The organism is Agrobacterium sp. LR_9, from assembly GCF_041954855.1.
Lineage (GTDB): Bacteria > Pseudomonadota > Alphaproteobacteria > Rhizobiales > Rhizobiaceae > Agrobacterium > Agrobacterium leguminum.
Map to the genome: position 1 here is coordinate 115,344 of NZ_JAVAYA010000003.1, position 55,611 is coordinate 170,954.

58 protein-coding genes (2 of these 58 running past the window's edge) are annotated in these 55,611 nt (G+C 59.9%); 30 read left to right on the forward strand and 28 right to left on the reverse strand.

From position 1 onward, the window contains the following. Both RAC79_RS05130 and tsaD read right to left on the reverse strand, forming a co-directional pair. Positions 1 to 478: the 5' portion of an NAD(P)H-dependent glycerol-3-phosphate dehydrogenase gene (locus tag RAC79_RS05130; protein ID WP_078052371.1), read on the reverse strand. It extends 506 nt beyond the left edge of the window; the window shows 478 of its 984 coding nt (coding positions 1–478); its start codon is at positions 476 to 478; its stop codon lies beyond the left edge, outside the window. Next, positions 478 to 1,575, reverse strand: coding sequence for a tRNA (adenosine(37)-N6)-threonylcarbamoyltransferase complex transferase subunit TsaD (gene tsaD / locus RAC79_RS05135; protein WP_174039713.1), 1,098 nt, complete (start codon positions 1,573 to 1,575; stop codon positions 478 to 480). The genes RAC79_RS05130 and tsaD overlap by 1 nt, the downstream gene beginning before the upstream one ends. Positions 1,576 to 1,648: 73 nt before the next feature. On the opposite strand from tsaD, the gene hemC reads away from it, so the two are divergent. The 6 genes from hemC to RAC79_RS05165 all read left to right on the forward strand — a co-directional run bounded on the left by hemC (position 1,649) and on the right by RAC79_RS05165 (position 7,693). Continuing rightward, positions 1,649 to 2,578: a hydroxymethylbilane synthase gene (gene hemC, locus RAC79_RS05140; RefSeq protein WP_174039714.1), complete on the forward strand. Its 930-nt coding sequence runs from the start codon at positions 1,649 to 1,651 to the stop codon at positions 2,576 to 2,578. Between the two features lie 4 nt (positions 2,579 to 2,582). Beyond that, a complete protein-coding gene (locus RAC79_RS05145) occupies positions 2,583 to 3,323 on the forward strand; it encodes a uroporphyrinogen-III synthase (protein WP_174039715.1) in 741 nt (246 codons plus the stop codon). A 73-nt stretch (positions 3,324 to 3,396) separates the two neighbouring features. Next, positions 3,397 to 4,848 (forward strand): COG4223 family protein, encoded by a 1,452-nt coding sequence (locus tag RAC79_RS05150; protein ID WP_174039716.1) that lies wholly within the window; start codon positions 3,397 to 3,399, stop codon positions 4,846 to 4,848. 4 nt (positions 4,849 to 4,852) lie between these two features. Then, positions 4,853 to 6,469, forward strand: a complete 1,617-nt coding sequence (locus RAC79_RS05155) for a heme biosynthesis protein HemY (RefSeq protein WP_174039717.1) — start codon at positions 4,853 to 4,855, stop codon at positions 6,467 to 6,469. Positions 6,470 to 6,483: 14 nt separating this feature from the next. Next, positions 6,484 to 6,972 (forward strand): TerB family tellurite resistance protein, encoded by a 489-nt coding sequence (locus RAC79_RS05160; RefSeq protein ID WP_080856837.1) that lies wholly within the window; start codon positions 6,484 to 6,486, stop codon positions 6,970 to 6,972. Beyond that, positions 6,962 to 7,693, forward strand: a complete 732-nt coding sequence (locus tag RAC79_RS05165; protein WP_080856838.1) for a glutamine amidotransferase — start codon at positions 6,962 to 6,964, stop codon at positions 7,691 to 7,693. The genes RAC79_RS05160 and RAC79_RS05165 overlap by 11 nt, the downstream gene beginning before the upstream one ends. Positions 7,694 to 7,705: 12 nt before the next feature. Here RAC79_RS05165 and RAC79_RS05170 read toward each other — a convergent pair whose 3' ends face one another. Further along, the gene (locus RAC79_RS05170) at positions 7,706 to 8,938 is read right to left on the reverse strand and encodes an MFS transporter (protein WP_080856839.1); all 1,233 of its coding nucleotides are present in this window, start codon (positions 8,936 to 8,938) and stop codon (positions 7,706 to 7,708) included. Between the two features lie 246 nt (positions 8,939 to 9,184). Between RAC79_RS05170 and RAC79_RS05175 the strand changes: the two genes are divergently transcribed. Next, complete coding sequence (locus tag RAC79_RS05175; RefSeq protein ID WP_003523487.1) at positions 9,185 to 9,475, forward strand: YggT family protein; 291 nt, start codon at positions 9,185 to 9,187, stop codon at positions 9,473 to 9,475. Further along, complete coding sequence (locus RAC79_RS05180; protein ID WP_174039718.1) at positions 9,472 to 9,783, forward strand: DUF167 domain-containing protein; 312 nt, start codon at positions 9,472 to 9,474, stop codon at positions 9,781 to 9,783. Before RAC79_RS05175 ends, RAC79_RS05180 begins: the two co-directional genes overlap by 4 nt. Before the next feature lie 105 nt (positions 9,784 to 9,888). Here RAC79_RS05180 and ppa read toward each other — a convergent pair whose 3' ends face one another. The 4 genes from ppa to RAC79_RS05200 all read right to left on the reverse strand — a co-directional run bounded on the left by ppa (position 9,889) and on the right by RAC79_RS05200 (position 15,359). Next, positions 9,889 to 10,422 (reverse strand): inorganic diphosphatase, encoded by a 534-nt coding sequence (gene ppa, locus RAC79_RS05185; protein ID WP_374996941.1) that lies wholly within the window; start codon positions 10,420 to 10,422, stop codon positions 9,889 to 9,891. A gap of 169 nt (positions 10,423 to 10,591) precedes the next feature. Then, on the reverse strand, positions 10,592 to 11,098 hold the full coding sequence (locus tag RAC79_RS05190; RefSeq protein ID WP_003523484.1) for a GNAT family N-acetyltransferase: 507 nt from the start codon (positions 11,096 to 11,098) through the stop codon (positions 10,592 to 10,594). Between the two features lie 216 nt (positions 11,099 to 11,314). After that, positions 11,315 to 13,135 carry a translational GTPase TypA gene (gene typA / locus RAC79_RS05195; RefSeq protein ID WP_065656937.1) on the reverse strand — a complete coding sequence of 607 codons (1,821 nt, stop codon included), beginning with the start codon at positions 13,133 to 13,135 and terminating at the stop codon, positions 11,315 to 11,317. A 163-nt stretch (positions 13,136 to 13,298) separates the two neighbouring features. Beyond that, positions 13,299 to 15,359 carry a M3 family metallopeptidase gene (locus RAC79_RS05200; RefSeq protein WP_142844377.1) on the reverse strand — a complete coding sequence of 687 codons (2,061 nt, stop codon included), beginning with the start codon at positions 15,357 to 15,359 and terminating at the stop codon, positions 13,299 to 13,301. A 191-nt stretch (positions 15,360 to 15,550) separates the two neighbouring features. On the opposite strand from RAC79_RS05200, the gene RAC79_RS05205 reads away from it, so the two are divergent. The 3 genes from RAC79_RS05205 to RAC79_RS05215 are packed head-to-tail and all read left to right on the forward strand — an operon-like array spanning position 15,551 to position 17,372. Beyond that, on the forward strand, positions 15,551 to 15,754 hold the full coding sequence (locus tag RAC79_RS05205) for a hypothetical protein (protein ID WP_142844378.1): 204 nt from the start codon (positions 15,551 to 15,553) through the stop codon (positions 15,752 to 15,754). Then, on the forward strand, positions 15,712 to 16,170 hold the full coding sequence (locus tag RAC79_RS05210; RefSeq protein WP_020813564.1) for a MarR family winged helix-turn-helix transcriptional regulator: 459 nt from the start codon (positions 15,712 to 15,714) through the stop codon (positions 16,168 to 16,170). Before RAC79_RS05205 ends, RAC79_RS05210 begins: the two co-directional genes overlap by 43 nt. 5 nt (positions 16,171 to 16,175) lie before the next feature. Beyond that, a complete protein-coding gene (locus RAC79_RS05215; protein WP_185740759.1) occupies positions 16,176 to 17,372 on the forward strand; it encodes a multidrug effflux MFS transporter in 1,197 nt (398 codons plus the stop codon). Positions 17,373 to 17,427: 55 nt separating this feature from the next. On the opposite strand, the gene RAC79_RS05220 is transcribed toward RAC79_RS05215, so the two are convergent. Beyond that, positions 17,428 to 18,651: an argininosuccinate synthase gene (locus RAC79_RS05220; RefSeq protein WP_125145327.1), complete on the reverse strand. Its 1,224-nt coding sequence runs from the start codon at positions 18,649 to 18,651 to the stop codon at positions 17,428 to 17,430. A gap of 314 nt (positions 18,652 to 18,965) precedes the next feature. On the opposite strand from RAC79_RS05220, the gene RAC79_RS05225 reads away from it, so the two are divergent. Both RAC79_RS05225 and RAC79_RS05230 read left to right on the forward strand, forming a co-directional pair. Further along, a complete protein-coding gene (locus RAC79_RS05225) occupies positions 18,966 to 19,820 on the forward strand; it encodes an SDR family NAD(P)-dependent oxidoreductase (protein ID WP_078052459.1) in 855 nt (284 codons plus the stop codon). Positions 19,821 to 19,947: 127 nt separating this feature from the next. Then, entirely contained in the window at positions 19,948 to 20,595 is a 648-nt protein-coding gene (locus RAC79_RS05230) for a LysE family translocator (protein WP_374996942.1), read from the forward strand. A gap of 39 nt (positions 20,596 to 20,634) precedes the next feature. On the opposite strand, the gene RAC79_RS05235 is transcribed toward RAC79_RS05230, so the two are convergent. The 7 genes from RAC79_RS05235 to RAC79_RS05265 form a co-directional block, all read right to left on the reverse strand. Next, positions 20,635 to 21,429 (reverse strand): ABC transporter ATP-binding protein, encoded by a 795-nt coding sequence (locus tag RAC79_RS05235; protein ID WP_065656934.1) that lies wholly within the window; start codon positions 21,427 to 21,429, stop codon positions 20,635 to 20,637. Beyond that, a complete protein-coding gene (locus RAC79_RS05240; protein WP_003505036.1) occupies positions 21,426 to 22,307 on the reverse strand; it encodes an ABC transporter permease in 882 nt (293 codons plus the stop codon). Before RAC79_RS05240 ends, RAC79_RS05235 begins: the two co-directional genes overlap by 4 nt. A gap of 107 nt (positions 22,308 to 22,414) precedes the next feature. After that, positions 22,415 to 23,368, reverse strand: coding sequence for an ABC transporter substrate-binding protein (locus RAC79_RS05245; protein ID WP_003523186.1), 954 nt, complete (start codon positions 23,366 to 23,368; stop codon positions 22,415 to 22,417). Between the two features lie 109 nt (positions 23,369 to 23,477). Then, positions 23,478 to 24,650 carry a 23S rRNA (adenine(2503)-C(2))-methyltransferase RlmN gene (gene rlmN, locus RAC79_RS05250; RefSeq protein ID WP_078052458.1) on the reverse strand — a complete coding sequence of 391 codons (1,173 nt, stop codon included), beginning with the start codon at positions 24,648 to 24,650 and terminating at the stop codon, positions 23,478 to 23,480. Between the two features lie 266 nt (positions 24,651 to 24,916). After that, positions 24,917 to 25,420 carry an invasion associated locus B family protein gene (locus RAC79_RS05255; protein ID WP_003523183.1) on the reverse strand — a complete coding sequence of 168 codons (504 nt, stop codon included), beginning with the start codon at positions 25,418 to 25,420 and terminating at the stop codon, positions 24,917 to 24,919. Between the two features lie 296 nt (positions 25,421 to 25,716). Further along, positions 25,717 to 26,097, reverse strand: a complete 381-nt coding sequence (locus tag RAC79_RS05260) for a YkvA family protein (RefSeq protein WP_003523181.1) — start codon at positions 26,095 to 26,097, stop codon at positions 25,717 to 25,719. Positions 26,098 to 26,148: 51 nt separating this feature from the next. Continuing rightward, positions 26,149 to 26,454: a 4a-hydroxytetrahydrobiopterin dehydratase gene (locus tag RAC79_RS05265; RefSeq protein WP_111834650.1), complete on the reverse strand. Its 306-nt coding sequence runs from the start codon at positions 26,452 to 26,454 to the stop codon at positions 26,149 to 26,151. A gap of 58 nt (positions 26,455 to 26,512) precedes the next feature. Between RAC79_RS05265 and RAC79_RS05270 the strand changes: the two genes are divergently transcribed. Then, positions 26,513 to 26,992, forward strand: a complete 480-nt coding sequence (locus tag RAC79_RS05270; RefSeq protein WP_174039720.1) for a low molecular weight protein-tyrosine-phosphatase — start codon at positions 26,513 to 26,515, stop codon at positions 26,990 to 26,992. Here the strand turns inward: RAC79_RS05270 and thpR are convergent. Both thpR and RAC79_RS05280 read right to left on the reverse strand, forming a co-directional pair. Then, positions 26,926 to 27,519, reverse strand: coding sequence for an RNA 2',3'-cyclic phosphodiesterase (gene thpR / locus RAC79_RS05275; protein WP_003523177.1), 594 nt, complete (start codon positions 27,517 to 27,519; stop codon positions 26,926 to 26,928). The two genes, RAC79_RS05270 and thpR, sit on opposite strands and share 67 nt — an antisense overlap. 68 nt (positions 27,520 to 27,587) lie before the next feature. Beyond that, positions 27,588 to 28,238 (reverse strand): arylesterase, encoded by a 651-nt coding sequence (locus RAC79_RS05280; RefSeq protein ID WP_059759878.1) that lies wholly within the window; start codon positions 28,236 to 28,238, stop codon positions 27,588 to 27,590. A 91-nt stretch (positions 28,239 to 28,329) separates the two neighbouring features. Between RAC79_RS05280 and RAC79_RS05285 the strand changes: the two genes are divergently transcribed. From RAC79_RS05285 to RAC79_RS05295, 3 genes are all read left to right on the forward strand, one after another. Next, a complete protein-coding gene (locus RAC79_RS05285; RefSeq protein ID WP_035263238.1) occupies positions 28,330 to 29,040 on the forward strand; it encodes an ABC transporter ATP-binding protein in 711 nt (236 codons plus the stop codon). Next, positions 29,037 to 31,598: an ABC transporter permease gene (locus RAC79_RS05290; RefSeq protein ID WP_174039721.1), complete on the forward strand. Its 2,562-nt coding sequence runs from the start codon at positions 29,037 to 29,039 to the stop codon at positions 31,596 to 31,598. The genes RAC79_RS05285 and RAC79_RS05290 overlap by 4 nt, the downstream gene beginning before the upstream one ends. 218 nt (positions 31,599 to 31,816) lie before the next feature. Next, positions 31,817 to 32,554: a Bax inhibitor-1/YccA family protein gene (locus RAC79_RS05295; RefSeq protein WP_125145330.1), complete on the forward strand. Its 738-nt coding sequence runs from the start codon at positions 31,817 to 31,819 to the stop codon at positions 32,552 to 32,554. Between the two features lie 113 nt (positions 32,555 to 32,667). On the opposite strand, the gene RAC79_RS05300 is transcribed toward RAC79_RS05295, so the two are convergent. From RAC79_RS05300 to acnA, 3 genes are all read right to left on the reverse strand, one after another. Next, positions 32,668 to 33,060, reverse strand: a complete 393-nt coding sequence (locus tag RAC79_RS05300) for a DUF2794 domain-containing protein (RefSeq protein ID WP_003523170.1) — start codon at positions 33,058 to 33,060, stop codon at positions 32,668 to 32,670. A 400-nt stretch (positions 33,061 to 33,460) separates the two neighbouring features. Next, a complete protein-coding gene (locus RAC79_RS05305) occupies positions 33,461 to 34,201 on the reverse strand; it encodes a thioredoxin family protein (RefSeq protein ID WP_003523168.1) in 741 nt (246 codons plus the stop codon). A gap of 190 nt (positions 34,202 to 34,391) precedes the next feature. Next, entirely contained in the window at positions 34,392 to 37,085 is a 2,694-nt protein-coding gene (gene acnA / locus RAC79_RS05310) for an aconitate hydratase AcnA (protein WP_174039722.1), read from the reverse strand. 271 nt (positions 37,086 to 37,356) lie between these two features. Between acnA and ccmA the strand changes: the two genes are divergently transcribed. The 5 genes from ccmA (at position 37,357) to RAC79_RS05335 (ending at position 40,470) form a co-directional block, all read left to right on the forward strand. Next, positions 37,357 to 37,998 carry a heme ABC exporter ATP-binding protein CcmA gene (gene ccmA / locus RAC79_RS05315; protein ID WP_174039723.1) on the forward strand — a complete coding sequence of 214 codons (642 nt, stop codon included), beginning with the start codon at positions 37,357 to 37,359 and terminating at the stop codon, positions 37,996 to 37,998. A 202-nt stretch (positions 37,999 to 38,200) separates the two neighbouring features. Beyond that, a complete protein-coding gene (gene ccmB / locus RAC79_RS05320) occupies positions 38,201 to 38,860 on the forward strand; it encodes a heme exporter protein CcmB (protein ID WP_059759870.1) in 660 nt (219 codons plus the stop codon). Positions 38,861 to 38,934: 74 nt separating this feature from the next. Beyond that, positions 38,935 to 39,696, forward strand: coding sequence for a heme ABC transporter permease (locus RAC79_RS05325; protein WP_174039724.1), 762 nt, complete (start codon positions 38,935 to 38,937; stop codon positions 39,694 to 39,696). A gap of 4 nt (positions 39,697 to 39,700) precedes the next feature. Continuing rightward, a complete protein-coding gene (gene ccmD / locus RAC79_RS05330) occupies positions 39,701 to 39,874 on the forward strand; it encodes a heme exporter protein CcmD (RefSeq protein ID WP_060725377.1) in 174 nt (57 codons plus the stop codon). Then, a complete protein-coding gene (locus RAC79_RS05335) occupies positions 39,871 to 40,470 on the forward strand; it encodes a DsbE family thiol:disulfide interchange protein (RefSeq protein WP_065656925.1) in 600 nt (199 codons plus the stop codon). The genes ccmD and RAC79_RS05335 overlap by 4 nt, the downstream gene beginning before the upstream one ends. Positions 40,471 to 40,486: 16 nt before the next feature. Here the strand turns inward: RAC79_RS05335 and RAC79_RS05340 are convergent, their stop codons facing one another. From RAC79_RS05340 to RAC79_RS05370, 7 genes are all read right to left on the reverse strand, one after another. Continuing rightward, positions 40,487 to 41,668 carry a GGDEF domain-containing protein gene (locus RAC79_RS05340; RefSeq protein ID WP_161987768.1) on the reverse strand — a complete coding sequence of 394 codons (1,182 nt, stop codon included), beginning with the start codon at positions 41,666 to 41,668 and terminating at the stop codon, positions 40,487 to 40,489. Positions 41,669 to 41,786: 118 nt separating this feature from the next. After that, positions 41,787 to 42,383 carry a DUF2585 domain-containing protein gene (locus RAC79_RS05345; RefSeq protein ID WP_142844391.1) on the reverse strand — a complete coding sequence of 199 codons (597 nt, stop codon included), beginning with the start codon at positions 42,381 to 42,383 and terminating at the stop codon, positions 41,787 to 41,789. Continuing rightward, positions 42,380 to 43,030: a septation protein A gene (locus tag RAC79_RS05350; protein WP_065656922.1), complete on the reverse strand. Its 651-nt coding sequence runs from the start codon at positions 43,028 to 43,030 to the stop codon at positions 42,380 to 42,382. Before RAC79_RS05350 ends, RAC79_RS05345 begins: the two co-directional genes overlap by 4 nt. Positions 43,031 to 43,032: 2 nt before the next feature. Next, entirely contained in the window at positions 43,033 to 44,469 is a 1,437-nt protein-coding gene (gene ftsY / locus RAC79_RS05355) for a signal recognition particle-docking protein FtsY (protein WP_174039725.1), read from the reverse strand. Between the two features lie 32 nt (positions 44,470 to 44,501). Continuing rightward, positions 44,502 to 45,776 (reverse strand): tRNA (N(6)-L-threonylcarbamoyladenosine(37)-C(2))-methylthiotransferase MtaB, encoded by a 1,275-nt coding sequence (mtaB, locus tag RAC79_RS05360; RefSeq protein WP_142844394.1) that lies wholly within the window; start codon positions 45,774 to 45,776, stop codon positions 44,502 to 44,504. Beyond that, a complete protein-coding gene (dapF, locus tag RAC79_RS05365; protein ID WP_174039775.1) occupies positions 45,773 to 46,672 on the reverse strand; it encodes a diaminopimelate epimerase in 900 nt (299 codons plus the stop codon). Before dapF ends, mtaB begins: the two co-directional genes overlap by 4 nt. 121 nt (positions 46,673 to 46,793) lie before the next feature. After that, entirely contained in the window at positions 46,794 to 47,864 is a 1,071-nt protein-coding gene (locus RAC79_RS05370) for an MBL fold metallo-hydrolase (protein ID WP_174039726.1), read from the reverse strand. A 326-nt stretch (positions 47,865 to 48,190) separates the two neighbouring features. Here RAC79_RS05370 and ffh point away from each other — a divergent pair, with 326 nt between their 5' ends. From ffh to trmD, 5 genes are all read left to right on the forward strand, one after another. Continuing rightward, entirely contained in the window at positions 48,191 to 49,759 is a 1,569-nt protein-coding gene (gene ffh, locus RAC79_RS05375; protein WP_174039727.1) for a signal recognition particle protein, read from the forward strand. Between the two features lie 11 nt (positions 49,760 to 49,770). Next, positions 49,771 to 50,088 carry a chorismate mutase gene (locus tag RAC79_RS05380; protein ID WP_174039728.1) on the forward strand — a complete coding sequence of 106 codons (318 nt, stop codon included), beginning with the start codon at positions 49,771 to 49,773 and terminating at the stop codon, positions 50,086 to 50,088. A 33-nt stretch (positions 50,089 to 50,121) separates the two neighbouring features. Next, entirely contained in the window at positions 50,122 to 50,499 is a 378-nt protein-coding gene (gene rpsP / locus RAC79_RS05385; RefSeq protein WP_035221728.1) for a 30S ribosomal protein S16, read from the forward strand. A gap of 120 nt (positions 50,500 to 50,619) precedes the next feature. Then, positions 50,620 to 51,186: a ribosome maturation factor RimM gene (gene rimM / locus RAC79_RS05390; RefSeq protein WP_065656916.1), complete on the forward strand. Its 567-nt coding sequence runs from the start codon at positions 50,620 to 50,622 to the stop codon at positions 51,184 to 51,186. A 4-nt stretch (positions 51,187 to 51,190) separates the two neighbouring features. Next, the gene (trmD, locus tag RAC79_RS05395; RefSeq protein ID WP_125145336.1) at positions 51,191 to 51,889 is read left to right on the forward strand and encodes a tRNA (guanosine(37)-N1)-methyltransferase TrmD; all 699 of its coding nucleotides are present in this window, start codon (positions 51,191 to 51,193) and stop codon (positions 51,887 to 51,889) included. On the opposite strand, the gene RAC79_RS05400 is transcribed toward trmD, so the two are convergent. Beyond that, entirely contained in the window at positions 51,871 to 52,617 is a 747-nt protein-coding gene (locus RAC79_RS05400) for a sulfite exporter TauE/SafE family protein (RefSeq protein ID WP_078052347.1), read from the reverse strand. The genes trmD and RAC79_RS05400 overlap by 19 nt on opposite strands. A gap of 265 nt (positions 52,618 to 52,882) precedes the next feature. On the opposite strand from RAC79_RS05400, the gene rplS reads away from it, so the two are divergent. The 3 genes from rplS to RAC79_RS05415 all read left to right on the forward strand — a co-directional run. After that, a complete protein-coding gene (rplS, locus tag RAC79_RS05405) occupies positions 52,883 to 53,422 on the forward strand; it encodes a 50S ribosomal protein L19 (RefSeq protein WP_059759847.1) in 540 nt (179 codons plus the stop codon). Positions 53,423 to 53,712: 290 nt separating this feature from the next. After that, complete coding sequence (locus tag RAC79_RS05410; RefSeq protein WP_174039729.1) at positions 53,713 to 55,446, forward strand: type I secretion system permease/ATPase; 1,734 nt, start codon at positions 53,713 to 53,715, stop codon at positions 55,444 to 55,446. Next, positions 55,439 to 55,611: the 5' portion of an HlyD family type I secretion periplasmic adaptor subunit gene (locus RAC79_RS05415; protein ID WP_142844400.1), read on the forward strand. Its footprint extends 1,141 nt past the window's final position; the window shows 173 of its 1,314 coding nt (coding positions 1–173); it begins with the start codon at positions 55,439 to 55,441; the stop codon falls past the right edge of the window. Before RAC79_RS05410 ends, RAC79_RS05415 begins: the two co-directional genes overlap by 8 nt.

Consider the following 55,611-nt stretch of genomic DNA (forward strand, 5'->3'; position numbering starts at 1 on the left):
TCACCGCATCTTCCGCCGCAATCGCCATGGCCGTTGGCAGGCCCCGTGCTATGTCGGCCGCAAAGCCCGGACCGGACAGAACCGCAATCGGATGATGCGGCAGTTCCGCTTCCAGAAGTTCCGTCAGCAGCCGGCCGGAGCTGCGGTCGATACCCTTGGCGCAGGTAACAATGATTGAGTCATTAGCCAGATAAGGACCGTACTGACGGGCCGCATCGGCATGAGCCTGCGAGGGCATGGCGAAGAGGACGATGCCGGCGCCCGCCAGCACATCTGGCTCGGCGGAAAATTCAAGCGCATCTGGCAGATCGACGCCCGGCAGGGCCGCCTCGTGCACGCGGTCGCTCCTGAGGTCGGCCATCAGCGATGGGTCGCGGCCGAGCAGGGTCACGTCATGCCGGTTTTCCAGCGCGATGACCACAGCAAGCGCTGTTCCGAAGGCGCCGGCGCCGATGACGACGATTTTCTCCCGCTGCATCAGGCCTTGGCTCCCCTTTTACCGAAACCTATCAATGTCTCCGCGCTGCCATCCAGCGGCCAGCGCGAGCGCGGCGGGATTTCGAGCGGATCGGGGTCCCGGCCGTCCGCCATGCGCTCCAGCCCCGCCCAGGCGATCATCGCGGCATTATCGGTGCAGAGCCGGTGCGGCGGCGCGACGAAGCGGAAGCCATGGGTATCGCAAAGCGATTGCAGCGTCTGGCGGATTTCCTGATTGGCGGCAACGCCGCCGGCGACGACCAGAGCAGGCTGGTTTTCTGTATGCGGAAATTCCTGGCTGAAACGGGCAAGGCCGCGGCCGATCCGATCCTTGAGCGTGCGCGACACCGCTTTCTGGAACGAGGCGCAGATATCGGCAATATCCTGCTCGGAAAGCGGCGCGATGGCGGTCGCCGCCTGCCGCACCGCCGTCTTCAGGCCGGAAAAGGAAAAATCGAGCCGTGCTTCGCCGACCATGGGACGCGGAAGCGGAAAGCGGTTCGGATCACCCTTCGCCGCCGCCTTCTCGACCGCAGGCCCGCCCGGATAGGGCAGGCCCAGAAGTTTCGCGGTCTTGTCGAAGGCCTCCCCCAGCGCGTCATCGATGGTGGTGCCCCAACGCTCATAATCGCCCACGCCGCGCACCAGCACCAGCTGGGTATGGCCGCCGGAGACGAGCAACATCAGATAAGGAAAAGACAGACCGTTGGTGAGGCGCGCCGTCAGCGCGTGGCCTTCCAGATGGTTGATGGCGTAAAGCGGCTTGCCGGCCGCCTTGGCGATGGCCTTGCCCGTCATCAAGCCCACCAGCAGGCCGCCGATGAGGCCGGGGCCGGAGGTGGCGGCGATGGCGTCGACATCGGCAAGGGTCACGCCCGCCTGCTCCAGCGCTTCTTCCACCAGCGTATCCAGCGCCTCGACATGGGCGCGCGCGGCAATTTCCGGCACCACGCCGCCATAGGCGCTGTGTTCCTCAAGCTGCGACAAAACGACGTCGGAGACGATCTCGCCATGGCCGTCCGCATGCCGAACCACAATGGATGCAGCGGTTTCGTCACAGCTTGTCTCTATGCCGAGGATACGAAGAAAGGGGGTCATCAAATCTGTTCGTTCATTGCGATCATGCGCTGAGTTGGTCTAAGACAACTCCGGTAACAATGGATAGACGCGGATGCAAACAAAACCTTTCCGAATCGGCACGCGCGGCAGCCCGCTGGCGCTCGCGCAGGCTTACGAGACGCGCAACCGGCTGATGGCGGCGCATGGCCTGCCGGAAGAAATGTTCGAAATCGTCGTGCTGTCCACCAAGGGCGACCGGATAACCGACCGTGCTTTGTCGGAGATCGGCGGCAAGGGCCTGTTTACCGAGGAGCTGGAAAGCCAGCTTCTATCCGGCGAACTCGATATGGCCGTGCATTCCTCCAAGGACATGCCGACCCTTCTGCCCGAAGGGCTCTATCTGTCCGCTTTCCTGCCGCGCGAAGACATACGCGACGCCTTCATCGGCCGCACCGCACCGAAGCTGCTGGAGCTGCCGCAGGGCGCCGTGGTCGGCTCCGCATCCTTGCGCCGCCAAGCGCTGATCCGCCGCCTGCGGCCGGATCTGAACGTTATCATCTTCCGCGGTCAGGTCGATACCCGCCTGCGCAAGCTGGAGGAAGGCCAGGCGGATGCGACGCTTCTCGCCTTTGCTGGCCTGAAGAGACTTGGTAAGGACAATGTGCCGACGGAAATTCTCGACCCGAAGGAATTCCCTCCTGCTCCGGCCCAAGGCGCAATCGGCGTGGAAAGCCGCATCGGCGATACGCGCATGGACGAACTGCTCGCACCCATAAACGACAGGCCCACTCATGATGCCGTCACATGCGAGCGCGCCTTTCTGGCAGCCCTCGATGGTTCCTGTCGCACGCCGATTGCCGGCTACGCCACCTGCCATAGTGAGGAACTACATTTTTCCGGCCTGATCCTCACTCCCGATGGCCAGACGAGCCACGGCATCGAAATCTCCGGCAACCGCCGCGATGCGGCAAAGCTCGGCCGGCAGGCCGGCGAAGACGTGCGCGCCAAGGCGGGCAGCAATTTCTTCGAAGGCTGGAGCTGAGCCGATGCGGATCGTCGTCACCCGGCCGCAGCGTTCGGGCGAAAGGACAGCCGCAAAGCTTGAAGCGCTTGGCCATGCGCCGGTGCTTCTTCCGCTGTTTTATCCCGCCCATCATGGCGAACGCGCCGTCTCGGCGCTATCCGCCCCGCTGGCGGCCATCGCGGTGACCAGTGCCGAGGCGCTGCGGGCGCTGGAAACATCACGGGACGGGCTGGCTCCCTATCTGTCAAAACCGCTTTTCGCCGTCGGCGGAGCAACGGCGGAAGCGGCGGGAAAAACAGGCTTCGAACGGATTTTCACCGCCTCCGGCGACGCCGTGAGTCTGACCGCGCTGGTGACTGAGCACCGGACTCTATTTTCCGAAGAAGAGCCCCTGCTTTATCTCGCCGGCAGGCCCCGTGGCGCCGTCTTCGAGGAAGGCCTTACCGCCGCCGGCATTCCGATCAGAACGGTCGATTGTTACGAGATGCTGCCCTCCGACATTTCGGAGACGATGCTAGAGACGGCGCTTGTCGAAAGCGCTGCCGATGTGGTCCTGCTCTATTCATCGGAAGCGGCGCGGGCGTTTTTTCATCATGTATCGACGGAAAAATACGTGGCGGCGCTGGCAACGACACAATTCATCTGCATCAGCCGCAACGTGTTTTCTCTCGTTCCGGAAATCTTCCGCGCAAACGCCAAGGCCGCCGAAGAACCGAGCGAGGCCGCGATGTTCGAACTTCTACGCCACAACTCTGGAACCTAATTCGAGCTCGCCTCTTTCCTTTGCCGCCGTCACTGACTAGGTTTAGATTACTGCAGGCAGAAATGAGGTTGTCATGGTATCGGGAAAGCCGCCACGCCACTCCAAGTCCAAAGCCGAACCGGTCACCATCGACCTGGACGCCAAAGACGTGAAAGCAATTTCCGCTGACGTGGACGCTGCCAAGACGGACGAAAAGCCCGGTGACAAAACACCTGAGGCCACCGCAGAGCCGGGTGTTTCGGAGACAAAGCCCGAAGCAGCCGCAACGGGAAACCCCGCCCCCATCTGGGACCAGCCCAAGAAAACCCCTATCGAGCCCGAACCCAATGTCGGCAAACCGGAATCCGTAGCCACGGCACCGAAGGCTGAGAGCGCCGCAGACAAGCAGCCCGCAGACAGGCAGAAAGACCCCGTCTCGCCGGCCCCCGTTTCGCCTAAAGCCGATACAAAACCGTCGACGGGCACGACTGACAAGAGCACGGCTGCAGCAGCTGCTGCGAAGCCGGCCTTCGGCTCCACAGCGTCCAGCAGCGCCACCGCTGCAAAACCAACGACGGCGACCTCCTCCTCCTCGGGGCCGGCAAAGCCCTCCACACCGCAGCAGGAGGAGCGCAAACAGGCCGCGACCTCCGGCCTGATCGCGGCAGGTATCGTCGGCGGCCTTGTCGCGCTCGCCGCCGCCGGCAGCATGCAATATGCCGGCATCCTGCCCTCCTTCAATGCAGGCAGGGCGGGAAGCGAAGAAATCGCCGCACTGAAAACCGATCTCGGCAGCTTGCGGCAGCAGCTTGCCAATGCGCCGGTCGGCGACACCTCCGCGCTGGAACAGCGCATCGCAACCCTCGAAGGCGCAAAGGGCGAGGCACCGCAGGTGGATGGGCTGTCGGAAAAAATCGCCGCGCTGGAATCCACCCTCCAGTCGGAGCGATCCGCGCAGGCATCGGCGACGGCGGAACTGACACGCCGCCTTGCGGATGCGGAAGCCAAGATCAACGAGCCGCGCGACGATATCGAAGTCGCCCGCGCCATCGCTTCCGCGGCGCTGAAGGCCGCGATCGATCGCGGTGGGCCGTTCCTGACGGAACTCGACACACTGTCCAAGGTAACGCCCGACGATCCGGCCATCGCATCGCTGCAATCCTTCGCCGCAACCGGTGTGCCGTCACGCTCAGAGCTGATGCAGAAATTCCCTGACGTCGCCAATGCGATGCTTTCCGCGATCAACCAGCCTGACCCCAATCAGGGCATCATGGAACGCCTGACCGAAAGCGCTTTTTCGCTGGTAAAGGTGCGTCCGGTCGGAAATATCGAGGGCGAAACCTCTGAGGCCAAGATCGCGCGCATGGAAAACAAGCTGCGCAACGGCGATCTGCAGGGCGCAGCACTTGAATGGAACGGGCTTCCCGATGCCGCCAAGACGGCATCCACCGATTACAAGAAATCGCTGGATGCGCGCATCGAGGTCGAGAATCTGGTCGGCGGCACGTTGAACCGCGCCATCACCAGCACCGGCAGGCAGGGGTAAGGGCATGACCAGAATTCTGACTTTCGCCGTTATCGTTCTGGCTCTCGGCTTCGGTTTCTCCTGGCTGGCCGACAGGCCTGGCGTCCTTTCCATCGTCTGGCAGGGCCAGCTGATCGAAATGAGCCTGATGGTCGCCGCCTCCATCATCGCGGCGCTGGTCGCCGCCGTCATGCTGGTCTGGTGGATCGTCAATGCGATCTGGACCTCGCCCAATGCCGCCCGTCGTTATTTCCGCGCCCGCAAGCGCGACCGGGGTTATCAGGCGCTCTCCACCGGGCTCATAGCCGCCGGGGCCGGCAATGCCATCCTCGCCCGCAAGATGACGGCCCGTACTCAAGGGTTGCTCAGCGCCGATCAGGAGCCGCTGATCCATCTGCTCGATGCACAGGCTGACCTGATTGAAGGCAAATATGACGAGGCGCGGCGCAAATTCGAAGCCATGGCCCGCGATCCCGAGACTCGCGAACTTGGCCTTCGCGGCCTTTATATCGAGGCCCGCCGTCAGGGCGCCTATGAAGCCGCCCAGCAATATGCCGAGGATGCAGCGGAAAAGGCCCCCTATCTGCCCTGGGCCGCGCAGGCGACGCTGGAAAACCGCTGCCGCAACGGACAGTGGGACGATGCCATCCGCCTGCTCGACCAGCAGAAGGCGGCCGGCGTTATCGAACGCGGTGAGGCGGAACGTCTGAAAGCCGTGCTTCTTACTGCCAAGGCCGGCGAAAAGCTGGAACGCGATCCCGTTGGCGCGCGCGAGGATGCCAAGCACGCTCTCAAGCTTGCCAGGAGCCTGGTTCCGGCAGCGCTGATCGCGGCGAAATCCTATCTCCGGGAAGACAATCTGCGCAAGGCAGCCACGGTTCTGGAGCCCGTCTGGAAGAACGATCCGCACCCGCAGATCGCCGAACTTTATGTCCGCGCACGCAGCGGCGATACCGCCATCGACCGGTTGAAACGGGCTGAGCGGCTTGAGGGCCTGAAGCCCAACAACATCGAATCTCTGTTCGCCGTGGCGCAGGCAGCGCTCGACGCCAAGGAATTCGCCAAGGCGCGAGCCAAGGCCGAGGCCGCCGCCCGGATCGAACCGCGCGAGAGCATCTTCTTGCTGATGGCCGATATCGAGGAGGCCGAAACCGGCGATCAGGGCCGTGTACGCTACTGGATGGCGCAGGCGCTGCGCGCGCCGCGCGACCCCGCCTGGGTGGCCGACGGCATCGTTTCGGAAAAATGGCTGCCGGTCTCGCCGGTCACCGGACGTCTCGATGCTTTCGAATGGAAAGCGCCTTTCGGCCAGCTCGAAGCGCCCGTTGAAGACCTGACAATCGAAAACGCGATTGCCGCAGCGCCTGCACGGGCCGAACCGGCCGCGAAGACGATTATTGTCGAAGCCGCGCCGGAGACGCCCGCCGAACCGAAACCGGCCCCGGCCGCACCGATCGAGGTCAAGCCGGCCGTATCGGTCCCGCAGGAGAAAAAGCCGGTCACAATCGAAGCGCCAGTGGAAACCGATGTCACGGATGAAAAGGCGGAAGCCGTGCCGTTTTTCGGCGGCGCGCCGGATGATCCGGGCGTCAAGAAACCCGGTGCGGAAGCCGAACCCAAGACCCGGCTCAAACTCTTCTGACGAACAGGATATCGATGTTCCAGCAAATACAGTCGTTTATTCAGAACCTCGTCGGCCCGCATGGGGATGATTTCAGCCCGGACGATCTGAGGGTGGCGGTGGCCGCCCTCTGTTTCCAGGTCATGGAAGCGGATGGCACCGTCTCGAAAAGCGAGCGCGACCGCCTGCGCGAAATCCTGCAGGATTATTACCATCTCGATGCCGGCAAGTTGGACGCGCTTCTCGCCGCGGGCCAGGAGGCCGGCAAGGAAGCCGTCGATTATTACCGCTTCACCACCGATATACGCCGCCATCTCGATGAAGAGCAGCGTGTGGAGCTTATTGGCATATTATGGGATATTGTTTACGCTGACGGCGAACGAAGCGAAATGGAAGACCATGTGATCTGGCGAGTCGCCGACCTGCTTGGTGTATCCGTGCGCGACAGGGTTCTGCAACGTCAGCAGGCCGCCACGAGGTCCGGGCCCGCTGAAGAAAGCGAAAACGACGACGATGCTGTTTGACCCTTCCAGGCAACAGAGAAAACAACCATCGCTGCTCATCGTCCTGCATCAGGAACGTTCCACGCCCGGCCGCGTCGGCCAAATGCTTGTGGAAAAAGGCTATCGTCTGGATATAAGACGCCCTGCACTCGGCGATGACCTGCCGCAGACACTGGAGAAACACGCGGGCGCCATCATCTTCGGCGGCCCGATGAGCGCTAACGATTCTCATGACTACGTCAAAGCCGAAATCGACTGGCTGAAGGTGCCGCTGAAGGAAAACAAGCCCTTTCTCGGGATCTGTCTCGGCGCGCAGATGTTGTCCAAACATCTCGGCGGCAAGGTGGAGCCCGACAGGGAGGGCAAGGTGGAGATCGGCTGGTATCCGCTTCATGCCACCGAACATGGGCGGCTTCTGATGCCGCATTGGCCGAAGATGGTCTATCATTTCCACAAGGAAGGGTTCGAGCTGCCGCGCGGAGCCGAACTTCTGGCCTCCGGCGAGACCTATCCCAATCAGGCCTACCGCTATGGAAAAAATGCCTGGGGCCTGCAGTTTCACGCCGAGCTGACCCGCGCCATGATGCATAGCTGGGTGGTGCGCGGCGCGCAGCGCTTCGGCATGCCCAATGCGCAGGTGGGCAGCCAGCATCTGGAAGGCCGCATGCTGTTCGACACGCCGCTCAGGGCCTGGCTGGGCAATTTCCTCGATCTCGTTTTTGAGGGGAAGGCGCAGCGCTGAGGCCCGTGGCCGTCAGTGCGGCGCATCCAGATTGTCGATCTTGCGCAGCCTGGAGAAACCGAGCGCCCAGATAACCGCCACAGCAAGCGTGCCCGCCCCGCCGATGACAACGGCCGGTACGGCCCCGACGACATGCGCCATGGTGCCGGCGCGGAATTCGCCCAGCTCGTTCGATGCGCCGACGAACACCATGTTCACGGCATTCACACGCCCGCGCACCTCATCCGGCGTCCACAGCGCGATCAGGGTCTCGCGAACATAAACCGATACCATGTCGGATGCGCCCATGACCACCAGCGCGGCGATGGACAGCCACGCGGTTTGCGAAAGCCCGAAGACCACGGTGGAGATGCCGAAGAGGCCGACGCCGGTAAACATCAGCAGACCGGCGTGGTGACGAATGGGCTTGAAGGCCAGAATGACCGCAACGGTGATGGCCCCGATGCCGGGTGCTGCCCGCAGAAGCCCGAGGCCCCATGGCCCGAGCGTCAGCACTTCCTTGGCAAAAATCGGCATCAGCGCCACCGCGCCGCCCAGCAGCACCGCGAAAAGATCGAGCGAGATCGCACCGAGAACGATTTTTTCCTGCGCGATGAATTTGAACCCGGCGAGCATGGTTTCGAGACTGATGGCTTTTGCCGGGCCGCGTTGTTCCGGCTTGCGGATCGTCACCGCAAGCGCCGCCGATACGATGAAGAGCACGAATGCCACACTATAGGCGACGGAAGCACCGAGGCCATAAAGCAGGCCGCCGGCGACGGGACCGAGAATGGACGCCATCTGCCACGAAGAGGAATTCCAGGCGATGGCGTTCGGCAAATCCTCTACCGGCACGAGATTGGGCGCCAGCGACTGAACCGCCGGCCCCATGAAGGCGCGCTCTATGCCGAAGACGACAAGAATGGCGAAGACCGGCCAGGGGGAAAAGCTGTGCGTCAGCGTAAGACCCAGAAGAGCGGCAGCGCACAGCGCCGCAATCAGCAGGCATATGGACATGATGCGCCGACGATTGTGCCGGTCGGCGACCGTTCCGGTGACGAGGATCAGAAGCAGCGACGGCAGAAACTGGAAAAGACCGATCAGGCCGAGATAAAAGGCGTTGCCGGTCACCTCATACATCTGCCAGCCGACCGAGACGCTGACGATCTGGATGGCGAAGGCCGAAAAAAACCGGGCGCTGAAAAAGCGGCGATAGGAACTGTGCCGGAATGCACCGAAACGGTTTTCGGCGGAAGGGAGGGACATCGGCTGGGTGCTCGCGAGACAATATGAGAGCTTTGCAATAGAGCGATATCACAGGAATCACCAGCCCTCACTGACGGGATGACGAAAAGTGTGAGCGGTTTTCGTCTGAAATCCCGCTGCAAAGCCACGAGCCAGATTGTGATGATCGCCGGTCGATCAGATCAAAGATCACTACGATCTGGCGCAACACTTGCCGGTTCACGGTTCAATGTCTAAATGTCTTGCAACCAAGATACGGAGATATTGATGCTTGCCCTGTTTCAGACCATCGATCTGGCCTTGAACCTCTATACGTGGGTGCTGATCGCCAGCGCTATTTTTTCCTGGCTTTACGCCTTCAACGTCATCAATTCCCGCAACCAGTTCGTGAACGCCATCGGCAGCTTTCTGTTCAATGTCACGGAACCGGTTCTGCGCCCCATCCGCCGCATTCTGCCCAATCTCGGCGGCATAGACATTTCGCCGATCATCGTGCTCCTGATCATCTTCTTCATCCGCTCCTTCATGTGGAACACGCTTTACCCGATGGTCGCTTGAGCGCCTGCTGGCAGAAGCATAGCGACCATGTCCGCCTGACCGTCCGCCTCACACCGAATGGCGGGCGGGACGCCATCGAGGGCGTGGAAAAGGATGCGGAGGGAAACGCGCATCTGAAGGCCCGCGTCAGCGCCGTGCCGGAAGGCGGCAAGGCCAACAGAGCCCTGATTGTTTTGCTGGCGAAAAAACTCGGCCGGCCGAAATCCTCCATCAGCTTTGTTTCAGGCGAAACGGCGCGTAAAAAAATCCTCCGGATCGACACCGACCCGGAGGATTTCGAAGAGCTATTCAAAAAGCTCGAAAACTAAAGCGCATCGCGTTTAATCTGATTCATGCGACGCGCTTTAAATCTTTGTTTTCAAGCATGTCTAGGTCCCAAAACCGCTGCACACTTTTGGGAGACATGCTTTAGATCAGCCCTGCGCCTTGTAGCGCTCGATGGCTTCGACGATCAGCTTCTTGGCGACGTCGACATCCTGCCAGCCGCCCATCTTCACCCACTTGCCGGGCTCCAGATCCTTGTAGTGCTCGAAGAAGTGCTCGATCTGCTTCAGCGTGATTTCCGGCAGGTCGGTGTAGTTGTGGACCTTGTCGTAACGGCGCGTCAGCTTCGGAACCGGCACGGCGAGAATCTTCTCGTCCTTGCCGCCGTCATCTTCCATGATCATCACGCCGATGGGACGGACATTGATGACGCAGCCCGGAACCAGCGGACGGGTGTTGCAGATGAGAACGTCGATCGGGTCGCCATCGTCAGACAGGGTGTGCGGCACGAAACCATAGTTACCCGGATAGGTCATAGGCGTGTAGAGGAAGCGATCGACGATCAGCGCACCGGCATCCTTGTCCATCTCGTACTTGATCGGGTGTCCACCGACCGGCACTTCAACGATGACATTCACGTCATCCGGCGGATTCTTGCCTATGGAAATTGCATCGATACGCATTCGCTTCCCTCATTCGACGGGTTGGATTTGGTTTTTCGATACTGGGAAAGTCGCCGCATTGCAACATGGCTTTGAGCGGATAAGGCAGAATGCGGGATTTGAGGCTATCGCAATTGCGCATGGCCGGCCGCGAGAATGAACCCGAGGCCAAATCACCCGGCATTGTTTGTCAGTTCCAGACGAAACCGACCTTGCGAAGCGACTTGCCGTCGAAATCTTCCATGCCTTCGGCGATATCGCGGCCACCGTGAGAGCGGAAAAAGCGGTTGGCCACATCGCTGTCTTCAAGGCACCAGACAACGATGCCGTTGCAGCCAAGCGAGGTCAGCAGTCTGCGCGCTTCCGTAAACAGCAGCGAGCCAAGCCCGATGCCCTGATATTCCGGCCGGAGATAAAGTTCGTATATCTCGCCGTCCTGCGGCAGCCCGCGTGCCCGGCTGAGGCCCAGTGTCGCATATCCGGCGACCACACCGGCCACCTCTACCACCAGCATGGTTGCGGAGCCTTTGGTTGCCTTTTTCCACCAAACTTCTCCACGACGCTCGAGCATCTGCGTCAACGGCCGATGCGGGATAAGGCCGGCATAGGCCTGTTGCCACGACAGACGGTGCGCCTCGGAAATGGCGCGCGCATCATGCGGTTCAGCACGGCGAACATCGATGGATAACGTTTTCATAACGCGATTCTGGCCCCGGCCACGGAAACTTACCAGTCATAAAGGTTAACGCCGGCAAGCTTACCCACAGCCTATTCATGTGGACGACCGATAAAAATTAACGCATCCTTAACCTTTGGCACAAGCACCTTTCGACTCATGCACACATAAAAACGAACGCATAAAAAAACCCGGCTCAAGGCCGGGTTCTTTCAAATTCATAACGACAAGCCGCAATCAGACAGCGAGCTTGGCCTTTTCAAAACGCTTGCGATCGTTGGCGTCCAGGAACATCTTGCGCAAACGGATGGACTTCGGCGTCACTTCCATCAGCTCATCGTCCTGAATCCAGGAAAGCGCGCGATCGAGCGTCATGCGGATCGGCGGCGTCAGCTTCACGGCTTCATCCTTGCCGGCAGCGCGGATGTTGGTCAGCTGCTTGCCCTTCAGCACGTTCACTTCGAGATCGTTATCGCGAGAGTGAATACCGATAATCATACCGGCATAGACCTTCTCACCCGGCTCGATGATCATCGGGCCACGATCTTCCAGGTTGAACATGGCGTAAGCAACAGCTTCACCCGAACCGTTCGACAAGAGAACGCCGTTCACGCGACCGGCAATCTGGCCCTTGAAGGGCTGATAGTCGTGGAACAGACGGTTCATGATCGCCGTACCGCGCGTGTCGGTCAAAAGCTCCGACTGGTAGCCGATCAGGCCACGGGTCGGCGCATAGAACTTCAGACGAACGCGATTGCCGCCGGAAGGACGAAGCTCGGCCATTTCAGCCTTGCGCTCGGACATCTTCTGGACGACGACGCCGGAATGTTCTTCATCAACGTCGATCACGACTTCTTCGATCGGCTCCAAGAGGGTGCCGTTCTCATCCTTGTGCATCACGACGCGCGGACGCGAAACGGCAAGCTCGAAGCCTTCGCGACGCATGGTTTCGATCAGAACCGCCAGCTGCAATTCGCCACGACCGGAAACGAAGAACGAATCCTTGCCTTCGGCTTCTTCGATCTTCAGCGCAACGTTACCTTCTGCTTCCTTGAACAGGCGGTCACGGATAACGCGGCTCGTAACCTTGTCGCCTTCGGTGCCAGCCAGCGGGCTGTCGTTGACGATGAACGACATGGTGACGGTCGGCGGGTCAATCGGCTGTGCCTGCATCGCCTCGGTAACCGACGGATCACAGAAGGTGTCGGCGACGGTGCCTTTGGAAAGACCGGCGATGGCGACGATGTCACCCGCATGGGCCTCCTCAATTGCCGTGCGCTCGATACCGCGGAAGGCGAGGATCTTGGAAATGCGGCCTGTTTCAATTGTCTTGCCGTCCTGGCCAAGCACCTTCACAGCCTGGTTCGGCTTGATCGAACCGGACGCGATGCGGCCGGTGATGATGCGGCCGAGGAAGTTGTTGGCTTCAAGGATCGTGCCGATCATGCGGAACGGGCCCTCTTCTACCTTGGGCTCCGGAACGTGCTCAAGAACCAGATCGAGCAGCGGCGCAAGACCCTGATCCTTCGGACCTTCCGGGTTGACGTTCATCCAGCCGTCACGGCCGGAACCGTAGAGGATCGGGAAGTCGAGCTGCTCGTCGGTGGCGTCGAGGTTGGCAAAGAGGTCGAAGACTTCGTTGATGACTTCTTCATGACGCCCATCTGGACGGTCAATCTTGTTGATCGCGACGATCGGGCGAAGACCAACCTTCAGCGCCTTGCTGACCACGAACTTGGTCTGCGGCATCGGGCCTTCCGAGCTATCGACCAGAACGATCGCACCGTCCACCATCGACAGGATACGCTCGACTTCACCGCCGAAGTCGGCGTGGCCGGGGGTGTCGACGATGTTGATGCGGACACCCTTCCACTCCACCGAGGTCGCCTTGGCGAGAATGGTGATGCCACGTTCCTTTTCGAGATCGTTGCTATCCATCACGCGCTCGGCGACACGCTGGTTGTCGCGGAACGAGCCGGACTGCTTCAGGAGCTCGTCCACGAGCGTCGTTTTTCCATGGTCAACGTGCGCGATGATCGCGATGTTGCGAAGTGCCATTGTTCAAAATCTCTGAGGTTGGGCGCTATATTAATGAGAAACGCCAATTTAGTTTGGCGCGCTCATAACCTTTTTTTTGCAAATGCGAAAGGGGGGGCCTTGTCATAAGCCCCCTGCACTCAGGTTCTAGCTCAGAAATATGACAGTCTTTTATACCGGACCCTTATGCCAGACCACGCTTCAAAAGCATGGCGTCCGGGCTTGGCATCTTGCCGCGAAAAGCAAGATAGGCCTCTTCCGGATCGATGGAACCGCCGACGGAATAGATATTGTCTTTCAACTTGCGCGCCATCTCGCCATCGAAGGGATTGCCGGTTTCCTCGAAGGCCGAAAAGGCATCGGCATCCAGAACTTCCGACCACATGTAGGAATAATAGCCTGCCGAATATCCATCGCCGGAGAAAACGTGCTGGAAATGCGGGGTCGCATGCCGCATGACGATAGACTTCGGCATGTTCAGGGTGGAGAGCACCTCACCCTGCACAACCATCGGATCGCTCACGTTTTCCCGCGTGTGGAACGCCATGTCGACAATCGCCGACGAGGTGAATTCCACCGTGCTGAAACCGGCATTGAAGGTCTGCGCGGCCAGAACCTTGTCCAGCAGCGCCTTCGGCATCGGCGCGCCCGTGTCATAATGCAGGGCGTATTTTTCCAGAATTTCCGGCACCGTCAGCCAATGTTCGTAAAGCTGCGACGGCAATTCGACGAAATCGCGCGAGACGCCCGTTCCGGAAACGGAGGGGTAAGTGACATTTGACAACATGCCATGCAGCGCGTGGCCGAATTCGTGAAAAAGCGTGCGGGCATCGTCGAGCGAAAGCAGCGCCGGTTTGCCTTCGGCTGGTTTGGCGAAATTGCAGACATTGTAGATGATCGGAATTTCTCCGACCGTGCCGTTCTTCAAGGGCAGCTTGTGCTGCGACTGGAAGGAGCTCATCCACGCGCCGGAGCGCTTGGAGGGGCGGGCGAAATAATCGCCGAGGAACATGGCCTTCAGACCGCCCTTTTCGTCGCGGATTTCGAAAACCCGCACATCCGGGTGATAGGCGGCGACGCCTTTGACTTCGACCGCCCGAATCCCGAACAGCCGCCCGGCCACATCGAAGCAGGCCTCGATGATCTTTTCGAGCTGGAGATAAGGCTTCAACTCCGCCTCGGAGAAGCTGAATTTCCGTGCCCGCAACTTTTCGGCATAATGCCGCCAGTCCCAGGGCAGCACTTCGTGATTCCTGCCCTCCTCGGCGATGATTGCGGCCAGTTCGGCCTCTTCCTCGCCCGCACGGCGCACGGCCTTTTCCCAGACCTGCCCTAAAAGGCCGTTCACGGCATCCGGCGTCTTCGCCATCGTGTCATCAAGCTTGTAGGCGGCGAAATTCGCGTAACCGAGAAGCTTTGACTTTTCCTCGCGCAGTTCGAGCGTGCGGTGGACGATATCGCGATTGTCGGTCTCGCCGCCATTCTCGCCGCGCGCCACCCAGGCCCTGAAGGCCTGCTCGCGCAGATCGCGGCGTTCGGAAAAGGTCAGGAAAGGCTCGATGATGGAACGGGAAAGGGTGACGGCAAATTTGCCGTCCGCGCCATGCTCACGGGCCGCACCCGCCATCGCGTCGCGCAGGAAACCGGGAATACCGGCAAGTTCCTCTTCCGTGGAAAGCAGAAGCTTCCAGTTCTTTTCATCCGCCAGCACATTCTGCCCGAATTTCGCACCGAGACCCGCAAGCTCCTCATTGATCGCCGCCAAGCGTTCCTGCCGGTCCTTCGGCAGCTTGGCGCCGGAGCGCACGAAACCCTTCCAGTGCCGCTCAAGGACGCGGCTTTCCTCACCCGTCAGCCCAAGCGTTCCGCGCTTTTCCCACAATGTATCGATGCGCTTGAACAACGCTTCGTTCATGCCGATCTTCGAATAGTGCCGCGACAGTTTCGGTGCGATCTCGCGCTCCAGCGCCTGGATCACACCATTGGTATTGGCGCCTGCCCTGTTCCAGAACAGCGCCGAAATGCGCGAAAGATCGTCTCCGGCGATTTCGAGCGCGGTCACGGTGTTTTCGAAGCTCGGGGCCTCAGCATTGCCGGCAATAGCATCGATTTCCTGTTCGTGGGACAGAAGGGCGGCATCGAAGGCCGGAGCGAAATCCTCATCCCTGACCGCATCGAATTTCGGCAGACCATTGTGGCCGTTCCAGTCAACGAGTGCGGGATAAAGCGCGGTCTTGGATGGCATTTCATCTTCCTTGAACGATTCCGGTTTAAGCCCATATGGGCACGCCTCCACCGGCAATTCAATGCCGGACTTTGGTGTAAGGAAGATTGGCTGCGACCTGATTTTTGCTTTTGCCCCAACTGCCGGCACAGACGCCGGATACCGATGGCAGGTGACCTGTGTAAGGGACTTGACCGACGATATGGACCGGGATGTCCGATCTTCTTTGCTTTGGCGTAACAATCGTCGTTTATGTTGCCGACCGTAACGCAATCGAACTGACACATACTTTACTCGATTTTCAACAATATGATTTATGCGCCATTGATTATCGCCGGGATTTTAGTAAGGCTGACTTACGAAAAGGCGAAGCATGGGCACTAAACGCGAAAAAGACTCATTGGCATTTTTACTGAACAGCGGCGCACGCCTGCTGAACAGTGCGTTTGAGCGCCGAATTTCTGAAGCCGGACTGGGCCTGACGCCCGGCGAAGCGCGCGCATTGCTGACGGTTGCCGTCGTTGATGGCAGCAAACAGTCGGATATCGCCGCCCGGCTCGGCATCGAGCCGATGACGATCTGCGCCTATCTCGACAAGCTGCAATCTCTCGATCTCATCGAACGCCAGCAGGACCCGCAGGACAGGCGCTCCAAGCGCATCGTGCTGACAAAAAACTCCACCGACATGCTGGAAGCCGTGCGCCAGGAAATCGATGAACTCGTCCGTCACGCCACGCAGGGCCTGAACGAAGAAGAAGTCGCGCTTTTCCGCAGCTTCCTGCAGACCCTTCGCAACAATCTCCAGCCGGAACAGCCGGGCCAGAGCTGCTGATCGCAATGTCGCCAGAAACGATCATGTCCAGAAAGCGCACGGCCATACTCGGTGCGTTGCTGACGGCGCTGGCGCCGATTTCCATGGCGATCTACACACCGGCCATGCCGGAACTGACGCGGGTTTTCTCCACCACGGAATCCGCCGTCAAACTCAGCCTCTCGCTTTACTTCGCCGGTTTCGCCATCGCCCAGCTGCTCGCCGGCCCGGCATCCGATGCCTTCGGTCGGCGAAAGGCGAGCCTCGTTTTCCTCTCCATCTTTCTGGGCGGCGGACTGCTGGCGATCTTCGCGCCAACAATTGAAGTGCTGCTCTTCGCCCGGCTTGTTCAGGGCATTGGCGCCTCCGTCGGCATGACGGTGGCGCGCGCCATCGTGCGCGATCAATTCACGGGCGCCGAAGCCTCCAGCATCATGAACCTCATTGGTATCATGCTGGCCGTTGGCCCCGCCATGGGCCCTACCATCGGCGGGCTTTCGCTTACGGCTTTCGGGTGGCAATCGGTATTTTTCCTCATGGCCGGCCTCGGGGCCATCGCCATCTTCTCCGTCGTGGTCTTCCTGCGCGAGACGACGAGCCCGGACAAGAACCTGATCCGCCCGCACCGCCTCCTGTCGGCCTATGGGACATTGCTCACCGAGCCGCGTTTTCTTCTGGCCGCACTGGTGCTCGGCGGTTCCATCGGCGCGCTTTATGCGCAGGCGACGATGCTGACCTTCATCCTCATCAACAAGGTCGGCATGACACCCACCGCCTTCGGCATCGGCATGCTGATGCAGACCGGCGCTTATTTCTTCGGCTCCATCGCCCTGCGTTATATCGCACCGCGGCTGGGCGACCGCCGTTCGGTCGTCCTCGGCCTCTGTTTTTCGGGAACAGGCGGTCTCCTTATCCTGCTGTCGGTGTTCCTGATACCGCCATCCTTTCTTTCGATCATGGGACCCGTGGCGGTGGCGACGGTCGGCATCGCCTTATTGACGCCATCCATGGTGACGGCGGCCCTCGCCCCATTCCCACATATTGCCGGCTCGGCATCGGCGATGATGGGGTTCATTCAGATGGGGTCGGGGTTTGCGGGCGGTGCCGCAGCCTCGCTTATCGGTTCGCCGTTGACCGGCTTCGGCATCATCATCCCCGTGATGGAATTCACCGCAATCGCCAGCTATATCGGCTTCCGCATCGTCTCCAGACGAGAGACATGAAAAAACCCGCCGGCGTCGCCGCCAGCGGGGTCTCATTATGTCCATTCCAGCAGAATTACTTGCTGATATTGCGCTTTGCGAGCGTACGAAGACGCAGCGCGTTGAGCTTGATGAAGCCTGCCGCATCCTTCTGGTCATAAGCGCCGTGGTCGTCCTCGAAGGTCACCAGAGCGTCGGAATAGAGCGACTTGGCGCTCTCGCGGCCGGTTACCATGACATTGCCCTTGTAGAGCTTCAGGGTCACTTCGCCTTCCACATGTTCCTGGCTCTTGTCGATCAGCGCCTGCAGCATTTCGCGCTCTGGCGAGAACCAGAAGCCGTAATAGATGAGCTCGGCGTAACGCGGCATCAGCTCGTCCTTGAGGTGGGCTGCACCCCGGTCAAGCGTGATGGATTCGATGGCGCGATGCGCGGCAAGCAGGATGGTGCCGCCGGGCGTCTCGTAAACGCCGCGCGACTTCATGCCGACGAAGCGGTTCTCGACCAGATCGAGGCGACCGATGCCGTTTTCGCGGCCATAGTTGTTCAGCGTCGCAAGAAGCGTCGCCGGCGACATTTCGACGCCGTTGATAGAGCAGGCATCGCCCTTGCGGAAACCGATCTTGATGACGGTTGCCTTGTCGGGCGCGGCTTCCGGGGAAATGGTGCGCATATGCACATATTCCGGTGCTTCCTGCGCCGGATCTTCCAGAACCTTGCCCTCGGAAGAGGAGTGCAGCAGGTTGGCGTCGACCGAGAAAGGCGCCTCGCCCTTCTTGTCCTTGGCAACCGGAATCTGGTGCTGTTCGGCGAAGTTCAAGAGGTCGGTACGGCTCTTGAACGTCCAGTCGCGCCAGGGAGCGATAATCTTGATATCCGGGTTCAGCGCATAGGCCGAAAGCTCGAAACGGACCTGGTCGTTGCCCTTGCCGGTGGCGCCATGGGCGATGGCGTCGGCGCCGGTCTTCTTGGCGATTTCGATCAGGTGCTTGGAAATCAGCGGACGGGCAATGGAGGTGCCGAGCAGATAGACGCCTTCATAAACGGCGTTGGCGCGGAACATCGGGAACACGAAATCACGCACGAACTCTTCGCGGACGTCCTCGATGAAGATTTCCTTGATGCCCAGCATCTCGGCCTTCTTGCGCGCGGGCTCAAGTTCTTCGCCCTGGCCGAGATCGGCGGTGAAGGTCACGACCTCCGCGCCGAGTTCCGTCTGAAGCCATTTCAGGATGATCGAGGTGTCGAGACCGCCGGAATAGGCGAGAACGACTTTCTTAACGTCTTTCGGAAGTGCCATAGTGATGTCCATCTGCATGATGACGGCATTGGGACACCGCCATTTCCTTGGGATTTCGGCACTTTTACAGTGCAACCCGAAATGTGTGAAGCGCTTTTCCGTGAGATAAGCGACAAAACAATTGATGGGCGGGTACGACAGCGGTCGATGACCGGGCGCATCGATGGGAACGAAGCAATTGTCACATGCATTATGAAAATTCGCGCTTTATCATAAGCGGCGCGATCGACTTGAAGACCGTGAATGAAGCCACTCAGGTTCAGGCAACGTTGCAAACCGCTGGAAACAGCCGAAACGACGCGAAGGAGAAACCTATGACGACCATCCACCCCGCATTCAAGGAAGATAATGTCGCTGTCATCACCGGTGCGGCATCCGGCATCGGACTTGCCGCCGCCCGCAAATTCGCCGGTTTCGGCATGAGTGTCGTGCTCGTCGATCTCGACGGCGACAGGCTTGCCGCAGCCCATGCGGATATCCTGGCCGTCGCAAAGGACGGCGAAGCGCAGATCGTCGCCATCCCGACCGACGTCTCGAAACTCGATGAGCTTGAGGCGCTGGAACGCGCCGTCATCCAGCGTTTCGGCCGCGTGCACGTCCTCATGAACAATGCCGGCATCCAGCCCGGCAGCGCCATCTTCGGGCCGCAGGCCAATTGGGAAAAAATCATCAACGTCAATCTGATGGGCGTCGTGAACGGCAGCCGCGTTTTCGGCCAGGGCATGATCGCCCATGGCGAGCCGGCACTCATCATCAATACCGGCTCGAAACAGGGCATCACCACACCTCCCGGCGATCCCGCCTACAACGTCTCGAAATCCGGCGTCAAAACCTTCACGGAAGCGCTTCAGCACGAATTGCGCAATATTCCGAACGGCTCGGTTTCCGCCCATCTGCTGATCCCCGGTTACGTTTTCACCGGCCTCACCGCCCATGGCAGAACGGAAAAGCCGGAGGGCGCATGGACCGGCGAACAGACCGTCGACTTCATGGTCGAAAGCATCGGCCGCGGTGATTTCTACATTCTCTGCCCGGATGGCGAGGTGGACCGCCCGACGGATGAAAAACGCATTCTCTGGGCGGCCTATGACATCGTCCAGAACCGCCCGCCGCTGTCGCGCTGGCACACGGAATATTCCGCCGCCTTCACCAGCTTCCTGAAAAACTGAATGTTCCGGGCCGCCGCGATGTGACCGTTGCGGCGGCCTCTCGCGCCGATGCACTGGCGCTCAAAAACATTGGCAGAAACGCGAAATCGCGTTAAGCACGGCAACCTCCAGATTTACGGGTGCCGCGATGGATTTCGTTCCAGGCCTGCCAACATTGATCGCCTTCACCATCGCCATTCTGCTTCTGGCGGTGACGCCGGGGCCTGACATGACGCTGTGGATCAGCCGCTCGCTGCGCGAGGGCCGGACGGCGGGTTTCATGACGCTTCTGGGAACCAATATCGGCATTACCGTGCACACGATGCTCGTCGCCTTCGGCGTCGCCGCCCTCATCGTCGCTTCGCCGACGGCTTTCATGATCCTGAAGACCGGCGGGGCCGCCTATCTGGTCTGGCTCGCCATTCAGGCGATCCGCAAGGGCTCGGATTTCGTGATGGTGAAAAGCACCGGCGAAAAAGCGCAGTCCTCGCTGAAATCAGCGCTGTTGAACGGCATCTGGGTGAACCTGCTGAACCCGAAGATCATCATCTTTTTCATGACCTTTCTGCCGCAATTCGTCAGCGCATCCGACCCGCATGTAAGCGGCAAGCTGATCTTCCTCGGCATCTGGTCGATCATCGTCGCGCTGCCGATCGGCATCGGCATCGTGATCGCCGCAGATGTTCTTTCAGCCTGGCTGCAACGCAACCGGAAAATTCTGCGCGGACTGGATTATACGATCGCCGGCGTCTTTTCGCTTTTTGCCGTCAAGATTTTCTTCACGCAGGCGCGCTGACGGCAAACAAAAAAGGCGCCTTACGGCGCCTTTTTACAATCAACCGATCAGCAACTCATCATCGTCGAGCTTCTGGCCGCGTATCTTGCGGAACATGTCAATCAGGTCCTCGACCTCGAGATCCTTGCGGCTGTCACCGGAGACGTCGAGCACGATCTCACCGGCATGCAGCATGATCGTGCGAGTGCCATAATCCAGCGCCTGACGCATGGAATGGGTAACCATCAGCGTCGTCAGCTTGCGCTCCGACACGACCTTACGGGTCAGCTCCATCACGAATTCGGCCATGCCGGGATCGAGAGCAGCCGTATGTTCATCGAGCAGCAGCACATCCGAGCCGGACAGTGTCGCCATGACGAGCGAGACCGCCTGCCTCTGGCCACCGGACAGAAGGTCCATACGGTCCTTCAGACGATTTTCCAGCCCGAGATTGAGCGAGGCAATGCGTTCCTTGAAGAAATCCCGACGGCCGCGCCCAAGCGCCGGCAGAAGGCCGCGACGCTCGCCGCGCGAAGCTGCCAGCGCCAGATTTTCCTCAATGGTGAGCGCGCCGCAGCTGCCCGCCAGCGGGTCCTGAAACACCCGCGCCACCCGCCCAGCCCGGCTGGCGGTCGGTTTGCGGGTAACATCGGCGCCACCGATCATCACCTTGCCCGCCGTCGGCAAGACATCGCCCGCCAGAACGCCGAGCAGCGTCGATTTGCCGGCGCCATTGGAACCGATGACGGTGACGAAGGAGCCATCGTCGATGGTGAGGTCGATTTTGGAGAGCGCCTGCTTCTGCAGCGGCGTGCCGCGACCGAAGACAACCTGGATATCGGAAAGGGAAATCACGATGTTGCTCCCCCGCGGCGCAGTCGGGGCAGGATCAATGCGATTGCCACCAATACCGCCGTTACGAAATTGAGATCGGACGCCTTGAGGCCCAGCACATCGCTCGACAGGGCAAGCTGAATGGCGAGACGATAGGCGATGGAGCCGAAAACGCAGCCGATCAGCGCGATCAGAATGCCACGCGCGCCGAACAGCGTTTCGCCGATGATGACGGCGGCAAGGCCGACGACAATGGTGCCGACACCGGAGGTCACATCCGCAAAGCCGTTGGTCTGCGCAAACAGCGCGCCGCCGAGAGCGACCAGCGCATTCGAAAGCGCCATGCCGAGGTAAATCTGGTTGCCGGTCTTCACGCCCTGCGCCCGCGCCATCCGGGCATTGGCACCCGTCGCGCGCATGGCAAGGCCCGCATCGCTTTCAAGAAAACGCCAGACCAGAATGACCGCGATCAGCACCAGCGCGCCGACGAACAGCGGCCGCACCAGATATTCCGACAGGCCGAGGCCGTAAAACGGCGAGATCATCGTATCCTGATTGAGCAGCGCGACATTCGGCTTTCCCATCACGCGCAGATTGACGGAAAACAGCGCGATCATCGTCAGGATCGAGGCAAGCAGGTTGAGGATCTTGAAACGAACGTTGAGCGTCGCGGTCACGATGCCGGCGGCGGCACCGGCCACCATCGCAATCGCCGTCGCAACCCAGGCATTTAGACCGGCGATGATCAGCACGGCAGCCACGGCGGCGCCGAGCGGAAACGAACCGTCCACGGTCAGGTCAGGAAAATCAAGCACCCGGAAAGCGAGATAAACGCCGATCGCCACGAAAGCGAAGACCAGTCCCAGCTCCACGGCACCCCAGAAGGCGATTTGGCTCACGGTAATGTCCTTGTTATTGCCGCCATCAGGCGGAGACGGGCACCATCTCGTGCCACGTAAAACGGGCGGCGAATTTGCCGCCGCCCGTTATTCAGTCTGGTTTCGGTTCAGTCGATGACCTTGGTGGCGCGCTTGGTGATGCTTTCCGGGAAGGTAACGCCAGCTTTTTCGGCGGCCTTCTTGTTGATCACCAGATCAGTGCCGACAGCAACGGTTGCCGGAATATCGCCCGGCTTTTCACCCTTGAGAATGCGGACGACGACGGCGCCGGTCTGCTTGCCAACGTCGAAATAGTTGAAACCGAGGGCGGCAACCGCACCGCGGGCGACGGAATCCGTATCGGCGGCGTAAAGCGGGATCTTGGCTTCGGATGCAACGCCGGCAGCCGCTTCGAAAGCGGAAACGATGGTGTTGTCGGTCGGAACGTAGATCACATCGGCCTTGCCGACCAGTGCGCGGGTTGCGCCCTGCACTTCTGCGGACTTGGTGGCGACGGATTCAACAACCTTGAGACCCGCCTTCTCGGCTTCGGCCTTCAAGAGGGCCAGCGTCGAAACGGAGTTGGCCTCGGCCGAATTGTAGATGAAGCCGATCGACTTGGCGTTCGGCGAGATTTCCTTGATGAGCGCCAGATGTTCGCCAACCGGCAGCATGTCGGAAAGGCCGGTCACGTTGCGGCCGGGCTTTTGCATGTCCTTGACGAGCTGTGCGCCGACCGGATCGGAAACCGCCGTGAAGACGACCGGAATGTCGCGCGTGGCGGCAACGACGGCCTGCGCGGACGGCGTCGAGATCGGCACGATGACGTTGGGCGCATCGCCTACGAACTGGCGGGCGATCTGCGCCGCGGTGCCGGGATTGCCCTGCGCGGACTCATAAAGGAACTTGAGGTTCTCGCCTTCCTTGTAACCAGCCTCGGCAAGCGCGGCCTTGACACCATCACGGGCGGCATCAAGCGCCGGATGTTCAACGATGGCGGTGACGGCGACGGTGACGTTTTCAGCCTTGGCCGGCAGAACGAGGGCGCTCGCGGCAGCGAGAGCCAGAATGAATGCGCGCATGGATATCCTCCTGTTGGTTCCCTGTTTTCGTCTTCTTAGGAACAAGACAGCCCGAAATCAATCGGAGAACCGCTGCAAAACAAGCTTTCAGGCGGCAATTGCGGCTTATTCAGTCATCCGCGCCATGGTTGGCGATCATCATCGCCTCGAAAGCCAACCTTTCGGTCTTGCGCATGCGCTCGGATTCCGACTTCAGCTGGCCGCAGGCAGCGAGAATATCGCGGCCGCGCGGCGTGCGGATCGGCGAAGCATAACCCGCCTGATTGATGAAATCGGCGAACTTCTCGATCTGCGCCCAGTCCGAGCACTGATAGTTCGTGCCCGGCCATGGGTTGAACGGAATGAGGTTGATCTTGGCCGGAACACCCTTCAGAAGCTGCACCAGCATCTTGGCGTCTTCCAGACTGTCATTCACATCCTTCAGCATCACATATTCGAAGGTGATGCGGCGGGCGTTGGAGAGGCCCGGATATTTGCGGCAGGCTTCGATCAGTTCCTTCAGCGGATATTTCTTGTTGATCGGCACCAGCATGTCGCGCAGCTCGTCGCGCACCGCATGCAGCGAAATCGCCAGCATCACGCCGATCTCATCGCCGGTGCGGAAGATTTCCGGCACAACACCCGAGGTGGAGAGCGTGACACGACGCTTGGAGAGCGACAGGCCATCGCCATCGGTGGCAATCAGAAGCGCGGTCTTCACATGCTCGAAATTATAGAGCGGCTCGCCCATGCCCATCATCACGATGTTGGAGACCTTGCGGCCTTCGCTCGGCACATAAGCGCCAACCGGCGTCGAACCATCGGGAAAATCGCCGAGCCGATCACGGGCCAGCAGAAGCTGGGAGAGAATTTCCTCAGCCGTCAGGTTGCGCACGAGGCGCTGGGTGCCGGTGTGACAGAAGGAACAGGTCAGCGAACAGCCCACCTGGCTCGAAATGCACAGCGTGCCGCGACCCTCTTCGGGAATATAAACCGTCTCGATTTCGACCGGACGTCCCGCACCGCGCGGCGGGAACCGCATCAGCCATTTGCGGGTACCGTCATTGGAGATCTGCTCCTCGACGATTTCCGGGCGGGCGATGGTGAAGGCCGCCTTCAGCTTCTCGCGAAGCTCCTTGGCGACATTCGTCATATTGTCGAAATCGGAGACGCCGCGCACATAAAGCCAGTTCCACAACTGGCTGACGCGCATCTTCACCTGCTTCTGCGGCACGCCGATCTCGGCCAGTGCCTCGCCCATGTCCTCACGCGTCAGGCCGATCAGCGACGGCTTGCCGGACATCAGATCGCTATTGGCGATCAGCGGGGTTTTGACTGCCAGGCCGGCAGGGGCTTGCATTACGGACATCACGCTATCCCACCATTCCATGCATCGCACGACCAGCCTGTCGGATAGGCGGAAAATCGTCTGCATGTCGAGAAAATCAAAGGCGGAGCACTTTTCGCGCGTCCGCCTGTCAACGTTGCCGCGCCTTTAGCATCAAACAAGCAAAAACGCAAATGGCCGGTCCATGACCGGCCATTGTCGAATGCGATAAAGCGTCAGGGTTACTTGCAGCTCTCGATCTGCTTGAGAGCCGCCGAAATACCCGACAGCGAATAGGAATAGGAGGTCGCGGTGCCACGGCCGGAAACTGCCTTGACGGTCATCGACTTGCCGCCCTTCATGGCGGCGACGAGTGCCGGTTCTTCAGCAGCGTTTTCAACCCAGGCTGCCTTGTCCTTGGTGAACATGACAAAGTTCTTGTTGTCGATCGTCACATTGACCTTGGAACCCTGCTTCAGCGGATAACCCACCATGGCCTGCGGCTCATAGGAAATGTTCTGGCCCGGACGCTGCGAGACGATGAAGAAGATATCGCCGTGATCGACGCTTGCCGGTTCCTTGGCGGTCGGAATGGAAAGAACGTAGCAGACGGTGCTGTTGCCCGATTTGTACGAATAGGCACCCCATGCATTGAACTGCTGGATGCGCGTGGGCGACTGTGCAGATGCTACGCCGACGCTGGTCAGCAAAATGGCCGCTGCGGTTGCTACACTTCTTACAAACATAGAATTTCCTGCCGGGTTATTGTCTTCCATTGGCCCGAAGCATCGGCGAGCCCAGTTTCTGGATCGGCCACGTTCAGGTGCGGATCGTCTTTTCTCATTGTGGTCGGGAAGCAGTTACCAAACCGTCAACAACACGCATAAAATGCCGGAAACGTCTTGCGGTGTTACAGATTGGCGACTCCCGACGCCCTGAGGAGAAGGGCGCGAAACACCCTTCCTCCGTGTGTATGACACATAAATTCAGGCAAGAATTTGTCGCCCGTCGGGCTCACCCGAACAGCCAGATCACAGAGGCGTTACCCGGCTTCCTGCTGCCGTTTCAGCATGGCGTCAGCCGCCTCGTAATGCTCCATCTTGATATGGGCGCGGATCATGGCGAGCGCCGCCGTGATGACGGCAATATCATCGGTGAATCCGATAACGGCCAGCACATCCGGCACGGCATCCATCGGCATGATGAAATAGGCGAGCGCCGCCAGAATGATACCCTTGGCGCGCAGCGGCGTATCGCGGTCGATCGCGCAATAATAGGCAGCCGCCGCATCGCGTGCGAAAGGCACCTTCGACATCACGCGCTTCAGCTTGGGCCAGAATTTCGCCCGCACCACAGTCTCGCGCTCCTGCTGCCTGTCGGTTTCACCCGGCAGAAGAATTTCACCGATTTTCACATCATCCATGATCGACGGTCCTCCGGTCACGGCTATTATATGGGATTTAAGGTCCGCCATTCAATTGCTTCGGCCCGCAGCCGCCTTTTGCATGGCCTCGGCCAGAAGAAAATCCCGCTCCGTCACACCCTGCGAATCATGGGTGGTAAGGCAGACCTTGACCCGCGAATAGACATTGGACCATTCGGGATGGTGATTGAGCCTTTCCGCGACAAGTGCGGATTCGGCCATGAAACCGAAGGCTTCCGCAAAGCTGGAGAACTTGAAGGAACGGATGATCGCCGCCCCGTCCTCGCGCAGGGACCAGCCCTCGAGTTTCGACAGGGCCTGCCGGATGGCATCCGGCTCGAGTCTGGGATATTTCATGAACTTGCCTCCGCTTGAGACCCATTAACGCTTCAACGACCGGATCGACGCATATTCCATGAAACATACAGCTATTCTTTTTGTCTGCATGGGCAATATCTGCCGTTCACCGCTGGCCGAAGGGGTTTTGAGACACCTTGCCAACGGCGCAGCCATGTCTGCTCAGCTTACCATCGATTCCGCCGGCACCGGCGGCTGGCACGCGGGTGACGCACCCGATCCGCGATCCATTGCCATGGCGCGACGGCATGGCGTCGATATTTCCAGGCAGCGGGCGAGACAGGTCACCCCTGCGGATTTCGAGACCTTCGACCTGATACTCGCCATGGACGAAAACAATCTGGCGAACCTGCAGCAATCGAGCCCGGAAAGACAGCGACACAAGATCCATCTCTTTATGGACTATGCCACTGGCCGTCGCGAGAACGTCCCCGATCCCTATTACGGGGCCGAGGACGGGTTCCTCAAGGTCTACAACATGCTTTTGGCAGGATGCAGATCGTTGCTCGAAAAAATGGAGCTGGACCGCGCCTCGTGAAGCGGAAACGCCTCTTCAACGATATAGGGTCCGCCGCCCACCGATTCCTTCGACGACATCAGCACGAAACGGCCGACCGTGAAGGGCGAGGTGCGGAAGTTGCCGCGTCCGGAAAGATACTGCACCACATCGTCCACGCGGGAGGAGCGCAACCGCGCCAGCGTGACATGCGGCATGAACTTGCGCGGATCGGGCGGGAGACCGATCCTCTGGCAGATCCGCTCGATTTCCGCCTGAAGCGCATGCATTTCCGGCGAGGGAGAAACCCCGGCCCAGATGGAATGCGGTTTCTTGGAACCGAAGGACCCCATACCGGTGAGACTGAGCTGGAATTCCGGCCTTTCGATCCGGTCCAGCCTGTCAACAACCTCATCGGCGGTCCGCCCGTCGATGTCACCGATAAAACGCAGGGTTATGTGATAATTCTCCACATCGATCCACCGGGCTCCCGGCAGACCACCGCGCAACAATGAGAGGCTCATAGCCGCATTGCGCGGAATTTCGAGGGCGGTAAACAGTCTCGGCATGGCGAGCTCCCCGAATCTCTTGGCAGAACAAGCATAGCGAATCACGCAATGCAGGCGGGCGCAAGTGCTTATTTTTTTTGCGCACCGATTGTCGTGATGAAGCTTTCAACAGCCGGCAAAGATTTTTCGACCATCATCGCCACACCCTTCGTATTGGGGTGCATCTTGTCGTCCAGCTTCAGCGCATCATCCGTCACCACGCCGTCCAGAAAGAAGGGATAAAGCGGCAGGTTGTATTTTTCGGCGAGCTTCGGAAAGATCGGATTGAAGCGACTGGCATAATCATCGCCCATATTCGGCGGCGCCATAATGCCGACCAGCAACACGGCTATGTTGCGCTTCTGAAAACCGGAAATGATGGTGTCGAGGTTCTTTTCGGTCTGTTCCGGGGGAATTCCGCGCAGAGCGTCATTGGCGCCGAGTTCCAGGATGACCCCGTCTGTACCATCGGGAACCGACCATTCCGCCCGCGCCAGACCGCCGGAAGAGGTATCGCCGGACACACCGGCATTGGCGATGGCGACGTTGACGCCCTTGCCCTTTAATGCAGCCTCAAGCTGTGCGGTGTAGCTGTCGTTGGGGGGAAGCTGATAGCCGGCCATCAGGCTGTCGCCCAGTCCGACCAGCTGCAATGTCCGCTCCTGAGCCATAACAACAGTTGCGGAAAAGGCGGCGGCAAAAATGACGATGAAGTGAAACAGGGCAGCTTTAAATCTCATCACGGCTTTCCTAACTTGGTTCCCATTGTCTGAAATACCGACCGCATCGACCGCCAGACCGTTTTCATCACCCTATATAGGAACGAGAATTGTGACGAAAAGCATCATAGAGCTGAAGAAAGCTGACCTCACGCTCGGCAATGCCGCCGCCTCCGTTCACGTTCTCAAGAACATCGATCTTTCAATCGGAGAGAGCGAGGCGGTTGGTATCGTCGGCCCCTCCGGATCGGGAAAGTCGACGCTTCTGATGGTGCTTGCCGGTCTCGAGAGGCTCGATAGCGGTGAAATCATCATCGCGGATACGGAACTGCACAAGCTCGGCGAGGACGCGCTGGCGGATTTTCGTGGCCGCAACATCGGCATTGTTTTCCAGTCCTTCCATCTCATCGCCAATATGACGGCGCTGGAAAACGTTGCGGTTCCACTCGAACTGGCAAACACACCCAACCCCTTCGAGATCGCCAGACGCGAGCTCGTCGCCGTCGGTCTCGGCGAACGTCTCAACCACTATCCCGGCCAGCTCTCCGGCGGTGAGCAGCAGCGTGTCGCCATCGCCCGCGCGCTTGCCCCCTCACCGGCCGTGCTGATTGCTGATGAACCGACCGGCAATCTCGATACCGATACCGGCAGGCAGATCGCCGATCTTCTCTTTGCCAAACAGGCCGAACGCGGCATGACGATGATCCTCGTCACCCACGATCCGTCGCTTGCCGCCCGGTGCTCGCGCCAGATCAAGGTCCGCTCCGGCGAGATAGAGGGCGACAGCGCCACCTCCCATATGGCGCGGGCGGTGTCGGCATGAGCGGATCCATTATCCCGTCTCTTGCCAATATCAGAAACGCCGCAAGGCTCGCCCGGCGCGAAATTCGCGGCGGGTTACGCGGCTTTTACATTTTCCTCGCCTGCATCGCGCTTGGAACCGGCGCCATCGCCGCCGTCAATTCCGTCTCGCGCGCGGTGACCAGCGCCATCGCCACGGAAGGTCAGTCCATATTGGCGGGCGATGTGCGTTTCGAACTGCGCAACAGGGAAGCGACACAGGAAGAGCGGGCCTATCTCGACAGCCTCGGAACCGTCGCGGTTTCCACCGGGCTGCGCTCCATGGCGCGCCTCGCCGACGGGTCCGAACAGACCCTGACGGAAGTGAAGGCTATCGATGGCGCTTACCCGCTCTATGGCACCTTCGTTGCCGAGCCGAACCGACCGCTGAATGAGCTTCTGGCCGGGAACGTCGACACCTACGGCGCCATTGCCGCGCCGCTTCTGCTGGAACGGCTCGGCACCAAGGTCGGCGATGAAATCCTGCTCGGCAATGTCAAGCTGAAACTGACCGGCACGGTGGTCGACGAGCCGGATGCTCTCTCCGACGGTTTCGGTTTTGCTCCACGACTGATGGTCAGCCGCGACGCCCTTTTCGCCTCGGGTCTCGTTCAGAACGGCAGTCTGGTCGAGCATGCCTACAAGATCAGGCTGAACGATCCTTCGGCACGGTCAACGATGACCGATTCGGCCAACAAGGCCTTTCCCGATGCCGGCTGGTCCATCCGCACCAGTGACCGGGCGGCCCCATCGCTCACCGAAAACGTCAATCGCTTCTCGCAATTCCTGACGCTGGTGGGCCTCACCGCCCTCATCGTCGGCGGTGTCGGCGTTGCCAATGCCGTTCGCGCGTTTCTGGATTCCAAGCGCACCACCATCGCCTCGTTGAAATGCTTAGGCGCACCGGCCTCGGTGGTCACCATGACCTATCTTTTCCAGATCGCCTTCATTGCCGCCGTTGGCATTGTCATCGGCCTCGTGGTCGGCGCCATCGCGCCTCTCATCGCCATGCGGTTTCTGGAGGGCGTGTTGCCCGTGCCGGAGGAGCTTGCCTTCTATCCCGGCGCACTCGGTCTCGCCGCCCTGTTCGGCCTCCTGACAACGCTCGCTTTCGCCATCGTGCCGCTTGGCCAGGCGCGCGAAGTGCCGGCAACGGCGCTTTTCCGCGAACAGGGTTTCGAGGAGGGAAGCTGGCCATCCTGGCCCTATCTGGCCGCAACCGGCCTGCTGCTGGCAGCGCTCGCCGCGCTGGCCATCCTTTCGGCGGAAGACCGCTTCATCGCCTCGGTCTTCCTTGCCGCCATCGCTTTTGCCTTCGTGGTGCTGAGGCTCGTTGCCTCCGGCGTGAAGGCTATCGCCAAGCGTAGTCCGCGCGTTCATTCGGCTGCGCTCAGGCTGGCGATCGGCAATATTCACCGGTCGGGCGCGCTCACCCCGTCTGTCGTCCTTTCGCTCGGCCTCGGCCTGACCCTGCTCGTGACGCTCACGCTGATAGACGGCAATCTGCGCCGCGAACTGACGGACAGCCTGCCGGACCGCGCACCGAATTTCTTCTTCGTGGATATTCAGGGCAGCGAACTTCAGGGCTTCCGCGATCTTCTGAAGCGGGAAGCGCCGGAAGGCGCGCTGACCGAAGTGCCGATGCTGCGCGGCCGCATCCTGGCGCTCAACGGCGAGGATGTCACGAAAATGGAGGTGCCTCCAGCCGGACGCTGGGTGCTGCGCGGCGACCGGGGTATCACCTATTCGCAGGATATTCCCGAAAACGCGACTCTCACAGAAGGAAGCTGGTGGGGACCGGACTATAGCGGCGAGCCGCTGGTCTCCTTCGCGGCCGAGGAAGCCGGGGAACTGGGTCTCAAGATTGGCGACACGGTGACCGTCAACGTGCTCGGCCGCAGCATAACGGCAAGGATCGCCAATCTGCGCAATGTCGAATGGGAATCCCTGTCGATCAATTTCGTCATGGTGTTTTCGCCAAACACCTTCCGCGGCGCGCCGCATGCGTGGTTGGCGACACTCGCCGACCCCTCCGCAACCGCCGCCGACGAAGGCCGCATATTGCGCGCTGTCACCAACGCCTTTCCGACGATCACCAGCGTGCGCGTGAAGGATGCGCTCGACGTCGTCAACCGGCTTGTCGGCCAGCTCGCCACCGCCATTCGCGCCGCCGCCGCCGTCGCCCTCATCGCCTCCGTCCTGGTTCTCGCCGGCGCTCTTGCCGCCGGAAACCGCGCCCGCACCCATGACGCGGTCATCCTGAAAACGCTGGGCGGCACACGAAACCTGCTCATCCGCGCCTTCTCCTACGAATATATGATGCTAGGCCTCGCCACCGCCGTCTTCGCACTTTTCGCCGGCGGCGTCTCCGCATGGTTCGTGATCGCCCGCATCATGAAGCTGCCCTCCAGCTTCCTGCCGGATGTGGCGATCGGAACGCTCGTCATCGCCCTCGTCATGACGGTGGGCATCGGCCTCATCGGCACATGGCGGATTCTCGGGCAGAAGGCAGCCCCGGTTCTCCGGCAGGCCGGTGAATGATCGTCGGTTGTGCACCGCTTAACTTTAACGATTAATTCTTTGTAATGATCGCCAAAACGTGAGCGCTTTTCGCGCATATGGTGTCTTTTCAGCTGGAAAAGGCCTTGTATAGAACACGTTCTGCCATCATATTCTTGATCAGGCTTGCTGAAGCTCCGCAGCGGCGCCCGGGAGGTATCCCGACACCGTAGCAATCACGGAGCTCAAAAGAGGAAACAATGGCTGACTTCAATAACTACCAGAATCGCATGGCGCAGACGCGTGCACAGTCTGGTGCGATGATCGATGAAGGTCTTCGCGCCTATATGCTCAAGGTTTATAACCTGATGGCGCTGGCTCTGGTCATCACCGGCGTTGCAGCGTTCGGCACCTATACGCTTGCCGCTTCCAATCCGGCTGTCCAGCAGCTGCTTTTCGCGTCGCCGCTTCGTTGGGTCGTGATGCTCGCTCCGCTGGCACTGGTCTTCTTCCTTAGCTTCCGCATCCAGAACATGAGCGTTTCCGCTGCGCAGACGACGTTCTGGGTTTACGCCGCGCTGATGGGTGTTTCGCTCTCCTCGATCTTCCTGGTCTACACCGGCCAGAGCATCGTGCAGACCTTCTTCGTGACCGCGGCCTCGTTCGGTGCGCTCTCGCTTTACGGTTACACGACCAAGAAAGACCTGTCTGGCATGGGTTCGTTCTTGATCATGGGCCTGTTCGGTCTGATCATCGCTTCGATCGTCAACATCTTCCTTGCGTCCTCCGCGCTGCAGTTCGCGATTTCCGCGATTGGCGTGCTGATCTTCGCAGGCCTGACCGCCTACGACACCCAGAAGATCAAGGAAATGTATTTCGATGCTGACGATGTTGCCGTCGCTGGCCGTAAGGCCATCATGGGCGCACTGACGCTCTACCTCGACTTCATCAACCTCTTCACCTTCCTCCTGCAGTTTCTCGGAAACCGCGACGACTAAGGTTAAGGGTTCGATTGCCAGACATATGAAAGGCGGCCCTTCGGCCGCCTTTTTATTCGGAAAGATTCTTTAGCCCTATCCGCCAGAGGCGGGCAGTCCGCTTTTGCGAAAGCTCACTCGATGAGCTTCAAAACCTTGTCGAAGACCTTCAGAACCTGCGGCAACTCATGTCCTCGCTTGAGAATGCGGCCATCCGTATTCACCACGCAGTAGGCTCCCTGTTTCGCAGCCAGCTTGGGGTTTTTCTCGATCCTGAAAAGCGGCATTTCACCTGAACGCTTGAACACGGAAAATACCGCCTTTTCCTTGAGGTGATCGATGGCGTAGTCACGCCATTCACCCTCTCCCACCATGCGGCCATAGATGCGCAGGATCGCATCCAGCTCGCGGCGGTGAAAGGTGACCGGCAAAGGGTCCTTGTTCTTTTTATATTCGCGGAGATCGATAACGGTGGAATTGTCACGTGAAGCGGTCTGCACCTGCTGCACATCCGGTTGATCGGTCATCCAATACCTCCGATTCCACCCAAATCATCCATGCAGTGTGAGCCTGAGAGGGCGAAATTGCAAGTCTTTGCACCGGCATGGCGGATAGGGCAGGGAATTCCGGGAAAGGTTCAACAAGCGTTCGATGCGCAGAGTAACCGGAAGACGTCAGCGCAGAATTGCGCCCGCCGATTCTCCGACGAGCGCTGCCAACGGCAAAAGCAGGGGTTAAAAATGGTAACCATTTAGGCAGCCATTTTCGCATGGGCTGCCGTATTTCGGTCAAACCATGGCCCGAATTGGGTGGAATAGTCCTATTGTCAATTGATGCCTAGGCACCAAGATGACCCGGTCCGGTGCATTGACCCTTTACCCCCAGCCCCCAATGCCCGGACCGGATCTTCCATCGCCCGACAGGCGATCAGGGGTTTTCATTTCCAAGCAGGATACTTGCGCCGACGATTGCCGCGGGATCGCCGCCGGCATTGGCCGTCTGCAACAGCACGGCGCAGCCGCCCTTTTTCACCTTGGCCACCACGCTCGCCGGAAGCTTCACCGTCATCGGCGAACCATCCCACATGCCGACCGTCTGCACATCATAGACGCTGTGCCAGTAGGACATTTTTTTCCCCTGGTTTTCGCCCTTTTGCACATCCACGGTCTGCTCTCGCGTGAAATAGGCGACGACGACATCGGCCTTGCCGCTGCCGGCGCCAATATCGATCTCCACCTCATCACCGGCAAATTTCGACGAGACCGGCACGTTCAGTCCCTTGCCCTCGCGCTTGAACGCATCCAGCCTGTCATAGATGCCGCGAACATCGGCACCCTTGACGTGGTCGCGTCCGTTCAGAATGGCCTGCGGCGTATAGACCCCGTTGCGGCCGAGCGCGCGCATGTAACCATATTGCCGGTCGGTATTTTCCTTAGACGCCAGCGAATCCGTCCAGCCGAGATAGTTCCAGTAATCGACATGGTAGGAAAGACCGACGACATCGCCCTTCTGGATCATCTTGCGCAGGGCTTCATCGGCCGGCGGGCAGGATGAGCATCCCTGCGACGTGAACAATTCGACGACGCCCTTCACGGCCTCCTGCGCCTGCGCGGAGGTGACGAGGAACGTGCCGAGAAGACATATCGACAGGGGGAATTTCAGCGGCATTACAAAAACCTTTGTCCGGAAGAGATCCAGACGAATTGATGCGATCAATCCTGCCGGGATGCAAACCGGAAAATAACGTCTATTGCCCTTCAATAGAAAGTCACGAAGGGGTGAGCGACAATCACAAAAAAAGAGACCATGAAATGCAAAGACGCCGGGATTTCTCCCGGCGTCTTCGATTATTGAAGCTTTATGCGGCCAGATCGCGAAGAACGGTCTGCAAAATGCCGCCGTTGTTCATGTAGATCACTTCGTCCAGCGTATCGATGCGGCAAAGAAGCGGAACTTCCTTCACCGAACCGTCGCTATAGGTGATCTTGGCGATCTTCTTTTCACGCGGCCTGATTTCACCTTCGAGCCCGTCGATCTCGACGGTTTCGTTACCCTTGAGATCGAGGCTCGCCCAGGTAGTGCCTTCTTCGAAGACAAAGGGAACGATGCCCATGCCAACGAGGTTCGAACGGTGGATACGTTCGAAAGACTGCGCAATGACAGCCTTGACGCCGAGCAGGTTGGTGCCCTTCGCCGCCCAGTCACGGGACGAGCCGTTACCATATTCGACACCGGCGAAGATGACGAGCGGGACGCCTTCCGCCTTGTATTTCATGGCCGCGTCATAGATCGACATCTCTTCCTTGGACGGATAATGGATGGTGTAGCCACCTTCCTTGCCGTTCGGGCCGAGCATGTGGTTGCGGATGCGGATATTGGCGAAGGTGCCGCGCATCATCACTTCATGGTTGCCGCGACGCGTGCCGTACTGGTTGAAGTCAGCTACGGCGACGCCATGCTCCGTCAGATAGGCACCGGCAGGCGAAGCGGCCTTGATCGAACCGGCCGGAGAAATATGGTCGGTGGTGATCTTGTCACCGAAGAGACCGAGAACGCGCGCGCCCTTGATGTTCTTGAGACCCGAGCCCGTCTTGCCCATGCCCACGAAGTAGGGTGGGTTCTGGACATAGGTCGAGTTGTCGTCCCAGGCATAGGTCTGACCCGGCGGCACCTGAACGGCCTGCCAGTTGGCATCACCCTTGAAGACGTCGGCGTACTTCGTCTCGTAAAGCTCGCGCGTGACGTATTTCAGGATGAACTCCTGAATTTCCTTCGAGGTCGGCCAGATATCCTTGAGATAGACCGGGTTGCCGTTCTTATCATTGCCGATCGGCTCCTTGGTCAGGTCCTTCTGGACCGTACCGGCAAGAGCGTAAGCGACGACGAGGGGCGGAGAGGCCAGATAGTTCGCCTGCACGTCAGGCGAGATACGGCCTTCGAAGTTGCGGTTACCGGAGAGAACGCCGGCCGCAATCAGGCCCTTGTCGTTGATCGTCTTGGAGATCGGCGCCGGCAGCGGGCCGGAGTTGCCGATGCAGGTCGTGCAGCCGAAGCCAACGAGGTTGAAACCGATCGCATCGAGATCCTTTTGAAGGCCCGACTTGTCGAGATATTCGGCAACCACCTGTGATCCAGGTGCAAGCGACGTCTTCACCCATGGCTTGGAGGTCAGCCCCTTGGCGACAGCGTTACGGGCGAGAAGGCCGGCAGCGATGAGAACCGAGGGGTTGGAAGTGTTTGTGCAGGAGGTGATGGCGGCAATCGCCACATCGCCGTGACCGAGATCGAAAGCCTCACCTTCGACCGCATAACGGCTCGAAAGCTGGCCGGGCTTCTTATAGTCGTTTTCAAGAGCCGTCGCGAAATTCGGCGCGATGGTTTCGAGCGGCAGGCGGCCTTCCGGACGCTTGGGGCCCGCCATGGAGGGCACGACGTCGCCAAGGTCGAGTTCCAGCGTGTCGGTGAAGACGAGGTCGGAACCGTCGCCCGTGCGCCACATGTCCTGCGCCTTCGAATAGGCTTCGACAAGCGCGATGCGATCCTTGGCACGACCGGACATGGTCAGGTAATTGATGGTCTCGCTATCGACCGGGAAGAAGCCGCAGGTCGCGCCATATTCCGGGCCCATATTGCCGATGGTGGCGCGGTCGGCCAGAGACATCGAATCGAGGCCGGGGCCGAAGAATTCGACGAATTTGGAGACAACGCCCTTCTTGCGGAGCATCTGAACCACGGTCAGCACGAGGTCGGTCGCGGTCACACCTTCCTTCACCTTGCCGGTCAGCTTGAAGCCGATAACCTCGGGCAGAAGCATGGAGACCGGCTGGCCAAGCATGGCCGCCTCAGCCTCGATACCGCCAACGCCCCAGCCGAGAACGCCGAGACCATTGATCATGGTCGTGTGCGAATCGGTGCCGACGCAGGTATCCGGATAAGCAATCGTCTCGCCATCCTCTTCCTTCGTCCAGACGGTCTGGCCGAGATATTCGAGGTTGACCTGGTGACAGATGCCGGTGCCGGGCGGAACCACACGGAAATTCTTGAACGCCTGCTGGCCCCACTTCAGGAAGCGATAACGCTCGCCGTTGCGCTCGTACTCCAGCTCGACGTTGCGGGCAAAGGCGCTCGGCGTGCCGAATTCGTCGACGATGACCGAATGGTCGATGACGAGATCGACGGGAACCAGCGGGTTGATCTTTTCCGGATCGCCGCCAAGGGCCTTGATGCCGTCACGCATGGCGGCAAGGTCGACAACGGCGGGAACGCCGGTAAAGTCCTGCATCAGAACGCGGGCGGGGCGATAGGCGATTTCGGTTTCGGTCAGGCCCTTGTTGTTCAGCCATTCGGAAACCGCCAGAATGTGTTCTTTGGTGACGGACTGGCCGTCCTCGAAACGCAGCAGGTTTTCCAAGAGAACCTTCATGGAATAGGGCAGCTTGGAAACGCCTTTCAGGCCATTGGCTTCAGCCTTGGGAAGGCTGAAATAGATGTATTCCTTACCGTCAACGGTAAGGACGGAACGACATTGGAAACTGTCGAGTGATTTGGGCATGGATAAAAACCCCGCTTACTCTGATAGCCAACACGTGCGTGCGGACACCTATGCACTCATGCACATCAGGATGCGGGTACGACCATTTCCGCTGTCCGCACGTGAAAATTGCTCCTCGCAATCGTCAAGTCCGGCGCAAGATGATGTTCACGCCGGCCGCTGGCGTGTTGACACCCATATAGATAATTTCTCTAAAACGTGCCAGACCATTCAACGAACCTAATCGATTTTTTTATGATCGAGACGACGAAATCGTAATCGGAACCGCAGCATGGATTTGACGGCGGAAAATCTTGGCGTGCGACGCGGCGAAGATTTCATATTCATGAATATTTCCTTCAAGTTAAGCGACGGTGAGGCTCTTGTGCTGACCGGTCGCAACGGTTCAGGAAAATCCACCCTGCTGCGCACGGTGGCCGGCCTGCTGCGGCCCGAACAGGGACGAATAAAGATAGCCGGCAAAGAAATAGACGCTGACATGCGCCCGTCTGAGGCCTGCCATTATCTTGGCCATCGCAATGCGATGAAAACCGAACTGACCGTTTCGGAGAATCTCCGGTTCTGGAAAGACTTCCTCAGCGATTTTTCCGGCGGCGCGGGCATGGCAATCGATGAGGCGGCGGAGATCGTCGGCCTCGCCGGCATTACCCACCTGCCCTTCGGTTATCTCTCCGCCGGCCAGCAGCGGCGTTTTGCCATGGCGAAACTTTTGATTGCATGGCGACCGGTGTGGATTCTCGATGAGCCGACGGCGGCGCTCGACAAGGCTGCGGACGGGATGTTTTCCGATCTCGTGAAAAACCACCTCGGGAAAGGCGGCATCGTTCTGGCCGCTACCCATCAGCCTTTGGGGCTGGAGAACGCGCGGGAATTGCGGATGACGGGGTTTGCGGGTGTGGGGGCTTGGGCATGAGGGCGATGTGCGCGGGGCATACCCCCCTCTGCCCTGCCGGGCATCTCCCCCACAAGGGTGGAGATTGGCAAGACGCCCTTCCGCCACTCCATTCTCAAATTTTGAGATGGACGAGACCCAGCCGCAGGTCGATCTCCCCCCTTGTAGGGGAGATGCCCGGCAGGGCAGAGGGGGGTAACGCCGCGAACTCGAGGGCATCCCAATGACCGCCCTCCTCCTCCGCGATATCAAACTCTCCATCCGCGCCGGCGGCGGCGCGCTGATCGGCGTGCTGTTTTTCATGACAGTGGTTGCCGTCATCCCCTTCGGCGTCGGCCCCGATCTCAACCTGCTCGCCCGCATCGGTCCCGCTATCGTCTGGATCGGCGCGCTACTGTCCGCCCTTCTCGGCCTCGACCGGCTGTTTCAGGCCGAGCGGGATGACGGCTCCCTCGATCTGATCCTGATGCAGGAAACCCCGCTGGTCCTGACCGTGTTCGTGAAATGCCTGGCACACTGGGTCACGACCGGCCTGCCACTGGTGCTTGCCTCCCCTCTGCTTGGCCTCTTCATGAACATGGACGAAGTGGCGATCGGCGCCGTGATGCTAACCCTTCTCGTCGGCTCGCCCGCCATCACCTTCATCGGCGCGGTAGGGGCGGCGGTTGCCGTTGCCCTGCCGCGCGGAGGGCTTCTGGTGTCCATCCTCGTCTTGCCGCTCGCCATTCCCGTGCTGATCTTCGGCGTCAGCGCCTCCTATGCGGCGGTGCAGGACCCGGCGCCCTTCATGCCGCCATTTCTCATTCTGTGTGCGATCACGTTATTTTCAGCCGTGACCGGACCTTTCTTCGCCGCTTTGGCGCTGCGCAATGTTATGGATTGAGGAAACCACGCCAGACGATCCCCGATTGACAGGGATCAATTGCGGGGCGGCCATTCTCGGGTTACACAAACGGCATGAACGAGCAGACCTTCACCATCACCAAATTTAGTGATCTCGCCAATCCCACCCGGTTTCTGGCGCTGGCGGCGCGCATTCTGCCCTGGCTCGCTGCTTTGACGGCGCTGGTGCTGGCCGTCGGCCTCTATCTGTCGTTCACGACGGAAGGCGATTACCAGCAGGGTTACACGGTACGCATCATGTATGTGCACGTACCGTCCGCGTGGCTCGCCATGATGTGTTATTCGGTCATGGCGGTCTCCGCCATCGGCACCCTCGTCTGGCGTCACCCGCTGGCGGATGTCAGCCACAAGGCCGCTGCCCCCATCGGCGCGGCCTTCACGCTGATTGCACTCGTCACCGGCTCGCTCTGGGGTAAGCCCATGTGGGGAACCTGGTGGGTGTGGGATGCACGGCTGACCTCCGTCTTCGTGCTTTTCCTGATGTATCTCGGGCTGATCGCGCTCAACCGCGCCATGGACGATCCGTCGAGAGCCGCCCGTGTCGGCGCCGTGCTGATCCTCGTCGGTTTCGTGAATATCCCCATCATCAAATTTTCGGTCGAGTGGTGGAACACGCTGCACCAGCCGGCAAGCGTCATCCGCATGGGCGGCTCCGCCATCGATGCGGAATTCCTCTGGCCGCTGCTGACCATGGCCGTCGGTTTCACGCTGCTGTTCTTCACGCTGCACATCGCCGCCATGCGCAACGAAATCTGGCGTCGGCGCGTGGCCGCGCAACGGCGTCTCGCGGCGCGCATGGCGAACCGGGAGGGCTGAGGTAATGACGCACGCCTTTTATATCGGCATGTCCTATGCGGCGACCGGCCTTGTCGTTCTCTGTCTCATCGCCTGGGTCGTCGTGGACGGTCAGGCACGCAAACGGGAATTGAAAGAACTCGAGGCATCCGGCGTGCGCCGCAGGGCGAGAGCCGGTTCCGCAGGTGACGCGCAATGACGCAAGCTGACCGGGACACCAAGGCCAAAACGACAGGCCGTGCACGCTATGCGCTTGCGCTGCTGCCGTTGCTGCTGTTCGGCGGTTTCGCCCTCGTCGCCGGCAAGATGCTTTACGACCAGGACGTGAACGGGCTGGATATCAGCGCCATTCCCTCGGCGCTGATCGGCACCAGGGCGCCCACCCTGTCGCTACCGCCGCTGGAAGGCTCCAACCTGCCGGCGCTGACCGATGCCGCCATCAAGGGCAAGCTGACTCTGGTGAACGTCTTCGCCTCCTGGTGCATTCCCTGCCGGCAGGAGCATCCGCTGCTTCAGGAATTGGCAAAAGACAGCCGCATCACCGTAGTCGGCATCAATTACAAGGACAAGCAGGATAATGCGCTGCGCTTCCTCGGCGAGCTCGGCAATCCCTTTGCTGCGATAGGCGTCGATCCGAACGGCAAGGCCGCGATAGATTGGGGCGTCTACGGCATTCCGGAGAGTTATCTGGTCGGTGAGGATGGCACGATCCTTTATAAAAAGGTCGGCCCCTTCGATGCCCGCAGCGTCGAGCGCGATCTGCTGCCAGCCATTGCGGCCGCAGCCGGGAAATAACGCGCTCGGTAAGGCATCACCCCTTGGTAACGACCCTCAGCGAAGGGCCTTCAGCCGGCAGACGTATGCCTTCCAGCACCACCTGATCGCGACCGCCGCGTTTTGCGGCATAGAGACCGTCATCGGCCCGCTTGATGGCGTCATGAATGGAATGATCTCCCCTCGCGACGGCCGAGACACCGAAGCTCGCGGTGATCTGGCTGGTTACACCCCGGTTGCGCCAATCGAGCGACGAAAGACCTGTCCGCATGGCATTGGCCAGCTGGCCGGCTGCGGCAGCTGTCTGGCCGGGCAGGAAGACCACAAACTCCTCACCGCCAAAGCGCGCCACCAGCGCATCCTCGGGCGCATTGCGCCTGAGCAGATCGGAAAGACCGATAAGAACGATATCTCCAGCCGCATGACCGTAAACATCGTTGATACGCTTGAAGTGGTCTATGTCGCAGGCGATGACCACACCCTCAGGGATATCGTTACGAAAATCGGGAACTCGGCGGTCGAAGCCGCGCCGGTTCAGCACGTCCGTCAGCGGATCATGCTCTGCCGCATGCAGATGCCGGTCGACGGTGACGGAAATCTGACTCGCGAGCACGGAGAGCGCCAGCAGGAAGCCGAAGATGCTGGCGGCAAGCTGCATGTAGAAAGCATAGTCGGATTCGAAGAATTCGCTGAGCTCGATCATCGAGCCGCTCGGCGTCATCACCAGCAGCATGCCGATGCGCACCAGCGTCTCCAGCACCACAAGACAGGCAATTCCCACCATCAGCCTGTCGGCAAGCGCGACGGGGCGCTTTCGCACGAGCCAAACCGCAATCGCGAGCAAAAGGGCACAGACGAGATCGCCGATGACGAGTTCGCGTTTCAGATCCGGTGTGACGAAAACATGGAAAGAGACCAGCAAAACCGCGGCAACCACGATCGACAGCCTGCCCGTGATATAAAGCGGCCGCCCGAAATGGACGAGCAGAGCGTGGCCATAGAGGAAGAAGGCGGAGAAGAACAACAGGTTCGAAACAATCGCCTGTATTTCGAAGGGCAGGCCGCCAAGCACCAAAGGTGTCGCAAAACCGAAGGCCGCCGAAAGATATCCTATACCCCAATAGCGGGCGGAAGCGTGGCCGATCCTTTGCAGGAACAGGAACACCACGCCGAATGTCAGCATGATGAAGGGGAGAAGATAGGCGAAGTTGTCTTGCAATGGGTTCTGCCGGAGGGAGATACGAGCCTTTGCCTGACACTACCGCAATGCCATTAAGAAAACCTGCATATATTGCGCGGCTTCCGTGCCTTTCGGCCCGTGGCCCCGGAAAACCCGTTCACATTTGCGGGAGCGCGTTCTGCCATTCCTTGATCGCGTCCACGGGCCAAAGCAGCATGACCACGTTCAGCGTCAGGTTGTCACGGATCAGCCAGCCGGTGAAGATTTCGAAGAAGATGGCGATTGCCACCGTCAGCCACACCGGCACACGGGCGGCGAACAGGAAACCCAGCACCATGAAGACGGTATCCATCGCCGAGTTCAGGATGCTGTCGCCGGTATAACCCAGCGCCATCGTCGCGGTCCGATAACGATCGATGATGAGAGGCGAGTTTTCAAGAATTTCCCATGCCGCTTCCACCAGAACCGCAAGCGAAAGCCGCATGGAAAGCGACCTGTTGCGGAACAGCAGCCAGGCGAACCAGTAGAACAGGAAACCGTGAATGATATGCGAGGGAGTATACCAGTCGGCCAGATGCTGGGAATTGCCCGGCGTGTTTACGCCCGGCTCGAACAGCTTCACATAACCGCATTCGCAGATCGGAATGCGGCCCATGGCGTAAAGGATGACGATTTGCAGGAGAAGCAGCCCGGCGGCCACGCTGAACCATTTGAGCGAGCGCGAACGGGAAGCCGACATCTCTGCAACGGTCATTTTTCGTCCTTGTTAAGCGGTTCCAGCGAATGGCGCATGACGAGCGGCATCTGCGCCATGGTGAAGATGATGGTGATCGGCATCGTGCCCCACACCTTGAAGGCAACCCAGGTGTCGGTGGTAAACATGCGCCACACCACCTCATTCAGCACCGCAAGAAAGAGGAAGAATATGCCCCAGCGCAGCGTCAGCTTGCGCCAGCCCTCATCCGTCAGCCGGAAGGCCGAATTGAAGACATAACCGAGCAGCGATTGCCCGAAGAACAGGCCGCCGAGCAGAATGACACCGAACAGCGTGTTGACGATGGTCGGCTTCATCTTGATGAAAGTATCGTTCTGCAGCCAAAGCGTCAGCGCGCCGAACACGAAGACCACGATGCCCGATATCAGCGGCATGATCGGCAACTTGCGCGTCAGCACCCATGAGACGGAAAGCGCCAAAGCTGTTGCGATCATGAACAGGCCAGTGGCGATGAAGATCGGCCCGCCGAACTCCGTCAGCACGGGGAAAGTGGAGGCCAGCCATTCGCCGCGGGAATTGGCGAAGAAGAATACCATGAGCGGGCCAAGTTCGAGCACGAATTTCAGGAGCGGGCTGATTTCCGCCACCATCTTTTCGCTTTCCTTGGAATTGCTTTCAATATCCATACTCAAACTCCCGCAATGGCCTTGGCGAAATCTTCCGCCTCGAAGGGCTCCAGATCATCAACACCTTCACCCACACCGATGAAATAAACCGGCAGCTTGTGTTTGGCAGCGATGGCAACGAGGATACCGCCCCGCGCCGTGCCATCCAATTTTGTCATAATCAGGCCCGAAACACCCGCGACATTGCGGAATATTTCCACCTGGTTCATGGCGTTCTGGCCGGTCGTCGCATCCAGCGTCTGCAGCACGGTGTGCGGCGCATCCGGATCGAGCTTGCCAAGCACGCGCACGATCTTTTCCAGTTCCGCCATCAGCTCCGTCTTGTTCTGCAGGCGGCCAGCCGTATCGATGATGAGAACGTCGCTTTTCTGCGCCCGCGCCTGCTCATAGGCATCATAGGCAAGCCCGGCCGCATCTGCGCCAAGCTTGGTGCCAATGAATTGCGAACCGGTGCGGTCCGCCCAGATCTTGAGTTGCTCGATGGCCGCCGCGCGGAACGTATCGCCTGCCGCCAGCATGACCTTGAGACCCGAGCCGGAAAGCTTGGCGGCAAGCTTGCCGATAGTCGTCGTCTTGCCCGTACCATTCACACCGACAACGAGAATGACATGCGGCTTGTGTGAAAGATCGAGTTCCAGCGGTTTGGCGACAGGCTTGAGGACCTTGGTGATCTCGCCCGCCATGATGCGCGCCACATCCTCGCCGCTCACATCCTTGCCGTAACGCTCGGAAGACAGGGCGCCGGTGATGCGCATGGCAGTCTCGACGCCGAGATCCGACTGGATGAGAAGATCCTCCAGCTCATCGAGCGTATCCTCATCCAGCTTGCGCTTGGTGAAAAGCGCCGAAATCTGTGTGGTCAGCTGCGACGATGTACGGGCAAGCCCTGCCCGCAGGCGCTGAAACCATGTCAGTTTTACCTGCGGTGCGGCAGGGGCAGGCTCCTGCCGCTCACTGGCGGACGAAAAACCCTTTGGTAGAGCTGGCGGTGTAGCGGAGGGCTCGGCGGCAGTCGCGGCTTCGGCCTCGTCAAGCAGCGCATCCATCGCATCCGCATCCAGCACGACATCCGCTGCCTCGGGGGCAGATTCGACCTGCTCTTCGGCGGCTGCTTCCGCCTGTAGCAACGACAGCGGCACCACGCCCATATCGCCGGAAAGCTCGGCACCGGGCAGAAGCGGTGCGTCCTCTTCCTCGTCATCGTCGGAAAGGACCACGTCCGTCGCCTCGTCCGGGGCTGGTCCGCCGGCCGTCTCCATCTCCAGTTCGGAAACCGGGTCCTTATCGACAGGGCCATGCGCTTCGGCGTCGCTTAGCGCCGCTTCGAAGGAGGCGTTTTCATTGCCGCGCTCAGGTGCGGCGTCCTCTTGCGGCCGGTCATTCGTTTCGGCCTTGTCCTTGCCGAACGAAAAGACTTTTTTGATGAAGCCGAGGGCCATGGTCGTTCCCGTGTCTTTTCTCTTGTGCCGCCTCAGGCCGCATCCGCCGCCAGAAGCTTCATGTTCAGATGTTTGCCGTTGTGGCCGGTAATCGCAACCTGCGCAAGAGTGCGCGGAGCAAGATGCGACGCCTCCACCAGCGTGAAATTGTCGGTATGCGCGAAACCGTTGTTTTCAACGAGGATCGTCTGCACCGAACCGACCATATTTTGCAGATGCGCCAGCTTCAGCGCCTCGCCGCGCTCCCGAAGCCTCGCCGCCCGCTCCTTCACCAAAGCCCGGTCGAGCTGCGGCATGCGTGCCGCGGGCGTCCCCGCACGCGGGCTGTAGGGAAAGACATGCAGGCTGGAAATGCCGCATTCTTCCGCAAGCGTCGCGGCGTTTTCGAACATCTCTTCCGTCTCTGTCGGAAAACCGGCGATCATATCCGCGCCGAAAGCGATATGCGGCCGAAGCGACCGCACCTCGTTGCAGAAGCGAATGGCATCAGCCCGCAAATGGCGGCGTTTCATGCGTTTCAGGATCATGTCGTCGCCATGCTGGAGGGACAGGTGCAGATGCGGCATGAAACGCGGCTCATCGGCAACAAGATCCATCAGATGGCGGTCAGCCTCAATACTGTCGATGGAGGAAAGCCGCAGACGCAGAATATCCGGCACCTGCTTCAGCAATGTCTTGGCAAGATAACCGAGGGAAGGCTCGCCCGGCAGGTCCGCGCCATAGCTCGTGGCGTCCACCCCGGTCAACACGATCTCGCAATAGCCGCTTTCCGTCAGCCTGCGCGCCTGATCCACCACGGCCCCCATCGGCACGGAGCGGGAATTGCCGCGCCCATAGGGAATGATGCAGAAGGTGCAGCGATGATCGCAGCCGTTCTGCACCTGAATAAAGGCGCGCACATGCCCGTCTATGTGCTTCACCATCTGCGGCGCGGTCGCCTTGATGCTCATGATATCGTTGACGCGCAGCTTTTCTTCCGCCGAAACGCCGAAATCCGGCAGCGCACGATAGGAGGCGCTTTTCAGCTTCTCCTCATTGCCCAGCACCGCATCCACCTCGGGCATCTCGGCAAAGGTCTGCTTCTCGGTCTGGGCGGCGCAGCCGGTAACGATGATACGGGCATGCGGATTGTCCCGCCTTGCCCGGCGGATGGCCTGGCGGGCCTGACGCACCGCTTCCCCGGTCACCGCGCAGGTATTGACCAGCACGGCATTGTTAAGCCCGGCCTTTTCGGCCTCCGCCCGCATCACTTCCGATTCATAGGTGTTGAGACGACAGCCGAAGGTTATGACCTCGACGCCGCTCATACAGCCCCCCGCTCGACCGCATCCCGCGCCCAACCGCCAGTGACGGGATCGACGGAACCCGACCATTCCCATTCGGCCGGGCCGGTCATGATGACATGATTATCCTCGCGCCATTCGATGGTCAGCGGCACACGGATGGGGCTGGAGGCGACATCGATGGTGACCTCCCGGCCGGTGCGACCGGTGCGGGCAGCGGAAACGGCTGAGGCGCAGGCGGCCGAACCGCAGGCGAGTGTCAATCCAGCGCCGCGCTCCCAGGTGCGGGTGCGCAGCGCGCTGTCGGAAATCACCTGCGCCAGCGTGATATTGGCCTTTTCCGGGAACATCGGGTGATTTTCGAGCAGCGGCCCGAAACGTTCGAGATCGAACTCCATCGGATCGCGATCCACCCAGAAAATCGCATGCGGATTGCCCATGGACATCACGGCCGGCGAATGCAGGATCGGCGCATCGATCGGCCCGATCTGCAATTCGATACGGCTGGTATCGTGGAACTCTTCCGAAAGAGGAATATCGCTCCAGCGGAAACGCGGCAGGCCCATATCGACGGAAATCATGCCGTCTTCATGTTCGACGGCGTTGAGGATGCCAGCCACCGTCTGGAAAGTGAAACTGGTCTTGCCCGTTTCGGACGACAGCGCCTGCACCACGCAGCGCGTGCCATTGCCACAAGCCTGCGCCTTCGTGCCATCGCAATTGAGGATGTCGATAAATGCATCCGTGCCACTGACACGCGGATCGTGGATGGCCATGATCTGGTCGAACTGTGTGGCAGCATCGGCGTTCAGCGCAATCGCCGCCTCCGGCGTGACCATATCTTTACGGCCGCGCATGTCGACAACGAGGATCTTGTTGCCAAGCCCGTTCATCTTCGCAAATTCGACCGTATCCACCATTGCCCTAAACCTGAAAACCGTCTGAAAATCGGATTGCATAGGGGATTTCCCCGCGCTTTCGCCCTATATGGCGGAAAGGGCAGCAAATTACCAGACTGTTACGGCGCAAACGCGGCAGCGATCAGGCGGAAGGCACGTCGAAGACCTCACCGGGGCGCATCGGCCGAAAACGGCTCTCCTCCACCCCCTGCTCTGTTAATGCGACCTTCAGGGCCGCAAGCGGCGCATCCACGGCCTCATCCGTCAACTGCACCGTACCCCAATGGTGCCCGCAGACATGCGCCGCACCGCAAAGCTTCATGCCTTCCACGGCTTCCGCCGGGTTCTGGTGCTGGCCCTTCATGAACCATCGCGGTTCGTAAGCGCCGAAGGGCAGGTTTGCGAGGCGGAAATCGCCGTGCTTCTTGCGCGCCGCGTGATAATTGAGACCTTCATGGAAGCCGGTGTCACCGATATGGTAGATTTTGCCACCGGGCGTTTCGATGACGAAGGCAGCCCATAGCGCCATGCGCCTGTCGTTCAGGCCACGGGCAGACCAGTGATGGCACGGCTCGAAGTGGATTTTAACCGGCCCTGTCTCCACCACATCGCCCCAGTCGCCCACCTTGATACGCGCCGCCTCGACCCCGGTACGGATGATGGCGTCATTGCCGAGCGGCGTGATGAAGAGCGGCTTGTGCGCGACATGCAGGCGCTTCAGCGTTTCCATATCCAGATGGTCGTAGTGATTATGCGTCACCAGCACCAGATCGATGGGCGGCAGGTCCTCGAAACGGATGCCGGGCGCATTGACCCGTTTGGGACCGGCGAAGCTGAACGGGCTGGTGCGCTGCGACCACACCGGATCGATGAGAATATTCAGCCCCGCCGTCTGGATGAGAAACGAGGCATGGCCGACGAAGGTGACACGCATGTCCCTGCCTTCGATCCGGGCTTCCGGTTTTGCGAAGGGAAAAGGGCTCGGATAGCTTTCCGGCCATGTGGCGCGCTCGCCATTGAAGCGCCATTTCATAAGGCCCATGAAATTGCCGGGCGGCGAACCGCCGGGATTGAAGAAGCGCACCCCGTCGAAATGATCGGAGATCGGGCCGCTATAATAGGCGCTCGCGTTCGAACGGCGGGCATAGAGGCCCCCACCCGCCAGCGCGAGCAGACCAAGAGCGGAAAAACGAAAGAAGTTTCGACGTTTCATGACAAAGGTATAAGGAGCGAAAGGTCCCCGTTCAAGCGCCGCCAATGGCCGCCTGCGGCCAATCACGCAAAGATGAAATGCGGGCCTTTTCGGCCGCAAACCCGCGGCGCCTTGACTTTTCCTGCGCTTTCCTGTTTATCCCGCCCATCAGCTGGCAGTTTCATGACTCCAAGCCGCCGACCGGGACCCGCAAAGGTATAAAGAGATCCCGGAGGTCAACACCCGACAGCGCGATGCGCCCTCGGGTGCTTTTTGGCTTTGCGTCTTGTTTTTGGCAGCGAAAGCACCGACGTTTCGGAAACCCCGGAACGAAGAAGGAAGAAACGATGTTTGAAAACCTCCAGGACCGCCTTGGTTCCATTCTGAATGGACTGACCGGCCGTGGCGCGCTGACGGAAGCCGATGTTGCCGCCGCCCTGCGCGAGGTTCGCCGTGCGCTTTTGGAAGCGGACGTTGCACTGGAAGTCGTGCGTTCCTTCACCGACAGGGTGCGTGAAAAGGCTGTTGGTGCCGCCGTCCTGAAGTCGATCAAGCCCGGCCAGATGGTCGTCAAGATCGTGCATGACGAGCTTGTCGAGATGCTCGGCACCGAAGGCGTCTCCATCGATCTCAACGCCCCCGCCCCCGTCGTCATCATGATGGTGGGTCTGCAGGGCTCGGGCAAGACCACCACCACCGGCAAGATCGCCAAGCGCCTGACCGACCGCGATAAGAAGAAGGTGCTGATGGCATCTCTCGACACGCGTCGTCCGGCCGCCCAGGAACAGCTTCGCCAGCTTGGTGTCCAGACGAGCATAGACACGCTGCCGATCATTGCCGGCCAGTCGCCGACCGATATCGCCGCGCGTGCAGTGCAAGCAGCAAAACTCGGCGGCCATGACGTCGTCATTCTCGACACCGCCGGCCGCACGCACATCGACGAACCCTTGATGCTGGAAATGGCCGACATCAAGAAGAAGTCCAACCCGCATGAAATCCTGCTGGTCGCGGATTCGCTGACCGGTCAGGACGCCGTCAACCTGGCGCGCAACTTCGATGAGCGCGTCGGCATCACCGGCCTCGTGCTGACCCGTATGGATGGCGACGGACGCGGCGGTGCGGCTCTCTCCATGCGCGCCGTCACCGGCAAGCCGATCAAGCTGATCGGTATCGGCGAGCGGATGAACGAACTCGACGAGTTCCATCCGCGCCGTATTGCCGACCGTATTCTCGGCATGGGCGACATCGTCTCGCTGGTCGAGAAGGCCGCCGAAAACATCGATGCGGAAAAAGCCCGCGCCATGGCCGAGAAGATGGCCAAGGGCAAGTTCGATCTCAACGATCTCGCCGACCAACTTGCCCAGATGAAAAAGATGGGCGGCATGGGCGGCATCATGGGGCTGATGCCCGGCATGGCCGGCATGAAGGACAAGATGGCTTCGGCCGGCATGAACGACAAGATGTTCGACCGCCAGATCGCCATCATCTCGTCCATGACCAAGGCCGAGCGCGCCAATCCGGATATTCTGAAACACAGCCGCAAGAAGCGCATCGCCGCCGGTTCCGGCACGGATGCCGCCGAAATCAACAAGCTCTTGAAGATGCATCGCGGCATGGCCGACATGATGAAGGCCATGGGCGGCAAGGGCAAAGGCGGCATCATGAAGCAGATGATGGGCGGCCTTGCCGGCAAGATGGGCCTCGGTGGCCTTGGCGGCGGCATGCCTGACCTGTCGAACATCGATCCGAAGCAGCTCGAGGCGCTCCAGAAGCAGGCGGAAGCCGCCGGTCTCGGCAAGCCGGGCGCAATGCCCGGTCTTGGCGGTCTGCCGGGCGGATTGCCGGGTCTGGGTGGCGCCAAGCTGCCGGGTCTTGGCGGCATGCCGGGCCTGCCCGGCTTTCCGAAAAAGAAGTGAGGGGGACACCAGTGAGCAATGCAGAGGTGAAAGCCCAGCTTTCCGAATACCGCCAGTCGATCGACAATATCGATGCCGCACTGGTTCACATTCTTGCCGAACGTTTCCGCTGTACCAAGGCGGTGGGCGTGCTGAAGGCAAAGTACAATTTGCCGCCGGCCGACCCGGCGCGCGAGGAATACCAGATCGAACGCCTTCGCCGCCTGGCGAAGGATGCCAATCTGGACCCGGATTTCGCCGAGAAGTTCTTGAACTTCATCATCAAGGAAGTCATCCGGCATCATGAAGCAATCGCCGCCGAACATGGCGGCACCGAAAAGACCGCCTGAACGGCGGACAAGCCATCCTAAGGAGTAAATAACATGGCACTGAAAATTCGTCTCGCACGCGGTGGTTCCAAGAAGCGCCCGTATTACCAGATCGTCGTTGCTGACGCCCGTTCGCCCCGCGACGGCCGTTTCCTCGAGAAGGTCGGTTCCTGGAACCCGATGCTCGGCAAGGACAACCCGCAGCGCGTTGAGCTGAAGGCTGACCTCATCAAGGAATGGATCGCCAAGGGCGCACAGCCGACCGACCGCGTTCTGCGCTTCCTCGCAGAAGCCGGCCTTGCCGAGCGCGCCGCTCGCAGCAACCCGGAAAAGGCAAAGCCGGGCAAGCGCGCCCTGGAGCGCGTTGCTGAAAAGAAGCAGAAGGCTGAAGATGCAGCCGCTGCTGCTGCGGAAGCTTCTGCTGCAGAATAATCTGCACGGAAACTTTTGAGGAACGGGTGGCGTGGTTTTCCATGCCGCCCGTTTTTTGTTTATTTTGGCGTCAACAAACCGTAAAGCTGACGCAACCAACACCAGAAGACGGACGGCCCGATGGCAAAGCTGGAAAACCCGGTACTCATGGCAAAGATCGGCGGCGCACAGGGCCTGCGCGGCGAAGTCCGTGTCAGCACCTATACGGCCGATCCGATGGCGCTCGGCGATTATGGCAACCTTGTTACCGCCGATGGCCGTGTTTTCGAAATTCTGGAAGTGCGCGAGGGCAAGAACGTCGTCGTAGTTCGTTTCAGGGGCATCAATGACCGCAATGCGGCGGAAAGCCTGAATGGGCTGGAACTGTTCATCGAGCGTGACAATCTGCCCGACGACGAGCTTGACGATGACGAATTTTATTATGCCGATCTCGAAGGGCTGGAAGCCGTCGATGCCGATGGCAAAAGTTATGGCGCCGTCAGCGCCGTCTATGATTTCGGCGCAGGTGATCTGCTGGAGCTGAAAGGTGCAGGCCGTCGCCCCGCGCTAATTCCCTTTTCGGAAGCGGCCGTGCTGGAAATCGACCTCGAAGCCGGTCGTATTCTCATCGATCCGATGGCCGCCGGCCTGATCGACAATCCTGACGACAAGGACGAAACCGGCGCATCGCCGTTCGGCAAGAAATAAAGTCATGACCTTCAAGGCTACCGTTCTGACGCTCTACCCGGAAATGTTTCCGGGGCATCTCGGATATTCTCTGGCAGGCAAGGCGCTCGAGCGAGGGCAATGGTCGCTGGACGCCGTACAGATTCGCGAATTCGCCACCGACAAACACAGAAGCGTCGATGACACACCGGCAGGTGGTGGTGCCGGTATGGTGCTGAAACCCGACGTTCTGGCGGCGGCCATCGACCATGTTCCGGATGGCGACACTCGGCCCCGCCTCCTTATGAGCCCACGTGGCAAACCCCTGTCGCAAAACCGTGTGCGTGAACTGGCGGCTGGAGAAGGCGCGATCATCGTCTGCGGCCGTTTCGAAGGCGTCGACCAGCGGGTGATCGAGGCGCGCGGGCTGGAGGAAGTGTCGATCGGCGATTACATCCTCTCCGGCGGTGAGCCGGCGGCGCTGACGCTTCTTGATGCCATCGTCCGCATCCTGCCGGGCGTCATGGGCAACGATCTTTCCGGCGTGCATGAAAGCTTCGAGGGCGGACTGCTGGAACATCCGCACTATACCCGCCCGCAGGTCTGGGAAGGCCGCGACATCCCAGCCGTTCTCACCTCTGGCAACCACGCCGCCATCGACAAATGGCGGCACGAGCGGGCGCTGGCGTTGACGAAGGAAAGACGCCCCGATCTTCTGGAAAAGGCTCAGGCCGAGACGAAATAATAGGCGGTCAGCACCAGCCCGACGGCGATCACCAGCCAGCGAATGATCCACTGCGGCACCCGCCGTGCCGTATGCACGCCCATATAGCCGCCAAGTGCGGCCGCAGGGAACATGATGAGCGCCGCCCACCAGGAAACGACGCCACCGCTGACGAAGATCGTGATTGCGATGACGGCGATCACGACAGACAAGAGGTTCTTCAACGCATTCAGATGATGATAGCTGCCGCCCGAGGTTATTCCGAGGATGGCCAGCATCATGATGCCCATGCCAGCGCCGAAAAATCCGCCATAGACGGAAGCGAGACCCTGAAAGACGAGGCTCGGCAGATTTCCGGGCGAACGTTCGGCGCTCGCCTTCGGCCGCAGCCACGGGCCGGCAGCGAAAACGGCGGTGGCCGCAAGAAGCAGCCATGGCACGAGCTGGCGGAAGGAAGGATTGTCGAGCGACAAAAGCAGCAGCGATCCGGCCAGCCCGCCGACGACTGAAACGCCCGACAAAAGGATCGCCTCGCGCCAATGGGCGCGGATTTCCGGCCCATAGGCGATCACGGAGGTGATGTAGCCCGGAAACTGCACGATGGCTGACGTGGCGTTGGCGACGATGGGTGGCAGACCGGCCAGCGTCATCGCCCCGAAGGTCAGGAAGGTGCCGCCACCGGCAATCGCATTGACGACACCCGACAGAAAACCGGTGGCGAACAGCATGAGAATAATGAATATGGACATGGCCCCTCCCAAGGTTCCCATGCCATATCCGCCAGCGCGCCGCTTCGCAACCGCCGGAACGCGGCGCGTAATTGATAAAATATTGTCATGAAAGGGATGACAAACGGCGCATCCTCGTGTATGTGCCCGCGTGGAAATGGGAAATATCCCAACCGAAAGCAAAGAATGGCGAACCCGCTCCTGCCGAAAGGCATGGTCTGGAGGCATTGACCGACAGACGAACCGTTGAGCGCTCTGGCTGTTTCAGAAGAAATCAGAGGTTAACATGACCAATATCATTCAGCAGCTGGAAGCCGAACAGGCCGCCAAGATCGAAGCAAAGCGCACCCTGCCCGAGTTTTCTCCGGGCGACACCCTGCGCGTCAACGTGCGCGTTACCGAAGGTAACCGTACCCGCGTTCAGGCTTACGAAGGCGTTTGCATCGCCCGTTCCGGCGGCGGTCTTTCCGAAAGCTTCACCGTTCGCAAGATTTCCTACGGCGAAGGCGTCGAGCGCGTATTCCCGATCTACTCCCCGCTGGTCGAAGGCGTTGAAGTCGTTCGCCGCGGTAAGGTTCGCCGCGCGAAACTCTACTACCTGCGCGACCGTCGCGGCAAGGCTGCCCGTATCGTTGAGAACACCGGTACGCGCGCCCGCAAGCTGAACGAGTCCGAGCGTCAGGCACTTGCCGACGAGAAGGCACGTCTGGAAGCCGAAAAGGTAGCAGCAGCACAGGCTCTCGCCGCCGAGAAGGCAGCAGCCGAAGCCGCAGAAGCCAAGGCAGCGGAAGAAGCAGCAAAGGCTGCGGAAGCCACAGCGGAATAAGATTTCCATTTCGATGGATTGATTGAAAGGCGGTCTTCGGGCCGCCTTTTTTGTTGCGTGGATATAACGCAACAAAGCACGCATGCGGCTTGAAAGCCGCGTTTGGCGAGCATTGGCTGGCCGGAGAATACCGAAGCTCTTTCAATCATTTCCTTTGCGGAAAGATGCGGCAAATTTCGACCGGCGACAAATGCCTGCCTGATTTCTTGCTCGAGTGTTTTAGCCCATCCTCGAACAGCATTGCCTAATTGCATTTATTGTGCGATTTTCTTGCTGTTTCAGGTGTTATTATGTTTTTATTTAATTCTTTTTTAACAAAAAATAAGTCCGCTTTTTTCGCCGCTGGTCTCGCCAGCGCGTTGATGAACATTCTTAATCTTTCCGGCTCGCTTTTCATGCTGGAAGTTTACGACCGCATTTTGCCAAGCAAGAGCATTCCATCCCTTGTGGCACTGGTCGTTCTCCTGATCGTTCTCTACGCGTTTCTGATGGGGTTCGACGCGCTGCGAGGCCGTATATTGGCGCGCATTTCGGACAATATGGACGACGCGCTCAATCAGAAGCTTTTCAGGGCGTCGATCAGTGCGCCGCTCCTTGCCTCGGGAAAGATCGATGGGCTGCAGATCGTCGGCGATCTCGATCAGATCCGCCAGTTCCTCTCGGGACCGGGCCCGGCGGCCTTTTTCGACATTCCCTGGCTGCCCATCTATCTCCTGATCTGTTTTGCCCTGCATCCGTGGATCGGGTTCGCTGTGCTCGGCGGAGCTATAGTTCTCATCGTGCTGACGCTCCTTACGAACTGGCTGACCGAAAGGGCGACAAAGCAGGCTTATACCGCACGAGGGCAAAGAAACGTCCTTGTCGGCAGCAGCCAGCGCAACATCGAATCCATCAAGACCATGGGCATGATGGGGGCGGTGACATCCATGTGGGACGAGCTACATTCCAGATACCGCGCCATCACCCTGTTAACATCCGATACTGCCGGCATGCTCGGCGCCATGTCGCGAACCTTCCGCCTGTTGCTGCAATCCGGCGTCATGGCCATCGGCGCCGTTCTCGTCATCGACGGCAATGCATCGGCGGGCAGCATCATCGCAGGCTCGATCCTCTCCGCAAAGGCGCTCGGCCCTGTCGAACATGCGATTGCAAACTGGCGCAGCTTCATGACCGCAAGACAGGGCTGGAAACGCGTCAACGAGTTCCTGGAGCTGGTGCCCGAACCCTCGCCGCCGCTCTCCTTGCCCCGCCCGAAATATACCGTTGCCGTTGATCGGGTAACCGGTGGGCCACCCAATGGCGCGCGCGATACGGTCGCCGATATTTCCTTCACGCTGAACGCCGGCGATGGTCTCGGCATCATCGGCCCAAGCGCCTCGGGCAAATCCACACTGGCACGCTTGATGACCGGCATCTGGCCCTATGAACGCGGTTCCGTCCGCTTCGATGGGGCCGCGCTCAACCAGTGGGATTTCGAGTTTCTCGGCAAATCCATCGGTTACATGCCCCAGCAGGTGGAGCTGATGCCCGGAACCGTGGCGCAGAACATCGCACGCTTCGACCGCGATGCGACAGCGGAAGCGGTTGTCGCCGCAGCCAAGGCCGCGCAGGTGCATGAGCTGATCCTGAACCTGCCCAAGGGTTACGATACCTATATTGGCGACCGTGGCGAGGCCTTGTCGGGCGGTCAGAAACAGCGCATCGGCCTTGCCCGCGCGCTGTTTGGCGAACCCTTCTTCGTCCTTCTCGATGAGCCGAACTCCAATCTGGACAGCGAAGGCGAAGCGGCCCTGCGCACTGCCATTGGCGACATCAGGGCGCGTGGCGGCATTGTCGTCGTCATTGCCCATCGCCCCAGCGCCATCGAAAGCGTCAATCTGGTGATGGTGATGAGCAACGGCCGAATGCTGCGCTTTGGCACCAAGGAGGAGGTGCTCGCGCAAATCCTGCGGCAGAACATCCGCCAGGTGCCTGAGGAGGAAGAAACGCGCAAGATTGAAAACCGGGTGAGCGAAAATGGTTGAGGCGGAAAAACCCGGTATGACGAATGCGTCCATTCTCAGGCACTCGACCGCAGTGGTCGTTCTCGCCCTTGGCCTGCTGGTCGGATTGGGCGGCTGGGCGGCTTTTGCAAGGCTTGCTGGCGCAGTGGTGGCCACCGGCCGGGTTGTCGTTGAAGGCAACTCCAA

Excerpts from the sequence above, each read along its gene's own strand:
- tsaD (WP_174039713.1), bottom strand. The coding sequence starts at position 1,575 with ATGACCCCCTTTCTTCGTATCCTCGGCATAGAGACAAGCTGTGACGAA.
- hemC (WP_174039714.1), top strand. The coding sequence starts at position 1,649 with ATGCAAACAAAACCTTTCCGAATCGGCACGCGCGGCAGCCCGCTGGCG.
- RAC79_RS05145 (WP_174039715.1), top strand. The coding sequence starts at position 2,583 with ATGCGGATCGTCGTCACCCGGCCGCAGCGTTCGGGCGAAAGGACAGCC.
- RAC79_RS05150 (WP_174039716.1), top strand. The coding sequence starts at position 3,397 with ATGGTATCGGGAAAGCCGCCACGCCACTCCAAGTCCAAAGCCGAACCG.
- RAC79_RS05155 (WP_174039717.1), top strand. The coding sequence starts at position 4,853 with ATGACCAGAATTCTGACTTTCGCCGTTATCGTTCTGGCTCTCGGCTTC.
- RAC79_RS05160 (WP_080856837.1), top strand. The coding sequence starts at position 6,484 with ATGTTCCAGCAAATACAGTCGTTTATTCAGAACCTCGTCGGCCCGCAT.
- RAC79_RS05165 (WP_080856838.1), top strand. The coding sequence starts at position 6,962 with ATGCTGTTTGACCCTTCCAGGCAACAGAGAAAACAACCATCGCTGCTC.
- RAC79_RS05170 (WP_080856839.1), bottom strand. The coding sequence starts at position 8,938 with ATGTCCCTCCCTTCCGCCGAAAACCGTTTCGGTGCATTCCGGCACAGT.
- RAC79_RS05175 (WP_003523487.1), top strand. The coding sequence starts at position 9,185 with ATGCTTGCCCTGTTTCAGACCATCGATCTGGCCTTGAACCTCTATACG.
- ppa (WP_374996941.1), bottom strand. The coding sequence starts at position 10,422 with ATGCGTATCGATGCAATTTCCATAGGCAAGAATCCGCCGGATGACGTG.
- RAC79_RS05190 (WP_003523484.1), bottom strand. The coding sequence starts at position 11,098 with ATGAAAACGTTATCCATCGATGTTCGCCGTGCTGAACCGCATGATGCG.
- typA (WP_065656937.1), bottom strand. The coding sequence starts at position 13,135 with ATGGCACTTCGCAACATCGCGATCATCGCGCACGTTGACCATGGAAAA.
- RAC79_RS05200 (WP_142844377.1), bottom strand. The coding sequence starts at position 15,359 with ATGCCATCCAAGACCGCGCTTTATCCCGCACTCGTTGACTGGAACGGC.
- RAC79_RS05205 (WP_142844378.1), top strand. The coding sequence starts at position 15,551 with ATGTCCGATCTTCTTTGCTTTGGCGTAACAATCGTCGTTTATGTTGCC.
- RAC79_RS05210 (WP_020813564.1), top strand. The coding sequence starts at position 15,712 with ATGGGCACTAAACGCGAAAAAGACTCATTGGCATTTTTACTGAACAGC.
- RAC79_RS05215 (WP_185740759.1), top strand. The coding sequence starts at position 16,176 with ATGTCGCCAGAAACGATCATGTCCAGAAAGCGCACGGCCATACTCGGT.
- RAC79_RS05220 (WP_125145327.1), bottom strand. The coding sequence starts at position 18,651 with ATGGCACTTCCGAAAGACGTTAAGAAAGTCGTTCTCGCCTATTCCGGC.
- RAC79_RS05225 (WP_078052459.1), top strand. The coding sequence starts at position 18,966 with ATGACGACCATCCACCCCGCATTCAAGGAAGATAATGTCGCTGTCATC.
- RAC79_RS05230 (WP_374996942.1), top strand. The coding sequence starts at position 19,948 with ATGGATTTCGTTCCAGGCCTGCCAACATTGATCGCCTTCACCATCGCC.
- RAC79_RS05245 (WP_003523186.1), bottom strand. The coding sequence starts at position 23,368 with ATGCGCGCATTCATTCTGGCTCTCGCTGCCGCGAGCGCCCTCGTTCTG.
- rlmN (WP_078052458.1), bottom strand. The coding sequence starts at position 24,650 with ATGTCCGGCAAGCCGTCGCTGATCGGCCTGACGCGTGAGGACATGGGC.
- RAC79_RS05255 (WP_003523183.1), bottom strand. The coding sequence starts at position 25,420 with ATGTTTGTAAGAAGTGTAGCAACCGCAGCGGCCATTTTGCTGACCAGC.
- RAC79_RS05260 (WP_003523181.1), bottom strand. The coding sequence starts at position 26,097 with ATGGATGATGTGAAAATCGGTGAAATTCTTCTGCCGGGTGAAACCGAC.
- RAC79_RS05265 (WP_111834650.1), bottom strand. The coding sequence starts at position 26,454 with ATGAAATATCCCAGACTCGAGCCGGATGCCATCCGGCAGGCCCTGTCG.
- RAC79_RS05270 (WP_174039720.1), top strand. The coding sequence starts at position 26,513 with ATGAAACATACAGCTATTCTTTTTGTCTGCATGGGCAATATCTGCCGT.
- thpR (WP_003523177.1), bottom strand. The coding sequence starts at position 27,519 with ATGCCGAGACTGTTTACCGCCCTCGAAATTCCGCGCAATGCGGCTATG.
- RAC79_RS05280 (WP_059759878.1), bottom strand. The coding sequence starts at position 28,238 with ATGAGATTTAAAGCTGCCCTGTTTCACTTCATCGTCATTTTTGCCGCC.
- RAC79_RS05290 (WP_174039721.1), top strand. The coding sequence starts at position 29,037 with ATGAGCGGATCCATTATCCCGTCTCTTGCCAATATCAGAAACGCCGCA.
- RAC79_RS05295 (WP_125145330.1), top strand. The coding sequence starts at position 31,817 with ATGGCTGACTTCAATAACTACCAGAATCGCATGGCGCAGACGCGTGCA.
- RAC79_RS05300 (WP_003523170.1), bottom strand. The coding sequence starts at position 33,060 with ATGACCGATCAACCGGATGTGCAGCAGGTGCAGACCGCTTCACGTGAC.
- RAC79_RS05305 (WP_003523168.1), bottom strand. The coding sequence starts at position 34,201 with ATGCCGCTGAAATTCCCCCTGTCGATATGTCTTCTCGGCACGTTCCTC.
- acnA (WP_174039722.1), bottom strand. The coding sequence starts at position 37,085 with ATGCCCAAATCACTCGACAGTTTCCAATGTCGTTCCGTCCTTACCGTT.
- ccmA (WP_174039723.1), top strand. The coding sequence starts at position 37,357 with ATGGATTTGACGGCGGAAAATCTTGGCGTGCGACGCGGCGAAGATTTC.
- ccmB (WP_059759870.1), top strand. The coding sequence starts at position 38,201 with ATGACCGCCCTCCTCCTCCGCGATATCAAACTCTCCATCCGCGCCGGC.
- RAC79_RS05325 (WP_174039724.1), top strand. The coding sequence starts at position 38,935 with ATGAACGAGCAGACCTTCACCATCACCAAATTTAGTGATCTCGCCAAT.
- ccmD (WP_060725377.1), top strand. The coding sequence starts at position 39,701 with ATGACGCACGCCTTTTATATCGGCATGTCCTATGCGGCGACCGGCCTT.
- RAC79_RS05335 (WP_065656925.1), top strand. The coding sequence starts at position 39,871 with ATGACGCAAGCTGACCGGGACACCAAGGCCAAAACGACAGGCCGTGCA.
- RAC79_RS05345 (WP_142844391.1), bottom strand. The coding sequence starts at position 42,383 with ATGACCGTTGCAGAGATGTCGGCTTCCCGTTCGCGCTCGCTCAAATGG.
- RAC79_RS05350 (WP_065656922.1), bottom strand. The coding sequence starts at position 43,030 with ATGGATATTGAAAGCAATTCCAAGGAAAGCGAAAAGATGGTGGCGGAA.
- ftsY (WP_174039725.1), bottom strand. The coding sequence starts at position 44,469 with ATGGCCCTCGGCTTCATCAAAAAAGTCTTTTCGTTCGGCAAGGACAAG.
- mtaB (WP_142844394.1), bottom strand. The coding sequence starts at position 45,776 with ATGAGCGGCGTCGAGGTCATAACCTTCGGCTGTCGTCTCAACACCTAT.
- dapF (WP_174039775.1), bottom strand. The coding sequence starts at position 46,672 with ATGGTGGATACGGTCGAATTTGCGAAGATGAACGGGCTTGGCAACAAG.
- RAC79_RS05370 (WP_174039726.1), bottom strand. The coding sequence starts at position 47,864 with ATGAAACGTCGAAACTTCTTTCGTTTTTCCGCTCTTGGTCTGCTCGCG.
- ffh (WP_174039727.1), top strand. The coding sequence starts at position 48,191 with ATGTTTGAAAACCTCCAGGACCGCCTTGGTTCCATTCTGAATGGACTG.
- rpsP (WP_035221728.1), top strand. The coding sequence starts at position 50,122 with ATGGCACTGAAAATTCGTCTCGCACGCGGTGGTTCCAAGAAGCGCCCG.
- rimM (WP_065656916.1), top strand. The coding sequence starts at position 50,620 with ATGGCAAAGCTGGAAAACCCGGTACTCATGGCAAAGATCGGCGGCGCA.
- trmD (WP_125145336.1), top strand. The coding sequence starts at position 51,191 with ATGACCTTCAAGGCTACCGTTCTGACGCTCTACCCGGAAATGTTTCCG.
- RAC79_RS05400 (WP_078052347.1), bottom strand. The coding sequence starts at position 52,617 with ATGTCCATATTCATTATTCTCATGCTGTTCGCCACCGGTTTTCTGTCG.
- rplS (WP_059759847.1), top strand. The coding sequence starts at position 52,883 with ATGACCAATATCATTCAGCAGCTGGAAGCCGAACAGGCCGCCAAGATC.
- RAC79_RS05410 (WP_174039729.1), top strand. The coding sequence starts at position 53,713 with ATGTTTTTATTTAATTCTTTTTTAACAAAAAATAAGTCCGCTTTTTTC.